General features: G+C 59.7%; 58 protein-coding genes. 12 read left to right on the top strand and 46 right to left on the bottom strand.

Annotated features, from left to right (window positions below; translation table 11 throughout):
* Positions 1-194: hypothetical protein (locus G454_RS22045; RefSeq protein ID WP_211229983.1), on the top strand; the 194-nt coding region annotated here is incomplete at its 5' end.
* On the opposite strand, the gene G454_RS0106080 is transcribed toward G454_RS22045, so the two are convergent.
* From G454_RS0106080 to recO, 3 genes are all read right to left on the bottom strand, one after another.
* Complete coding sequence (locus tag G454_RS0106080; protein WP_027717901.1) at positions 191-520, bottom strand: tRNA-binding protein; 330 nt, start codon at positions 518-520, stop codon at positions 191-193. The two genes, G454_RS22045 and G454_RS0106080, sit on opposite strands and share 4 nt — an antisense overlap.
* A gap of 355 nt (positions 521-875) precedes the next feature.
* Positions 876-1,304, bottom strand: a complete 429-nt coding sequence (locus G454_RS0106075; protein WP_027717900.1) for a DUF4342 domain-containing protein — start codon at positions 1,302-1,304, stop codon at positions 876-878.
* A 62-nt stretch (positions 1,305-1,366) separates the two neighbouring features.
* Positions 1,367-2,113 carry a DNA repair protein RecO gene (recO, locus tag G454_RS0106070; protein WP_027717899.1) on the bottom strand — a complete coding sequence of 249 codons (747 nt, stop codon included), beginning with the start codon at positions 2,111-2,113 and terminating at the stop codon, positions 1,367-1,369.
* Positions 2,114-2,183: 70 nt separating this feature from the next.
* Here recO and G454_RS17960 point away from each other — a divergent pair, with 70 nt between their 5' ends.
* From G454_RS17960 to G454_RS0106045, 5 genes are all read left to right on the top strand, one after another.
* Complete coding sequence (locus G454_RS17960) at positions 2,184-2,876, top strand: N-acetylmuramoyl-L-alanine amidase (protein WP_211229982.1); 693 nt, start codon at positions 2,184-2,186, stop codon at positions 2,874-2,876.
* Positions 2,877-2,937: 61 nt separating this feature from the next.
* Positions 2,938-3,585: a L,D-transpeptidase family protein gene (locus G454_RS17955; RefSeq protein WP_051275957.1), complete on the top strand. Its 648-nt coding sequence runs from the start codon at positions 2,938-2,940 to the stop codon at positions 3,583-3,585.
* 99 nt (positions 3,586-3,684) lie between these two features.
* Positions 3,685-4,545, top strand: a complete 861-nt coding sequence (locus G454_RS17950) for a lipid II flippase Amj family protein (protein ID WP_245574333.1) — start codon at positions 3,685-3,687, stop codon at positions 4,543-4,545.
* 58 nt (positions 4,546-4,603) lie between these two features.
* The gene (locus G454_RS0106050; protein ID WP_027717898.1) at positions 4,604-5,062 is read left to right on the top strand and encodes a pyruvoyl-dependent arginine decarboxylase; all 459 of its coding nucleotides are present in this window, start codon (positions 4,604-4,606) and stop codon (positions 5,060-5,062) included.
* A 148-nt stretch (positions 5,063-5,210) separates the two neighbouring features.
* The gene (locus G454_RS0106045) at positions 5,211-5,786 is read left to right on the top strand and encodes a UbiX family flavin prenyltransferase (RefSeq protein ID WP_281168448.1); all 576 of its coding nucleotides are present in this window, start codon (positions 5,211-5,213) and stop codon (positions 5,784-5,786) included.
* Here the strand turns inward: G454_RS0106045 and G454_RS0106040 are convergent.
* The 9 genes from G454_RS0106040 to yqfC form a co-directional block, all read right to left on the bottom strand.
* Positions 5,757-6,725: a magnesium transporter CorA family protein gene (locus tag G454_RS0106040; protein ID WP_281168445.1), complete on the bottom strand. Its 969-nt coding sequence runs from the start codon at positions 6,723-6,725 to the stop codon at positions 5,757-5,759. The two genes, G454_RS0106045 and G454_RS0106040, sit on opposite strands and share 30 nt — an antisense overlap.
* A gap of 124 nt (positions 6,726-6,849) precedes the next feature.
* Positions 6,850-7,749, bottom strand: coding sequence for a GTPase Era (gene era, locus G454_RS0106035; protein ID WP_027717895.1), 900 nt, complete (start codon positions 7,747-7,749; stop codon positions 6,850-6,852).
* A complete protein-coding gene (cdd, locus tag G454_RS0106030; protein ID WP_211229981.1) occupies positions 7,730-8,170 on the bottom strand; it encodes a cytidine deaminase in 441 nt (146 codons plus the stop codon). Before cdd ends, era begins: the two co-directional genes overlap by 20 nt.
* Positions 8,171-8,183: 13 nt before the next feature.
* Positions 8,184-8,555: a diacylglycerol kinase family protein gene (locus G454_RS0106025; RefSeq protein WP_245574332.1), complete on the bottom strand. Its 372-nt coding sequence runs from the start codon at positions 8,553-8,555 to the stop codon at positions 8,184-8,186.
* Positions 8,552-9,004, bottom strand: a complete 453-nt coding sequence (ybeY, locus tag G454_RS0106020; RefSeq protein ID WP_027717892.1) for an rRNA maturation RNase YbeY — start codon at positions 9,002-9,004, stop codon at positions 8,552-8,554. The genes G454_RS0106025 and ybeY overlap by 4 nt, the downstream gene beginning before the upstream one ends.
* On the bottom strand, positions 8,958-11,144 hold the full coding sequence (locus G454_RS0106015) for an HD family phosphohydrolase (protein ID WP_027717891.1): 2,187 nt from the start codon (positions 11,142-11,144) through the stop codon (positions 8,958-8,960). The genes ybeY and G454_RS0106015 overlap by 47 nt, the downstream gene beginning before the upstream one ends.
* 5 nt (positions 11,145-11,149) lie before the next feature.
* Positions 11,150-12,115: a PhoH family protein gene (locus tag G454_RS0106010; RefSeq protein ID WP_027717890.1), complete on the bottom strand. Its 966-nt coding sequence runs from the start codon at positions 12,113-12,115 to the stop codon at positions 11,150-11,152.
* 18 nt (positions 12,116-12,133) lie between these two features.
* A complete protein-coding gene (yqfD, locus tag G454_RS0106005; protein ID WP_027717889.1) occupies positions 12,134-13,366 on the bottom strand; it encodes a sporulation protein YqfD in 1,233 nt (410 codons plus the stop codon).
* Positions 13,367-13,385: 19 nt separating this feature from the next.
* On the bottom strand, positions 13,386-13,655 hold the full coding sequence (yqfC, locus tag G454_RS0106000) for a sporulation protein YqfC (RefSeq protein ID WP_211229980.1): 270 nt from the start codon (positions 13,653-13,655) through the stop codon (positions 13,386-13,388).
* Between the two features lie 173 nt (positions 13,656-13,828).
* Between yqfC and selD the strand changes: the two genes are divergently transcribed.
* The 4 genes from selD to G454_RS0105975 all read left to right on the top strand — a co-directional run bounded on the left by selD (position 13,829) and on the right by G454_RS0105975 (position 18,431).
* Complete coding sequence (gene selD, locus G454_RS0105990; RefSeq protein WP_084413310.1) at positions 13,829-14,872, top strand: selenide, water dikinase SelD; 1,044 nt, start codon at positions 13,829-13,831, stop codon at positions 14,870-14,872.
* A gap of 19 nt (positions 14,873-14,891) precedes the next feature.
* Positions 14,892-15,500 (top strand): sulfurtransferase-like selenium metabolism protein YedF, encoded by a 609-nt coding sequence (gene yedF / locus G454_RS0105985; protein ID WP_027717886.1) that lies wholly within the window; start codon positions 14,892-14,894, stop codon positions 15,498-15,500.
* 232 nt (positions 15,501-15,732) lie between these two features.
* A complete protein-coding gene (locus tag G454_RS0105980) occupies positions 15,733-18,207 on the top strand; it encodes a heavy metal translocating P-type ATPase (RefSeq protein ID WP_027717885.1) in 2,475 nt (824 codons plus the stop codon).
* Between the two features lie 5 nt (positions 18,208-18,212).
* Complete coding sequence (locus tag G454_RS0105975; RefSeq protein ID WP_027717884.1) at positions 18,213-18,431, top strand: hypothetical protein; 219 nt, start codon at positions 18,213-18,215, stop codon at positions 18,429-18,431.
* On the opposite strand, the gene G454_RS17945 is transcribed toward G454_RS0105975, so the two are convergent.
* From G454_RS17945 to G454_RS20850, 34 genes are all read right to left on the bottom strand, one after another.
* On the bottom strand, positions 18,426-19,634 hold the full coding sequence (locus tag G454_RS17945; RefSeq protein ID WP_051275954.1) for an MFS transporter: 1,209 nt from the start codon (positions 19,632-19,634) through the stop codon (positions 18,426-18,428). The genes G454_RS0105975 and G454_RS17945 overlap by 6 nt on opposite strands.
* Positions 19,635-19,702: 68 nt before the next feature.
* A complete protein-coding gene (locus G454_RS0105965) occupies positions 19,703-20,566 on the bottom strand; it encodes a CoB--CoM heterodisulfide reductase iron-sulfur subunit B family protein (RefSeq protein WP_027717883.1) in 864 nt (287 codons plus the stop codon).
* 19 nt (positions 20,567-20,585) lie between these two features.
* The gene (locus tag G454_RS0105960) at positions 20,586-20,981 is read right to left on the bottom strand and encodes a 4Fe-4S dicluster domain-containing protein (RefSeq protein WP_035107102.1); all 396 of its coding nucleotides are present in this window, start codon (positions 20,979-20,981) and stop codon (positions 20,586-20,588) included.
* Entirely contained in the window at positions 20,956-22,887 is a 1,932-nt protein-coding gene (locus G454_RS0105955; protein ID WP_027717881.1) for an aconitate hydratase, read from the bottom strand. The genes G454_RS0105960 and G454_RS0105955 overlap by 26 nt, the downstream gene beginning before the upstream one ends.
* Before the next feature lie 22 nt (positions 22,888-22,909).
* Positions 22,910-24,535, bottom strand: a complete 1,626-nt coding sequence (locus G454_RS0105950; RefSeq protein WP_027717880.1) for an FAD-binding protein — start codon at positions 24,533-24,535, stop codon at positions 22,910-22,912.
* A gap of 24 nt (positions 24,536-24,559) precedes the next feature.
* Positions 24,560-25,240 carry a 4Fe-4S dicluster domain-containing protein gene (locus G454_RS22345; RefSeq protein ID WP_027717879.1) on the bottom strand — a complete coding sequence of 227 codons (681 nt, stop codon included), beginning with the start codon at positions 25,238-25,240 and terminating at the stop codon, positions 24,560-24,562.
* A gap of 14 nt (positions 25,241-25,254) precedes the next feature.
* Positions 25,255-26,256 carry an isocitrate/isopropylmalate dehydrogenase family protein gene (locus G454_RS0105940; RefSeq protein WP_027717878.1) on the bottom strand — a complete coding sequence of 334 codons (1,002 nt, stop codon included), beginning with the start codon at positions 26,254-26,256 and terminating at the stop codon, positions 25,255-25,257.
* A 19-nt stretch (positions 26,257-26,275) separates the two neighbouring features.
* Entirely contained in the window at positions 26,276-27,442 is a 1,167-nt protein-coding gene (locus tag G454_RS0105935) for a 2-methylaconitate cis-trans isomerase PrpF family protein (protein ID WP_027717877.1), read from the bottom strand.
* A 221-nt stretch (positions 27,443-27,663) separates the two neighbouring features.
* Positions 27,664-28,941 (bottom strand): TRAP transporter large permease, encoded by a 1,278-nt coding sequence (locus G454_RS0105930; protein ID WP_027717876.1) that lies wholly within the window; start codon positions 28,939-28,941, stop codon positions 27,664-27,666.
* A complete protein-coding gene (locus G454_RS17940) occupies positions 28,919-29,476 on the bottom strand; it encodes a TRAP transporter small permease (protein ID WP_051275952.1) in 558 nt (185 codons plus the stop codon). The genes G454_RS0105930 and G454_RS17940 overlap by 23 nt, the downstream gene beginning before the upstream one ends.
* Before the next feature lie 89 nt (positions 29,477-29,565).
* Positions 29,566-30,588, bottom strand: a complete 1,023-nt coding sequence (locus G454_RS0105920; RefSeq protein WP_027717875.1) for a TRAP transporter substrate-binding protein — start codon at positions 30,586-30,588, stop codon at positions 29,566-29,568.
* 240 nt (positions 30,589-30,828) lie between these two features.
* Positions 30,829-31,161 carry a DUF3870 domain-containing protein gene (locus G454_RS0105915; protein ID WP_281168446.1) on the bottom strand — a complete coding sequence of 111 codons (333 nt, stop codon included), beginning with the start codon at positions 31,159-31,161 and terminating at the stop codon, positions 30,829-30,831.
* Between the two features lie 233 nt (positions 31,162-31,394).
* On the bottom strand, positions 31,395-31,571 hold the full coding sequence (gene rpsU, locus G454_RS0105910) for a 30S ribosomal protein S21 (protein WP_027717873.1): 177 nt from the start codon (positions 31,569-31,571) through the stop codon (positions 31,395-31,397).
* Between the two features lie 48 nt (positions 31,572-31,619).
* Positions 31,620-31,961: a histidine triad nucleotide-binding protein gene (locus tag G454_RS0105905; protein ID WP_027717872.1), complete on the bottom strand. Its 342-nt coding sequence runs from the start codon at positions 31,959-31,961 to the stop codon at positions 31,620-31,622.
* 52 nt (positions 31,962-32,013) lie between these two features.
* Entirely contained in the window at positions 32,014-33,348 is a 1,335-nt protein-coding gene (gene mtaB, locus G454_RS0105900; RefSeq protein WP_027717871.1) for a tRNA (N(6)-L-threonylcarbamoyladenosine(37)-C(2))-methylthiotransferase MtaB, read from the bottom strand.
* A 6-nt stretch (positions 33,349-33,354) separates the two neighbouring features.
* Positions 33,355-34,101: a 16S rRNA (uracil(1498)-N(3))-methyltransferase gene (locus G454_RS0105895; protein WP_027717870.1), complete on the bottom strand. Its 747-nt coding sequence runs from the start codon at positions 34,099-34,101 to the stop codon at positions 33,355-33,357.
* A gap of 10 nt (positions 34,102-34,111) precedes the next feature.
* A complete protein-coding gene (gene prmA / locus G454_RS17935; RefSeq protein ID WP_035107099.1) occupies positions 34,112-35,029 on the bottom strand; it encodes a 50S ribosomal protein L11 methyltransferase in 918 nt (305 codons plus the stop codon).
* 26 nt (positions 35,030-35,055) lie between these two features.
* A complete protein-coding gene (gene dnaJ, locus G454_RS0105885) occupies positions 35,056-36,207 on the bottom strand; it encodes a molecular chaperone DnaJ (protein WP_027717869.1) in 1,152 nt (383 codons plus the stop codon).
* Between the two features lie 57 nt (positions 36,208-36,264).
* A complete protein-coding gene (gene dnaK / locus G454_RS0105880) occupies positions 36,265-38,073 on the bottom strand; it encodes a molecular chaperone DnaK (protein ID WP_027717868.1) in 1,809 nt (602 codons plus the stop codon).
* Positions 38,074-38,778: a nucleotide exchange factor GrpE gene (grpE, locus tag G454_RS17930; RefSeq protein WP_051275948.1), complete on the bottom strand. Its 705-nt coding sequence runs from the start codon at positions 38,776-38,778 to the stop codon at positions 38,074-38,076.
* Positions 38,779-38,783: 5 nt separating this feature from the next.
* Positions 38,784-40,346: a TCP-1/cpn60 chaperonin family protein gene (locus G454_RS0105870; RefSeq protein ID WP_027717867.1), complete on the bottom strand. Its 1,563-nt coding sequence runs from the start codon at positions 40,344-40,346 to the stop codon at positions 38,784-38,786.
* A 20-nt stretch (positions 40,347-40,366) separates the two neighbouring features.
* Entirely contained in the window at positions 40,367-41,401 is a 1,035-nt protein-coding gene (hrcA, locus tag G454_RS0105865; protein WP_027717866.1) for a heat-inducible transcriptional repressor HrcA, read from the bottom strand.
* An 85-nt stretch (positions 41,402-41,486) separates the two neighbouring features.
* Positions 41,487-42,629, bottom strand: a complete 1,143-nt coding sequence (gene hemW / locus G454_RS0105860; protein ID WP_027717865.1) for a radical SAM family heme chaperone HemW — start codon at positions 42,627-42,629, stop codon at positions 41,487-41,489.
* Positions 42,630-42,651: 22 nt separating this feature from the next.
* The gene (lepA, locus tag G454_RS0105855) at positions 42,652-44,454 is read right to left on the bottom strand and encodes a translation elongation factor 4 (protein ID WP_027717864.1); all 1,803 of its coding nucleotides are present in this window, start codon (positions 44,452-44,454) and stop codon (positions 42,652-42,654) included.
* A gap of 105 nt (positions 44,455-44,559) precedes the next feature.
* Positions 44,560-45,570: a stage II sporulation protein P gene (spoIIP, locus tag G454_RS20305; RefSeq protein WP_051275944.1), complete on the bottom strand. Its 1,011-nt coding sequence runs from the start codon at positions 45,568-45,570 to the stop codon at positions 44,560-44,562.
* 69 nt (positions 45,571-45,639) lie between these two features.
* The gene (locus G454_RS0105845; RefSeq protein ID WP_027717863.1) at positions 45,640-45,987 is read right to left on the bottom strand and encodes a phage holin family protein; all 348 of its coding nucleotides are present in this window, start codon (positions 45,985-45,987) and stop codon (positions 45,640-45,642) included.
* Positions 45,988-46,112: 125 nt separating this feature from the next.
* Complete coding sequence (locus G454_RS0105840) at positions 46,113-46,301, bottom strand: hypothetical protein (protein ID WP_156896681.1); 189 nt, start codon at positions 46,299-46,301, stop codon at positions 46,113-46,115.
* Positions 46,302-46,337: 36 nt separating this feature from the next.
* Positions 46,338-46,460, bottom strand: a complete 123-nt coding sequence (locus G454_RS22580; RefSeq protein ID WP_281168442.1) for a hypothetical protein — start codon at positions 46,458-46,460, stop codon at positions 46,338-46,340.
* 71 nt (positions 46,461-46,531) lie between these two features.
* A complete protein-coding gene (locus G454_RS0105835) occupies positions 46,532-48,148 on the bottom strand; it encodes a long-chain fatty acid--CoA ligase (RefSeq protein ID WP_027717861.1) in 1,617 nt (538 codons plus the stop codon).
* Between the two features lie 26 nt (positions 48,149-48,174).
* Entirely contained in the window at positions 48,175-49,023 is an 849-nt protein-coding gene (locus G454_RS0105830) for a 3-hydroxybutyryl-CoA dehydrogenase (protein ID WP_027717860.1), read from the bottom strand.
* Positions 49,024-49,045: 22 nt separating this feature from the next.
* The gene (locus G454_RS0105825; protein WP_035107097.1) at positions 49,046-50,707 is read right to left on the bottom strand and encodes an acyl-CoA synthetase; all 1,662 of its coding nucleotides are present in this window, start codon (positions 50,705-50,707) and stop codon (positions 49,046-49,048) included.
* Positions 50,708-50,723: 16 nt separating this feature from the next.
* The gene (locus tag G454_RS0105820; protein ID WP_027717858.1) at positions 50,724-51,887 is read right to left on the bottom strand and encodes an acyl-CoA dehydrogenase family protein; all 1,164 of its coding nucleotides are present in this window, start codon (positions 51,885-51,887) and stop codon (positions 50,724-50,726) included.
* 13 nt (positions 51,888-51,900) lie between these two features.
* The gene (locus G454_RS0105815) at positions 51,901-53,082 is read right to left on the bottom strand and encodes a thiolase family protein (protein WP_027717857.1); all 1,182 of its coding nucleotides are present in this window, start codon (positions 53,080-53,082) and stop codon (positions 51,901-51,903) included.
* 15 nt (positions 53,083-53,097) lie between these two features.
* A complete protein-coding gene (locus G454_RS20850; RefSeq protein WP_169719318.1) occupies positions 53,098-53,928 on the bottom strand; it encodes a TrmB family transcriptional regulator in 831 nt (276 codons plus the stop codon).
* A 208-nt stretch (positions 53,929-54,136) separates the two neighbouring features.
* Here G454_RS20850 and rpsT point away from each other — a divergent pair, with 208 nt between their 5' ends.
* Positions 54,137-54,406 carry a 30S ribosomal protein S20 gene (gene rpsT, locus G454_RS0105810; RefSeq protein ID WP_027717856.1) on the top strand — a complete coding sequence of 90 codons (270 nt, stop codon included), beginning with the start codon at positions 54,137-54,139 and terminating at the stop codon, positions 54,404-54,406.
* Between the two features lie 69 nt (positions 54,407-54,475).
* Positions 54,476-54,903: MBL fold metallo-hydrolase (locus G454_RS20845; protein WP_156896679.1), on the top strand; the 428-nt coding region annotated here is incomplete at its 3' end.

Genomic DNA, 54,903 nt, shown 5'->3' with positions numbered 1-54,903 from the left:
TCCAGCATGCGGGTCATCTTTTCCAGCTTGCCCTTGTTGGGAGGCAGGAGCTTTGTTTTGAGGGTTACCGTCTGCATTTAACATCTCCTCCGGCCTGCTTAAATTTTAGCACGACCGGAGAGAAAAACCAAGCCGCCATTCATCCCCCGATTAAAAATCGGGGGCATTCTAGCGGGGCTTTTGTAAAAAATTAGAACACCCTCACTCCAAGGGGCACTTCCCGGTCGGGCTGCAACAAGACTACATCGCCCTTTTCGTCGGGCACTCCCAGCACCAGGACCTCCGAAGGAAAACCGGCCACCCGCCTGGGCGGGAGGTTTACTACCGCCACCACCAGGCGACCTACCAGTTCCTCCGGGCGATAAAGAGCGGTGATCTGGGCGCTGGACTTTTTTATTCCCAGGGGGCCAAAGTCAATAGTTAGTTTGTAGGCGGGTTTACGCGCTTCGGGAAATTCCTCCGCTTGCAGCACCCGCCCCACGCGCATGTCAACCGCTAAAAAATCCTCAATAGTGGCCATCGCCCCACTCCCTTAAAATTTAAACCCCCCGCCCGGGCACAAGGCCAGGGACGGGAGGTCGCTCCCGCGGTTCCACCCTGCTTGGCTGCCGCACGGCAGCCCTCTCGTTTAAGGTGCGGGCTTTACTCACCGCCGCCTGAAGCGGCGGCTTTCCTCCCGCAGCTCGGGAACCCCCTTCGCGCGGGTTCGTTTACCGGGCTCCCACCTCTTCCCGGCTCTCTGGGAAAACTCCCCCGCCTACTCATTTCCCTCATCGCCAGGTATTCTGTTGGGCAATGATAATTTACCAGATCCAAGGCCCAAAGTCAACGGGGCCGCCGCCTTCTCGTAAAGCCGCGGCGCGGCAGGCCCCCTCTTACGTAGGGCCTGCGGTCCCCATCTCCTCTCCCCTCTCACTCCGTGCGGGGCGCTCGATCTCCAGGGTGTAGTTTTTCGTCATGGCCGCCACCGCCCCCAGGGCCCCCAGCACGGCCAGCTGGCTGCTGGCCAGCGTGCCCAGGAGGCCCAGGGCGCCTACGGAGGCAGGAAGCTCCATGACCGTGCGCTCGCCCTGCTTGATCTTTATCTTCGTCTCGTGACCGCGCTGCACCAGCTCCTTGAGCTGCTCCAAAATCTCCTGGCCGCGGTCGTGGAGTTTCTCCGCCAGACCCTTTCTCTCTTCCTCCAGGCGGATGAGGGCCTGCACCACATCGCCGCCGACCGCGTCCAGCGCTTCCTTGGCCTCCTTGTATCCGACCCCCAGGCGGGCGCGGATGAGGTCGATCTTTTCCAGCTCGCTGTTCACCCTTCGTCTTCCTCCCCTTACTCTTGTTCTTTAAAGGATATTAAACCCGGGAGGAACCAGCTTTATACATGCTCCGCCGCCTCCAGGAAGGCCAGGGACCTGGCCGAGCGCTCCAGGTGGTGGGCCATGAATTTCTGCAAGAGCTCCTTTAGCTCTTCCCTGGCCGGGCGGCCCACTTTCAGCTGGCCCAGCCTGGCCGTTTCCCAGCGCAGGAGCGTCTTGAGCCACTCCACCGTTCCCCGGTGGCACGTCAAAGCTCCTTCCAGGCGGCCGGCGCAGGACGGGCAGAGAATGCCCCCGGAGGGCACATGAAAGCTCACCCTCCTGCCGTCCACGCTGCCCCCGCAGGAGGCGCATTTTTCCAGGCACGGCTGCCAGCCCAGCAGGGCCAGCATCTTAGCCTCAAAGGCCCGGCAGAGCACTTGCGCGTCTACCTCCCTTAAGGCGCGCAGCGTTTCCAGGAAGAGCCAGTAAAGGGGGGCAGCGGGCTCGCCCTCGGCGGTGGCGCTCTCCAGCAACTCCGCCAGGTAAAAGGCGCAGGCCAGTCTCTCCAGGGACTCCCTCACCTCCGGGAAAGCCTCCAGGACCTCGCACTGGGCGACGGAATCCAGGTCGCTGCCGCGGCGCAGGAGAAAAAGAGAGCACGTAAAGGGCTGCACCGCCCCCCTCTTGCGGCTGGCCGGCTTGGCCGCGCCGTAGGCCACGGCGCGCACTTTCCCCTTCTCCAGGGAGAAGAGGGTCAGCAGCTGGCTAGCTTCCCGCATGTTGACGGCCTTTAGGACCACGGCCTGCAGCTTGTAAAACCTCATGCGCAAATCCCTCCTTCGAGGGCCATAAGTATTTTACCATAGGGGGTGAAAAATCACGCTCAGGTTCTGGGTGGTCCTGGGGACGGCTATTTTGCTCCTGTGGACGGGGACAGAGCACCTCTTCGGCTTTTTTCACCGGCAGTCCGTGCAGGCGCTCTCCTTTGCCCTGGTAGATCGCGTGGTGGTCGTAGATCCGGGGCACGGGGGGGTGGACCCCGGAGCGGTGGGCCAGAATAACGTGCTGGAAAAAGACCTGGTGCTGGCGGTGGGGAAAAAGCTGGCCCTTTTGCTACGCCAGGGCGGGGCAAAGGTGGTTCTTTCCCGTGAAGGGGACTACGACCTGGCCGACCCGGAAATCACGGGCCTCTACCAGCGCAAGCGCCAGGACCTGGCCCGCCGGGTGGCCCTGGCCAACAACCTCCAGGCCGATGCCTTCGTCAGCATCCATATCAACAGCTTCCCCAGCCCCTCCCAGTGCGGGGCTCAGACCTTTGCCCGGCACGGATCGCCCGAAAGCCAAGCCCTCGCCAGGTGCATCCAGGAGGAATTAAACCTCCTGGCCCCAAATAGCCGGCGGGTACCATTACCCGGGGATTATTACCTCCTCCGCCACTCCCGTGTGCCTACGGTCATCGTGGAAATCGGCTTTATAACCAACCCCCAGGAGTACCGGTTGCTGCAGGACCCTCTGTACCAAAGCAAGCTGGCCTGGGGCCTTTATGCGGGCCTGGTGAAATATTTCGCGCTAAGGGTACAGAATTAACCAGGAGGCAGAAAGGCTTTTAAAGGGCCAAAGGGGGGAAAATAAGAGGCGGTGAGGTGAAATGCGCCGCCTTACCCCTTTCTGGGCCTGCCTTTTCTTCCTGGTGTTTTTCCTGCCCTGCCGGGCCGGGTGTGAGCCCTTGCCCTGGCTGGATACCTACATTATCGTGGATACGCAGAGGCTGACCCTGACCCTCTTTGCGCGCGGCCAGCCCGTCCGGCAGTACCCCGTGGCCCTAGGCAGGCCGGGCACGGAAACGCCCCTAGGGCTGTGGAGGGTAAGGGAGAAGATTGCCGGGTACACCCCCGGCATAGGCCCGCGCTGGATGGGCCTGGATATACCTACCGGCAGCTACGGCATTCACGGCACGGACAGCCCCTGGACCATCGGCACCTACGCCAGCGCGGGCTGCATACGCCTCCACAACGAGCATGTGGTGGAGCTGTACGAGCTGGTTGCCGAGGGTACGCCGGTGCTGGTGCTGGGCAACCCCTTTGCCGGCGGAGTGCCCCTGCTCCGGGAAGGCAGCTGCGGCACGGCGGTCTGGGAGCTGCAGAGGGCCTTGTACAAGCTGGGCTATTACGGGGCGAGGCCGGACGGCATCTTCGGCCCCCAGACGGCAGGGGCGCTCGGCAAGTTCCGCCGGGACTACGGCCTGGAAGAAAAATCTGCCGCCGACGAAGACGTGTGGCGCCTGCTGGGCTACTAGGAAAGTGTTACCGCACCCGGCAGGCACATATATTTTTTAAAAGACAAGCCCGTTTCCGGCAGGTGAAGAGAGATCGACCGCATCCTGCTCATAGCCTTATTGACCGCCGTCATTCACTTAATTGATACGCTGGTTTACGCCGTCAGGCTCTCCGGGGTGACCACCCGGCGGCTGGCCACCGCTTATTCCCTCTTTCAAATCATCTCCCTGGTGGCCAGCACGGCCAACCTCATCCAGGCCCCCCTCCTGTCCTCGGTGGTAGAGCGGACCATCAACACCGGCCTGCATGGTTCCCCCATGGCCCTGGTGGAGTCACCCTTTTACCAGCAGCAGCTGCAGCAGCTCTGTAAGGACATCAGGTTGGTCATTTTTTCGGCCACCGCCGGCACGTTCCTGGGCGTGCTGGCCACCCCTGCCTTTAACTATATTTTCACGCGGGTCATCTTCCTTTTTGAAGAAGCCGGCTCCATACCCCGCCTCATCATTTTCCTCTCCTCGCCCAGGCTCCTGGCCCGCACCCTGCGCAAGAGGCCCGGGTACTTAAAGGTCCTCCGCTCCTCCCTGCCGGAAAGACCGCGCAACATACCCCTGGCCTTCCTGGCGGCCAACACGCTGGTCATCGGCATCTGGACCACCGGCGTACTCTCGGCGCTTTACGCAGGGGCGCTCCTCCCGGACTACCGCTCCACGGCCAGCCTGCTCTCGGGCCTGGTAAACGGCGTGGCCACCATCCTTTCGGCCATGATTGTCGACCCTACCGCGGCCATGATCACCGACCAGGCCCTGCGGGGAACCCGCGACCAGCAGGATGTGCGGCAAATGGTTTACTACCTCTGCCTGACGAGGGTCCTGGGAACCATCCTGGCCCAAGCGCTCTTCCTGCCCTCCGCCTACCTCATTAAGGAGGTCGCCCAGTTCATTGCCGGACAGGCACACTATCACCCCGCCGCCATAACCTAGTAATAGCTTTTTCACCCGTCCGGACGGGGAAAAACAGGTACGAAACGGAGGGAATGCCTTGCTGCCCATACCGACCAAATTTACCTTGGTTGCCGGGGCCGGAGAGGGAGAAACACCCTTAAACGCCTTTGACCAAGCACTCCTCAAGGCCGGGGCGGGTAACGTGAACCTGATCAGGGTGAGCAGTATTCTGCCCCCCCGGGCCCGTTACGTGGCAGAGCTCTACCTGCCCCCCGGAGCCCTGGTCCCCGTGGCTTACGGGTCCCTCAAGTCCACCACGCCCGGCGAGCAAATAGCCGCCGCCGTAGCCGTGGGCATCCCCCCCGAGGGTTTCGGGGTCATCATGGAATATTCCGGGCGCACCACCAGGGAGGAAGCAGAAAAAATTATCCGCCGCATGGTGGAAGAAGCCTTTGCCGTGCGGGGGCTGGAAATGAAGGAGTACCTGGTGAAGGCCGTAGACCACCGGGTGATTAAGACCGGGGCCGTTTTTGCCGGCGTGCTCATGTGGTATTAGCAAAGCCGGGCAGGTAATACGCCCGGCTTTGCTTTTGTCCCGAAATGGAGTAAAATTCACAGGGAAAGGCCTAACCGCCGGGGCCCAAGGATTCCCCTCCTACCGCCCGCACCGGCCCCGGAGAGGAGTGTGAGATGCCTTGCGCGTAGTGGTGGCCCTCACCGGGGCCTCGGGAGCCATCTACGGCATCACCCTGCTAGAGCAGCTAAAGCTCCTGGGCATTGAAACCCACCTCATCCTCAGCCCCTGGGCGGCACGCACCGTGACCCTGGAAACCAGCCTGACCGTGCAGGAGGTCAAGGAAATGGCCTCGTACGCCTACGAGGCCGACGACCTGGCGGCGCCTATGGCCAGCGGCTCCTTTCCCCACCAGGGGATGGTCATCGCCCCCTGCAGCATGAAAACCCTCGCCTCCATAGCCTGCGGCCTCAGCGACAACCTCATTGCCAGGGCCGCCGACGTAACCATCAAAGAAAGGCGCCCTCTGATCCTCCTGGTGAGGGAAAGCCCTTTAAGCGCCATCCACCTGGAAAATATGCTCAAGCTGGCCCGGCTGGGGGTGACCATTATGCCTCCCGTGCCCTCCTTCTACCACCACCCCCGCACCGTCGAAGACCTGGTCCTGCAGACCACCGCCAGGGTGCTGGACCACCTGGGCATCGCCCACTGCCTGGGCAGGAGATGGGGCGAACAGCTAGAGCATGTTCCTCTTGCGGAAGACTAGAAGGACGAAAATGGCGAAAATAACGGAGAGGAGGATAATTCCCCAAAAGGCCAGCGGCGAGTGCTGGTAAGGCAGCTCCACGTTCATGCCGTAAAGGCTGAACAGCATGGTGGGGATCATGAGGATAATGGTTACGGAGGTGAGGAACTTCATGACAATGTTGAGGTTGTTGGAGATAACGGAAGCGTACGCGTCCATGGTGCTGCTCAAAATCTGGGCGTAAATGTCGCTCATCTCGAGGGCCTGCTTGTTTTCAATGATCACGTCCTCCAGGAGGTCCTCATCCTCCGCGTACATTTTTATGAGGCCCGTATTTAACCCCAGGGCCTCCGCATCCTTGGCCAGGTGCGACTTCAGCAGCTTTTCCATGACCACCTGGTTGGCGCGCAGGGAGGTGGTAAAGTAAACCAGGCTTTTCTGCAGCCCCAGGAGCCTTATCAGCTCTTCGTTCTGGGTAGAGCGGTGCAGCCTGAGCTGGATTTCCTCGCTCTTTTTATCTATCTGCCGCAAGTAGCGCAGGTACTGCAGGGCGGTCTTGTAAAAGATCTGCAGGAGGAAACGGGTTTTCTTAAAAGTATAAAAGCCCCTCATGCGGCCACTATAGAAATCGCTTAAAATGTCCAGTTCCTCCAGGCAGACGGTGAGGATGATGTTCTCGGTGATGATGATGCCCAAAGGGAGGGTGTCGTAAATAGAGTCCCTGATCACCGGGACGCGGATGATAATAAGCACCGAGCCCTCTTCAACCTCTATGCGGGAACTCTCCTCTTCATCCAGGGGGTACTCCAGAAAATCCCTGGGCAGGCCGATACAGCGCACCACCTCTTCTATTTCCTCCGGGGTAGGGTTGACCATATTTACCCAGCTGCCCTTTTCCCCCAACAAGCCCGTCTCCAAAATTCTCTCTCCCAAGTTTTTATATACCCTGAACACGGACACCACCTCCAAAACAAAAAAGCCTTCGTTGTTTCAGAAGGCCGAAAACCTGCGCGGGGGTTCCAGCCTACCCACTTAAACTTTAGCAGAAACCCCCCACGCCTGCCAAGGCCAATTTACGCCGCCGCTACTCTTCAACGTAGCCAAAGTTGCGCAGGTACAGGTCGTGATCGCGCCAGCCGGGCCTGGCTTTAACCCAGAGGTCGAGGTAAATCTGCGAGCCAAAGAGGGCTTCCATCTCTTCCCTGGCCAGCTTGCCGATTTCCTTGAGCATGCGCCCCCCCCTGCCAATCAAGATGGCCTTGTGCGACTCCTTGTCTACGTACACGGTCGCCCGCACGTAGGTGAGCCGTGGGGAGCGCCTCTCCACCTCCTCCACCACCACCGCCACGCCGTGGGGCACTTCTTGGCTGGTGAGGTGGAGCACCTTCTCGCGGATGAGTTCGGCCATGATGAAGCGTTCGGGCCGGTCGGTAACCATGTCTTCGGGGTAATACTTGGGCCCGTAGGGAAGGTAGGAAACCACCAGGTCCACAAGTTTGTCCAGGTTGTCCCTCTCCAGGGCGGAAATGGGTATGTACTCGGCAAAGTTGTATTTCCCGCGGTAGGCGTCGATTACAGGCAGGAGTTCCGTCTTCTTCTTTAACAGGTCGATCTTGTTAATCACCAGAAATACCGGGGTTTGCACTTCCCGCAGCTGGGCAATAATAAACTCGTCTCCCGGACCCGGCGGCTGCGGCTCCACCAGGAAAAGAATGAGGTCAACCTCCTTTAAGGTCCCCAGGGCCACCTCCACCATGTACTCGCCCAGCTTGTGCCGGGGCTTGTGTATGCCCGGCGTGTCCAGGAAAATAACTTGCGCGTCTTCCCTGGTGATGATGGAGTGGATCTTGTGGCGGGTGGTCTGAGGCTTGTCGGACATGATGGCCACCTTCTGGCCCACCAGCTGGTTCAGCAGGGTGGACTTACCCACGTTGGGGCGCCCGATGATGGTCACGAAGCCGGATTTAAATTTCCCCTCTTCCATTGTTTCCCTCCTTACCTGCGGCCTCACCTGCCGCATCCAGCGTGAAGGCCAGGGGGAAAAGTTCCTCCAGGGAGGCGGCCACATAGCCGCCCTGAGAATTGCCCATGAGTATCTTCAGGTCCCGGCTGAATTCCGCGAGTACCTGGCGGCAGGCACCGCAGGGCACGGTGATAGAAGGACCGTCGGAAACGATGGCCAGGGCGGTAAACTCCCTTTCCCCCTCGCTGACGGCATTGTAGAGGGCCACCCTTTCGGCACACACGGTCAGCCCGTACGAGGCATTTTCCACGTTGCACCCGGTATATATTTTACCGCGCGCCGTAAGGAGCGCCGCACCCACTTTAAAGCTAGAGTAAGGCGCATAGGCCCTTTCCCTGGCCAAAAGGGCCGCCGCAATTAGCTTTTCCGCCCAGCTATCCACCAAATCGCCCCTTTTACCTGAAAGTTTGCAGGATCAAGCGCAGGTGGGGGTAAAAGACCACCACGCCGGTCGCCACCGCATGAAGGGCCGCCAGCAGCACGGCACCGGCCGCCACGTCCTTGGCCGCCTTGGCCAGGGGGTGAAAACCGGGGCTGGCCAAGTCCACCACTGTTTCCAGGGCGGTGTTAAACATTTCGGCCAGCAAAACAAGGGTGATGGCCAGGAAGAGAAAGAGCAGCTCGTATTTATCCACGCCCAGGATAAAAGCGGCAGCCAGCACAGCCAGCGCAGCCAAAAGGTGAAAGCGCATGTTGGGCTGGGTGCGCAGGGCGTAAGCCAGCCCGGCCAGGGCGTACAGAAATTTCCTGCCCATTTCCCCGCTCACCTGGCCAGTCCCAGGCGGCTCAAAACGGCCTCTTCCTTTTCCCGCATGGCGCGCCGCCCTTCCTCATCCTGGTGGTCGTAACCCAGGAGGTGGAGCACGCCGTGCACGACCAGGAAGGCCACTTCCCGCTCGTAACTGTGGCCGTACTCCCGGCACTGGCGCCGGGCCGCCTCCAGGGAAACCACCACGTCGCCCAGCAACCCTTCTCCCCCAGGCAGCTGGTCACCTTCCCGGAAGGCAAAGGAAAGCACATCGGTGGGACTGTCTTTTCTCCGGTACGCGCGGTTAAGCCGGCGTATGTAATCATCGTCCACCAGGGCCACGCTTACTTCTGCGCTTTTCGGCCCGCCGCCCTCCAGAACGGCGGCCTGCGCCGCCTTTTCCGCCAGCTCCAGCAGCCCTTTATCCACCGGCACTTTTTCTTGCAGATTGCTTACCAATACCGGCACCCCTGGCCTTTCTCCTTTCCAGCTCCTTGTTAAAATCAGGGTACTCCACGCGGGAGTGGAAGATGCCGCTCAGCACCTGCAGGAAGGCCGCGGCAATCTTATCCAGGTCTTTAAAGGTTAAATCGCACTCGTCCAGCTGGCCGTCCATGAGCTTATCCCTGATGATCTTGCGCACCATGCCCTCTACCCTCCCGGGGGTACGGTTCTGCAGGGAGCGCACGGCGGCCTCCACGGCATCGGCCAGCATGACAATGGCCGCTTCCTTGCTCTGGGGCTTGGGCCCGTCGTAGCGGTACTCTTCTTCTTCCACCTTCTCCGCCTGGCCGTTTTCCAGCGCCTTGTGGTAGAAGTAGGTGCACAACCCGGTGCCGTGGTGCTGCTCGATAATGTCCACCACGGCCTGAGGGAGCTTGTACTCCCGGGCCAACTCCGCCCCGTCCTTCACGTGGGCTGTCAAGATGAGGGTGCTCAAGGAAGGAGCAATTTTGTCGTGGGGATTTTCGGGGCCCACCTGGTTTTCAATGAAAAAGTAGGGACGCTTTATCTTCCCGATATCGTGGTAGTAAGCCCCCACGCGGGCCAGCAGGCTGTTGCCCCCCACCGCCTCCGCCGCCGCTTCGGCCAGGTTGGCCACAATAATGCTGTGGTGGTAGGTGCCCGGTGCTTCGGTGAGCAGGCGCCGCAGCAAGGGGTTGCTGGGGTGGGAGAGCTCCAGCAGGTGCACCGGCGAGGTGATGCGGAAGGCACTCTCCAGGTACGGCAGGGCGCCGATGGTCAGGATGGAGGACAAAAGGCCGTTGATCAGCCCGAAGCCTACGCCGGCGGTGATGGCCGCGCTCCAAGAGGTGTTGCCCAAGATGCTTAAGCCCAGGATGGTCACGAAATTGGCCGCGCTCACATATACCCCGGCCCGCGCCAGGTCGCCCCGCTGGCTGAGCTTGCTGACGCTGTAAACCCCCACAAAGCCCCCCACCAGGGCCTCCAGCCCAAAGCGGAACTGCCCCTGGGTCATCATGGTCACCAGAAAGCTCATTACCGCCACCACCAGCATGGCCAGGCGGGAGTCAAGCAAAATGGCCGTGAGCATACCCGCCGCCGCCACTGGCACCATGTACCCCACCAGGGCACCCAGCTCCGGCCAGTAGGGGATGTTTACCACCGTGATGCCCTTGCCCACGGAGAGCACCACGAGCACAATAATGCCCACGAGATAGAGGTGGCCGGAATGCTCGTAAATTTCCCGCTTTTGCTGGTAGAGGTAAAGGAGTACCACGCTCATCAACAGGGCCACCAGCAGGGCATTGCCCACCATTACCCGCCAGGGGAAGCCCGTGCGGTTGAGCCCCAGGGCCTCCAGCTTGGCCAGGTGCTCCTTGGTCACCACATCGCCGGGCCTGAGGATGATCTCGTCCTGCCTGACGGTAACCATCTGCGGCGGAACCGTCTCCATGGCCGCCTCTTTTAAAAGGCGCGTCTTCTGGGCGTTAAAGAAGCTGTTGGGCCGCAGGTAATGCTGGATGAGGCTCTGGGCCAGCTCCTGCTGGGCCTCGCCCAGGCCCAGGCGGGCCACCTGCTCCGCCAGGCCGGTCTTAACTGCATCAAGCCTGTCGGGAGTAACCCCCTGCTCGCTCTCCAGGGCCTGGGCCACCAGGCTGTTTACCCCCCTCTCCACCTGGTCCAGGGCACGGGGGCTGGAGCGCAGCAGGGCCAAGAGCGTCTCCCGCGGCAGCTTGAAAGGCAGGCTGCCCTGCAGGCGCTCCAGGCGCTCCTCTTCGCTGCTCCTGGTGTCGCCCTGCGCGTCCCGGATTTTCTGTACGGCGCCGCTGATGTCCCGCTGCACCGCCTCGCTGACCAGCGGGTCGCGGTCGTACTGCTCGCGCACCGCTGCCGCCGCCTGGCGCCGCAGCTCTTCGGTCTTCGCCTTATCTTCAAAAACAACGCTGCGGGGGGCCCTAATTTCCACAGGAGAAACCTGTCCCTCCCGCAAGCTTACCTTGTAGGGTACGTATTCCACGGAAAGGAGTACGGTGAGCAGCAAAAAAAAGAGCACGGCCATAGAAACCCGGCGCATGCGGCGAGATTTAAGCAGCGGGGCCAGCCGCCGGGTAATCCTTGCGCCAACTGCGGGTAGGGGCAACATAGCCCTCACTCCTCTTGCGCCAGCTCGTAGGCTCTGATGATTTCCTGCACCAGCGGGTGGCGGACGATGTCTTCCCCCGTCAGGTAACAAAAGGCTATGCCCTTTATGGAAGAGAGGATCTTCTGGGCATGAACCAGGCCGGAAATTTCCCCCCGGGGCAGGTCGATCTGGGTGACGTCCCCGGTAATGACGGCCTTGGAACCAAAGCCTATGCGCGTCAGGAACATTTTCATCTGCTGGGCCGTGGTGTTCTGGGCTTCGTCCAAGATGATAAAGGCATCGTCTAAGGTACGCCCCCTCATGTAGGCCAGGGGAGCCACCTCAATGATGTGGCGCTCCAGGTACTTTTGGGTGTTTTCCACGCCCAGCACGTCGTAAAGGCTGTCGTAAAGGGGGCGCAGGTAGGGGTCCACCTTTTCCTGCAGGTCCCCCGGCAAAAAGCCCAGCTTTTCCCCCGCCTCCACTGCCGGGCGGGTGAGGATGATGCGGCTGATCTCGCGGTTGCGCAAGGCCCGCACGGCCATAACCACGGCCAGGTAAGTTTTCCCCGTCCCGGCAGGGCCAATGGCAAAGACAATATCGTGCTTTCTTATGGCCTCGATGTAATGCTTCTGGCCGAGGGTCTTGGGCTTAATCTGCTTTCCCCGGGCGGTAACCAGAGTTACCTCCCTGGCCAGGTGGGAAAGGGCGTCCTCCATACCGGCGCGCACGGCCTTGATGGCATAGTTAATCTCGTGCAGGGTGAGCCGGTTGCCCGCGCGGTAGTATTCCTGCAGTTGCCGGAAGACCCCCCGGGCCTGAGCCACCTGCTCCGGCGGGCCGGTAATGATGACCTCCCCGCCCTGCGTAGCCATGCGCACGCCTAGGGACTTCTCCATCAAGGCCAGGTGCTCGTCGTGGCGGCCGAAGATTTCCGCTGCTTCCGCAACGTCCTCTAAAACAATCCTTGCTTCCGTTTCCTTTCTGACCAACTTTGCCTTCCCACTCCTCTACTGGGAATGCCCGGGGTCAAAGGGCTGCTCGACCCCAATCTCCTCCACGCATTCCACCAGGGCTTTCACGCGCACAACAGTCTCTGGCTCTTTGACCACCAGTTCATCTAGCTGTTTATGTACCACCGCCGCCCCCTTGGGCACCTGCCTGTACGCCGCCTCCAGCGCCCTCTCCCCGGCCAGCTGCCGCGCCTCACTGCGGCTACGGGTGACGGTGTAGCTCTCCATTTCGTTAAAGCTACATATAACTAGTTCGACGGGCAGGTATAGATTCCTCCACCCCGGGAGACTTTTAACCGTGGTGCTGGCCTCATACAAGGCAAAGGGCACGTCCCGGGGGCCTGCTAAAATTATTTCCCTCTCGCCGACTTTGATACATGCCCGCACGGCCCGGCGTCCGGTGGGGCGTTGCCCGCTCTCCTTCAGTAAGGCCTCCCCGTAGCCCTCGTACCAGACCCTGGCCCTGACCATCCCGGCGGCCCGCACGCACGTGGGGTGGCGGGGAGAAGGGGAACCCGCAGATTCCTCTTCCCGGGAAGGGGGGATGATCCCGGAGATGAGGATCTGGCCGGGCACCACCGTATCCCCTTCCTTTACCAGGGGATGCCCGCTCTGCACCAGAACCTCCTTGACCAGGCCGCTCTTTTTAGCCACCACGTGCGCAAATACCTGCCGCCTCTCCCCAGGCAGGACCTTCTCCACAACTTCCACCGTCACCCGGGTGCCCCTTACATAAACCCCCGCCCAGGACAGGTCGGGCAGCCTTTCCAGGAGGGCCCTTTCCACAGCAGCCGCGTCCAGGCTCCACCTGGGCACGCCCTGCCGGAGACCGGCCTCCCTTGCCGCCTCCAGCACTTCCTGCGCGGCAAGCCGCCGGTTGCCGGTAACGTCCACACTCCAGACAAACGAGCCCAGGATGTAAAGCCCGGTCACAAATAATACCCCGCCCAGGAGAAGCCCTTTCCGCCGCACCAGCCGCAGCCACAGGAAGGGCAGGCCCGCGCGCCCGACAACGTGGAAGCGGCAGCGGGCGAGCCGGGCAAGGTGCAAAAAAGGCCATACGGCGCTCAGGCGCACCTTCACGCGTACTTCCTGGCTGCCGGTACGGTAAATGTCCCAGAGGAAAATGCCCCGCGCGGTGGCCATGTTGATTAATTTCTCCGGGGCCTCCCCCCGCAGCGCCAGGGTAACGTAACCAACCAGAAAATTGGCCAGCCTGAAGAGGAACACGGCAAGAACGCTCCTCCCGTCATCTAAAGGCTACCGCCCTGATGTTTCCCTCCACGCAGATCTCCTCGGGCAGTATGTTGCGCAGCACCAGGTTCTCCCCGCTAATTTCCAGCTCGCCCTCGGATATGCTCACCCGCACCACCTGGGGGTTGTACTCCAGAATGCCGCGGTGGTTTTCGATAAAAGCCTGCAGGTTGCCGACAAGGACGATGCGCGGCAGATTTAGCATCACGTCCCCGGGTATTTCCAGCAAGTCGGCCACCCTTTTGAGCCATTTCTGCCAGGGCATTTGCCAATCCCTCCCTGCCAAAGTATATGCGCCCGTGTGGGACAGGATGCTCCGGAACCCTTTATGGAAGTCCCGCGCAACATAAAATCTTCTTATGGGCAAAATAAAAGGAAATCCCCCGGGTTAAGGAGAAAAATAAAAAGGCCTTGAGCCTCCAAAGGCAGGTGAGTACCTTGAGCCAGGAAGCGGTGCGCCTGACCTCCCTCTCGCGGGCCGCCGGGTGAGCTTCCAAGCTGGGGCCGGAGGCCCTGTCGCAGATGCTGCGGCACCTGCCGCGCCAGGACGACCCCCGGCTGCTGGTAGGGCTGGAGACTTCCGACGATGCCGCGGTTTACCAGCTCACCGGCGACCTGGCCCTCATTATGACGGTGGACTTTTTTACCCCCGTCGTAGACGACCCTTACCTCTTCGGGCAGATTGCCGCGGCCAACGCCTTAAGCGACATATACGCCATGGGGGGAAAGCCCCTTTTGGCCTTAAACATTGTCTGCTACCCCACCTGCCTCTCGCCGGGAGTCATGTCCGAGATCCTGCGCGGGGGGGCGGACAAGGTGAGGGAAGCGGGTGCCGTCATTGCCGGGGGGCACACGGTGGAGGACAGCGAGCCCAAGTACGGCCTGGCCGTCACCGGGCTGGTTCACCCCCAGAAAGTGGTCACCAACGCCGGGGCATCCCCGGGAGACGCGCTGGTGCTCACCAAGCCCCTGGGCACGGGCATCATCACCACAGCCCTAAAGGCCGGGCTGGCCCCCCCGGAAGCTTGTGATGTGGCGATAAAAACCATGTGCAGCCTCAACCGGGAGGCGGCGGAAGCCATGCAGGCGGTCGGGGTACATGCCTGCACCGACATAACCGGCTTTGGCCTCCTGGGCCATGCCGCGGAGATGGCCCTGGCCAGCGGGGTAAGCCTGGCCTTTGCATACGAGCGCATCCCCCTCCTCCCCCGGGCGTTAGAGCTGGCCTCCACGGGTCTGGTGCCCGGCGGGGCCTACCGCAACCGGGACTACCTCCTGCCCAGGGTAAACCTCGCTGTCTCCCTCACGCCCGCCCAGCAGGCCCTGCTCTTTGACCCCCAGACTTCCGGCGGCCTGCTCATAGCCGTGCCTCCGGAGCGCCTGGAAAAACTCCTAGAGGAGCTGGCGGTCAGGGGGGTACCCGGGGCCAGGGTGGTGGGGAGGGCGGTGGCGAGGCAGGACTGGCTTATCCGCGTAGAATAGGAAAAGGGGTGGGGCAGAGTTGTTCGTAAAAGAGGTGGACTGCCGGGGGCTGGCCTGCCCCCTGCCGGTGTTGGAAACCAAAAAAGCACTGGAGGAGATCCCCACCGGGAAAGTGGTAGTTACCGTGGACAACCCGGTGGCCCGGGAAAACATAACCATGCTGGCCGCCAATGCCGGCTTACCCGTTCAGGTAGAGGAAAACGAGGGGAACTTTATCATTACCATTACCAAGGAGGGGGATAAAGGGCCGGAAGCCGCGCCGCAGGCACAGGCAAGCGCCGCAGCCGAGAGGCCCCTCACCTACTTTTTTACCTCCAACCTCTTCGGCCAGGGAGCTCCCGAACTGGGCATGGTCCTCATCAAGAGCCTGATGACCACCCTGGCCGCCATGAATCCTCCCCCGGATAACCTCATTTTCATTAACAGCGGCGTTTTCCTTACCTGTGCCGGTTCCCCGGTGCTCGAACCCCTGCAAAAAATGGCCTCCTCGGGCACGCGCATTCTCTCCTGCGGCACCTGCCTGGAATACTACAAACTCATAGATAAGCTTCAGGCAGGAAAAATCAGCAACATGCATGAAATAAACGCCATCCTCTCCGGGCCGGGAAAAGTGGTCAATATCCCCTAGGGGTATCCCTTGACAAAAGCCCCGGCCCGAAACTATATTTTAAGCATAGGCCGCCTCTGGAAAGTCCAGGGGGAAAAAGGAGGTTTCCCGGTTATGCTGAGAAGGCGTTACATGCTACGCCCTGTGGCGCACTGCAAAGAAGGCTGCTGAATAAAGTCCTGGGCATGACGGTAAACTGCCCGGCCCGCCGCAAGGCACAGCGGCGGGCTTTTTACCCCAGGGAGGGAGCGATGTGACGAAGCAAGTCAGCCTCCCCGTGGAAGGCATGAGCTGCGCATCCTGCGCCGCCCGCGTGGAAAAAGCCTTAAAAGCGGTCCCCGGCGTAAAAAATGCCGCGGTAAACCTGGCAGCCCAAAAGGCCAGCGTGGAGTACGATCCCCAGCAGGCCACCGTGGCGGACCTGGCCAGGGCTGTTTTGGAGCTGGGCTACAGGGTGCCCGCGGAAGAGATAAGCTTTAGCGTGCGGGGCATGAGGTGTGCGGCCTGCGCCGCCCGCGTGGAAAAAGCCCTGGCCCAGCTACCGGGAGTGTGCGAGGCAGCCGTCAGCCTGCCGGCAGAAGCCGCCCGCGTCAGCTTTTACCCCGGTACCGTAACGCCGGCACAAATCAAGGCGGTGGTGAGGGAACTCGGCTACGAGGTGGCCGAAAGGGAAGGGGCAGGGGAAGCCCTCGACCGAGAGTCCCTCGCCCGGCGCGAGGAAATACGCCAGCAGGCCCGCAACATGCTCATTGCCTGGCCCCTCTCCCTCCTGGTCATGCTGGGTATGTTCCGGGACGCCCATCCCCTCTTCCTGTGGGCCCTCACCACTCCGGTCGTGGCCGTGGCCGGGCGCCAGTTTTTCGTGCAGAGCATAAAGGGCCTGAAAAAGGGCGTCACGGACATGAACCTCCTGTACGCCACGGGCATCGGCGCCGCCTACCTGATTGCCACCATTAACGCCATCTGGCCCCAGGCCGGCTTTGGCGGGCGGGGCGCCACTTTCTTCGAGTCGGCGGCCCTCCTCACGGCCTTTATTGTGCTGGGGCGCTACCTGGAAGCCCTGACCCGCGGGCGCACCTCGGAAGCCATCCGCAGGTTGCTCCAGCTGCAGCCCCGCAGGGCAAGGGTGCTGCGCAACGACCGCGAAGTGGAAATACCTGCCGATGAAGTCATCCCCGGCGACTTAATCCTCGTACGCCCGGGGGAAAGCATCCCGGTAGACGGCAGGGTGGTGGAAGGCCACTCGGCGGTGGACGAGTCCATGCTCACGGGAGAGAGCATCCCCGTGGAGAAAAAGCCCGGCGACGAGGTCATTGCCGGCACCGTCAACCGCACCGGCTTTTTCAAGTTTGTGGCCACCAGGGTGGGGAAGGACACCGTATTGGCCCAGATCACCCGCCTGGTGGAAGAGGCGCAGGCCACCAAGGCCCCGGTGCAGAAGCTGGCCGACTTCGTGGCCGGCCACTTCATTGCCGGCATTCACGTCCTGGCCCTTGCGGTCTTCCTTTTCTGGTTTTTCTACGGGTATGAGGCCTTTTTCCGCCCGGACAGCCGCTTTATCCTCTCACCGTACGGCCTGGCCGAGGTGGGGGTGTTCGGCTTTGCGCTGCTTTTGAGCGTGTCCACCCTGGTCATCTCCTGCCCCTGCGCCCTGGGCCTGGCCACGCCCAGCGCCATGATTGCCGGCACCGGCAAGGGGGCAGAAAATGGCATCCTCTTCAAGGAAGCGGTGGCCGTTGAAGGCCTCGCCTCCGTGCAGGTGGTGCTTTTTGATAAAACGGGCACCGTCACCAGGGGAGAGCCTTCCCTGACCGACGCCGTGCCCGCGGCGGGGTTTTCGCAAGACGAACTGCTGCGCTTAGCCGCCACGGCGGAAAAGGGAACCGAGCACCCCCTGGGAAAGGCAATCAGCAGAGGAGCGGAAGCCGCGGGCCTGGCCGCGGAAGAACCGGAAGAGTTTGAGGCCGTACCCGGCCACGGCGTCAAAGCGCGCCACCGAGGCCGTACAATTCTGGTGGGCAACCGGCGCCTCCTGGAAAGGGAAGGCGTGCCCCTTACACCCCTCCTTCAGGACGCCGAAGAACTGGAAAGGGATGGCAAGACGGCCATGCTGGTGGCCGTGGATGGAAAACCGGCAGGAGTAATCGGCGTGGCCGATACCATCAGGGAGGAAGCGCCGCAGGCCATTGCCCGCCTTAAGGAGATGGGCCTGCGGGTAATGATGATTACGGGGGACAACCGGCGCACCGCCGCAGCCGTCGCCCGGCAGGCCGGCATTGCAGAGGTGCTGGCGGAGGTGCTGCCGCAGGACAAGGCCCGCGAGGTGCGGCGCCTGCAGGCAGAAGGCTACCGCGTGGCCATGGTGGGCGACGGCATCAACGACGCTCCGGCCCTGGCCGCCGCCGACGTGGGAGTGGCCATCGGCGCGGGCACGGACATAGCCAAAGAAACCGGGAGCGTCATCCTCATCCGGAGCGACCTGCGGGACGTGGTTTCGGCCGTTGAGATCGGCCGGGCCACCATGCGCAAGGTGCGCCAGAACCTGGCCTGGGCCTTCCTGTACAATAGCCTGGGCATCCCCGTGGCCGCAGGTGCCTTTTACCCCTCCACCGGCCTCCTGGTCAGCCCGGAGTTGGCCGCCCTGTTCATGGCCCTGAGCTCAATTTCCGTAACCGCCAACGCCCTGCTCTTAAAGCGCTTCGTCCCCACCTTTAAGAAGGGGAGGTGAGCGATTTGCCCGCCAAAGGAAGTTCTGCCGCACTACTATACACGGCCATCTCGCTGGCCGCCGCCCTCTTGTTCCTTGCCGCTACCTACGCCACCCGAAAGCCCTACCCCCTCCTGGCCCGCCTTGGAGGAGCCGCCTGGGTTTTCCTCCTCTCCATGATCATCACCATGCCGCTGGTCATCTCGCGGGCGGCCAGGAGGCACGGCTCGCCACCCCCCTCATGATTCTTCCTGCCCGGCTTCCGCGCCGCCGCGCTCCTTTATATTCCCCCATATCCATATCAGGTTAAGGTAGAGAATGCCCGCTGCCACCAGGAAAACAGCCCTCAGCCCCAGGTGGGCGGACAGAAAGCTCGTCACCAGGGGGCCCAGGAAGTTGCCGAAAAAGAAGGCACTGGACGTAAGGCCGTACACGCTCCCCCTTATTTCCAACGGGGTCATGGCGCCGATAAGGGAATTGGTGGCCGGCAGCAGCCCCCCGAGGAAAAAGCCCTGCACGGCGCGCAGGCCCATAAAAGCCCAGATGTTGCCCGTTGCCGCCTGGGGAAAGTAGAGGGTGGCCGCCATAACCAGGTTGAGGAGCAAAAACTTCCTGTGCCCCACCCGCGCCGCCACCCTACCTGTTAAGGCGGCACCCAGAGCAGAGGAGACACCCTGGAGGGCCATGGCCAGCCCCACCAGTGTATTTAGCGCGGGGACCTTCCCCACCAGCTCGAAGACAAACAGGGGAATGAGGGGCTCAACGCCCCGCACGGCAAACTGGGTCAAAAAGATGACAGTAAAGGCCGCCTTTAACCCGGCATGCCTGAAGAATCCGCGGAGTTTTAAGCCTCCCCCGCGCGCCCGCGTTTCACCGCCGGAGGTCTCTTCCTTAACGCACACAAGGATCACAAGCAGCGCCGCTAAGGCCAGCAGGCTGCCCAGCCTAAACACCAGGCGGTAGGGGAAAAAATCTGCCAGCACGCCGCCCAGCAGCGGCCCCAAGAGGAGGCCCATTATCTGCCCGGCCTGCAGTAACCCCACCGCAAAGGCGAAATGCTCCCGCGGTACCAGCGCCCCCAGGAGGGAAAGGGCGGCCGCCGAGAAGCCGCTAAAAGCGCCCTGCAAAACGCGCAGCAGCAACACGTGCTGGACGTTGCCGGCGCAGCCGGTGAGGAAAGTAAATACGGCAATGCTGGCCGCAGAGCGCAGAAGCATGGGCTTTTTCCCGTAGCGGTCGGAGAGGCTCCCCCAAACGGGGGAAAACATGCCCGTAAAAAGGGCGTTTACTCCCGCCAGCATCCCGGCCCACCTGCGCACGGCCCTGGGCTCCGTCACCCCCAGCTCGGCAAGGAAAAAAGGCAGCAGGGGGGTGGAGGTCTGGGCAGCCGCGGTGACCATCATCTGGGCACCCGCTACAACAAAAAGGCCCTTTTTCCAGCGTTCCATAGCCATGATCCCCCCGGCAGTTCAGGCCCCTACCCTACCCGCACAAAGCGGCCGCTGCGCCGACCACCCTAGAGGGGAGCCCCGGACAGCAGGGGCCGCGGGTCCACAAGGTGCCGCTCAAGGCCGAGGTCCCCGGGAGGGACTCCGAGAGCCATACCCAGGAGCTGGGTAAAGTACAAGACGGGCACCGGGCGAAAGCCGCCGTCCTCCCGGGAAAACCTTTCCTGCCACCAGTCCAGGTTAAACTGGCACAGGGGGCAGCTGGTAATGATTACTTCCGCTCCCGCGGCGGAAGCGGAGGCGATGATTTCCCTTACTTTCTGCGCCACCAGGGCGCCTTCGTGCAGCACCTGGTAAGAGCCGCAGCAGGCCGTCCTGAGCGGGTAGGCCACCGCTTCCGCTCCCAGGACGGCCACCATTTCTTCCATGACGGCGGGGTTTTCCGCATCGTCAAGGGCCACCGCGGCGGGCCGCAGGAGCGTGCACCCGTAATAGCAGGCCACCTTAAGACCCCTTAAGTACCCGGATCCCCTATCCTTTGCGGCCCGAAGGCTTGGGTTCTGCCGGCAAATTTCCAGCGCGTGGATCACCCGCACTTCGCCGCGGTAGCCCTCCTCCAGGTAGTTATTTAACTTTTGCCTGGCTTCCGGGTCACGTTGCATCACATAATTAACCTGTTTCAACACGTTATAGCAAAAGGAGCAAACGGTGGCCAGTGTTTTCCCCATTTTGGCCGCATCGGCCAGTATGCGCGCCGCCGCCACCATGCCCATGTAGTTGTCCCGGGCCAGGGGGACCACCGCCCCGCAGCAGGTCCACCGGGGCAGCTCGATCAGCTTCACGCCCAGGGCGGCCAGGGAGGACCTGGTGGAGGCGTCCAGGTTCTCCGCTTTCCGGTAAAGGGTGCAGCCCGGAAAGTACGGCATTTCCATTACCCGCGCCACCCCTCTTTCACGCACTTAGCTTGCGGAGGCCGCCGACCAAGGCCATCTGGGGAACCTGGCCCAGCAGTCCCGCGGGGATTTTCGCCACCGGCAGCGCTTCCCTGCCCCGGCGCAAGTTTATTACCCGCAGGGCCTCCATCATGCGGGCGACGTCTATTCCCCGGGGGCAGCGGACGGTACAGAGCAGGCAGGTGCTGCATATCCATATGGAGCGGCACCGCAGCGCCCGGGCATCCCCCAGCTGGACCATACGCACCACCTGCCGGGGCAAAAAATCCATAAACTCCCTGGCGGTGCAGTTCCCGCCGCACGTACCGCACTGCATGCAGAGGTGTGGGTCCTGCCCGCTTATTTCCTTAACGCGCCCAATTAACTCTTCACTTCCTTTGCTGCGTAGAAACATAATTAAGTAAACCTCCCACCAAGAGAATTTCCACCTCTCGAGGCGTCATCTGCGCCCGGGCCTTAAAAGTAAAGTTACGGGAAATGTTTTTGATTTCCAGCTCCAATCCTCCCCGGAGAGCCTCTGGTATGTTACTAATTTCCAGCACGTCATCCTGCTCTATTCTCTCGTAATCTGCTGGTTCAACAAAGGTAAGGGGGAGAATCCCGAAATTTATCAGGTTGTCCCGGTGAATACGGGCAAATGACTTAGCTAAAACAGCTTTTATGCCCAGATACATGGGAGCCAGTGCTGCATGCTCCCGGCTTGAGCCCTGGCCGTAGTTTTCGCCACCGACGATAATACCGCCCCCAGCCTCTTTAGCCCTGCGGGCAAAAGAAGGATCCACACCGGCAAAAACATATTCCGCCATTGCCGGGATATTCGAACGCAAGGGCAATACTTTGGCCCCTGCCGGCATAATGTGGTCGGTGGTGATGTTGTCACCCACCTTAATGAGCACCCGTCCTTGAATACTTGCGGGCAGAGGCTTTGCCGGCGGGAGAGGCTTAATGTTTGGACCGCGCACAACCTCTACGCTGGTTGGATCCTCTGCCGGTGGCAATATCATGCGGTCATCTATATAAAATTTCTCGGGCATTTCAACTACCAGTGGATCACCCAACTCCCTTGGATCTGTTAGATAACCTGTTAAAGCAGTAGCTGCTGCAGTCTCAGGGCTTACCAGGTAAACCTGGGCATCGGCAGTACCGCTACGCCCCTTGAAGTTCCGGTTGTTGGTACGTACCGAAACTCCGCCAGAAGGGGGAGCCTGTCCCATACCAATACATGGCCCGCAGGCGCATTCTAAGATCCTGGCCCCGGCTGCCACCAGGTCTGCCAGGGCACCGTTTTGTGCCAGCATGGTCAAGACCTGCCGGGAGCCGGGAGCAATTACCAGGCTCACCCGCGGATGAACTACCTTTCCCTTTAAAATGGCAGCCACCCGCATCAGGTCCAGGTAAGAAGAATTGGTACAGCTACCGATGACAACCTGGTCCACGGCTACCGGCCCTACCTCGTGAACCGGCTTTACATTGTCGGGACTGTGGGGGCATGCTACTAAGGGTTCGAGAGAGCTGAGATCAATATCCAATACCTCATCATATGAAGCGTCTGGATCCGCTAACAACTCCACCCAAACCTCCTCACGGCCCTGAGCCCGCAGAAATGCCCTGGTGACCTCATCGCTGGGGAAAATGGAGGTGGTGGCCCCGGTTTCCGCTCCCATGTTAGCAATGGTAGCACGCTCGGGCACGGTAAGGGATTTAACCCCTTCCCCACCGTACTCCAGGACCTTGCCCACCCCGCCTTTAACGGTCAGGCGGCGCAAAACTTCAAGGACGACATCCTTCGCGCTAGCCCACGGGGCAAGCCTGCCGTGCAACCGAACGTTGACCACTTTGGGCATGGCCATATAGAAAGGCCCCCCAGCCATGGCCACCGCCACGTCAAGACCTCCTGCTCCAATGGCCAGCATGCCCAGCCCCCCTGCTGTCGGTGTATGGCTATCCGACCCCAGAAGGGTTTTTCCTGGAACTCCAAACCTTTCCAGATGGACCTGGTGACAGATACCGTTTCCTGGTCTAGAGAAATAGACACCATACTTGGCAGCCATACCTTGCAAAAAACGGTGGTCGTCGGCATTCTCAAAGCCAGTTTGCAGGGTGTTGTGATCCACGTAAGAAACGGAAAGCTCCGTTTTAACCCGGGGGACGTTCATAGCCTCAAACTGAAGGTAAGCCATGGTACCAGTAGCATCCTGGGTAAGAGTTTGATCTATCCGAATGGCAATCTCCTTGCCCGGCTCTAGAGAACCAGAAACCAGGTGACTGGCTAAGATCTTTTGGGTAATGTTATAGCCCATTAGTATCACCTCTCCTCTTAATTTAGCTATAGCGGCGTTGTTTAACTTCGGGTCGGGTATAATCGGGAAGCAATAGCGGGGAAACGCGCCCCTTTTCAATGCCTTCGGCAGCCAGTTCCTCATGGTAACGGCGTACGTGTTCTAGCGTAAGCTTTCCGGGCGGAGGAACCTCTTTGGCAAAAAGGGCTGCCGCCTTTCCAGCCCGCCGGCCAAAGACAAAAATATCCAACAACGAGTTTCCACCCAAGCGGTTCTTGCCCTGTACACCTCCTGCCACCTCGCCGGCTGCAAAAAGGGCGGGTATATCCGTTCTACCTTCAGCATCAATCTCTATGCCGCCATTTTGGTAATGCTGAGTTGGAAAAACAAGAATGGGCTCTTTATGAACGTCAATACCGTACTCCCGAAACCTGTGTACTATGCCAGCAAACATGCGATCCAGCTTTCCTTCTCCGCCCAGGATATCAATAAGAGGGGTGTCTAGCCAAACGCCCTCCATGCCCGTAGGTGTGCGTACGCCATTTTTCCTGTGTCGCACTTCCCGGATGATCGCTGAAGAAACCACGTCACGGGTCTCCAGCTCATTGATAAAGCGTTCCCCGTGTACATTCACTAGCTGGGCACCGTTACCCCGCAGAGCCTCGGTGATGAGCTGCCCCAGCATTTGTTCTGGCCAGGCAGCACCGGTAGGATGGTATTGAATAGCGTCCATGTGCAAAAGGCGCGCCCCAGCCCGGTAGGCAATTACCAGCCCATCAGCAGTGGCGCCGTAATGGTTGGTCGTAGGGAAGTTATTGGGGTGCAAGCGACCAATGCCCCCAGTAGCCAGGATCACCGCTCTGGCCCTTACAATGATGTGTTCATGTGTCTCCAGGTTCATTAAAATGGCCCCGGCACAACGGTCTTTCTCGTCCAGGAGAAGTTCTATCGCAGGGCTAAACTCCAGCACCTCCACCCTTTTATTCCACAACTCATCACGAATTACCCGCATAAACTCCATACCACTCAAATCCTTGCAAGAGTGAACCCTGCGGCGACAGTGTCCCCCAGCAAAGGAAACAACCAGGTCCCCGTTTGGGTGGGTGTCAAACATAGCTCCCAAATCTTTCAGCCACTCTACAACCAGCGGAGCATCATGTACCAGTGCCCACACCAGTTCCCGCTTATTTTGAAACCTTCCTCCCCCAATGGTATCCAAAAAGTGGAGATAAGGGGAATCATTGGGCTGTGTGGCTGCAGCAATACCCCCTTCCGCCATTATGGTATTGGAGTCGCCCAGCCTTAGCTTGGTGGCCAAGAGCACCCGCGCACCGTTTTCGTGTGCTATGAGGGCGGCAGTAGCTCCCCCACCGCCCCCGCCGATAACTAAGACATCCACATCATAGTCTATGTGGCTGAGGTCAACGCGCTCAGGATCAATGCGGCTGTATGCCTCTAAAAGGTCCACCAATTCATTTTGCATGCGTTGGCCCTTATTAGGACCTACCCGCACCGGGCGCATCCCATCGGGGCGAAAATCAGGGTGGAACTGCTCAAGCAGCCGGTTTTTCTCTTCAGGTGTAAGGCGCGGAATTTCCTGCCTGAGGCGAAAGGGACGGGTAGCTTCTAACCTTTTAATTGACTCTTGCATTTCCCTGGGATAGCCCACCTGAAACTCCCTCCTTAAGAGAAATTATAGCTTTTCAAACTCCCGATTTACGTAAAGCTTCTTCAGCTCTTCTTCGCTGGCAGCCGCAAGCTCGGATAGTGCCTGATCGTACCTGCCTGCTCGGATTTCGGCCACCCGCTCTATTAAATGCTTGGGCTTCGGGCGCATGTGTTTGCTGTAGTACCGGCGAACAAAAATAGCAATGTTATAAGGCGCCAACTGGGCCGGACAACGAGCAGCACATAAGCCGCACATAATGCAATCGAAGGAAAGTTCCGCTGCCCGGGCAAAATCCCCTCGCAATGCCGCAGCCACGTAATACATGGGCTGTAACTTCTGAGGGCAAACGCTAGTGCAGGTGTTACAACCCAGGCAACGGGTAATCTCAGGGTAGAGCTGGAGCAAAGTCTCTAGGGGCGAACCCACCTTATCCAGGTCATAAATTGCCTTATTTGCGGGGAAGAAAGGCATTTGTACAAGGTTCATGTGGGGCGTAACCGGAGTTTGGCAAGCTAAACCTACCTGTAACCGGAAATTGCCAGGTACGCGGTATACCGTGGCACAGGCACCGCAAAACCCACCCCGGCAACCACAGCCGCGGATAAGCTGGTAACCTGCCCATTCGAGGGCCTTCATAATGGTAAGCCCCTCAGGGACTTCGTAGCGTTTCCCCATGATGTAAATTGGAATTAGCGACTCTGGCAAGGGAATACACCTCCTTAGTCCCGCATTTTATGCACAATGGCCTCGGCCATCTCTAAGGTACTTGCTGTTCCACCCAGGTCGTAAGTCACCACGCGCCCCTCGCGAATAACCTCGGCCAGCGCTTTTTCCACTTTTTCCGCCGCTTCTCTTTCGCCAAGGTATTTCAACATCATTACCGCAGAAAGAATCATGGCTGAGGGGTTTACCTTGTTCTGTCCCGCGTACTTGGGAGCGCTGCCGTGAACGGGCTCAAAGATGGCTATGTCGGTACCAATATTGGCTCCCGGTGCCATCCCCAGACCACCCACCAGGCCTGCACAAAGATCCGAGATAATGTCCCCGTAAAGGTTTGGCATTACCAGTACGTCATAAAGCTCCGGCTTTTGCACCAGCTGCATACACATGTTGTCCACAATGCGATCCTCAAACTCAATTTGCGGGTATTCCTGGGCTACCTGGCGCGCTACGGCCAGGAACAGGCCGTCAGTACACTTCATAATGTTGGCCTTGTGCACCACCGTCACCTTGCGGCGGCCCTCCCGCACCGCATACTCAAAGGCAAAGCGGACGATACGTTCTGCCCCCCGGCGGGTAATAATCTTAATGCTTTCGGCAGCGTCTTCACCTACCATGTGCTCTATGCCCGCATACAGGTCTTCGGTATTTTCCCGGACAACTACCAAATCCACATTTTCGTAGCGCGATTTTACACCCTCAAACGTACGGGCAGGTCGTAGATTGGCAAACAAATCAAACTCCTTCCGGAGAGCCACATTAACACTCCGAAAGCCAGTCCCAACAGGGGTGGTCAGGGGCCCCTTCAGGGCCACCTTATTTTTTCTTATGGATGCCAGCGTGTCTTCCGGCAAGAGCTCCCCGCACTCTTTTAAGGCCGTTTCGCCGGCCAGTTTCTCCTCCCATTCAATCTCCACCCCCGTAGCCGCCAGCACCTTCTTGGTGGCGGCAGTGATCTCTGGACCAATGCCATCCCCGGGAATCAGGGTAATCCGGTACATTTTCGTTCCCCTCCTCAATTTACTTCTCTGGCCAGAAAATTTCACGCGGCACATAAACAAAGCCATCCATAATCCGGCGGGCAGTCCGGGCTACGGCAGCCTTTTCTAAACGCGGAGTGCCACCAGCACCATACATAATTTCTATCTCGAACTCCATAGTGCCGGAAGGGTGCCCCAACCTAATTACCTTACTCCGCCCGGCAGACGGGCGTAAAACCTCGTTGACTACCGTTCCTTTCAGTTTTGCAGCTGCAGAAGTGCAAATTCCACCCGTTACAGCAAAGGCTTTGTGCATTTTCTGCATGGACATAGCCCGCGCCACCAGGTCAATTTGGCTAGCTTCGATGACCCGCCCATCGCTGGCCTTGTACGTACAGGGCGGGGAGACAAAAATAATCTTGGGGACTGCTGGGCTCTTGGCTGTGGCTTCCTGCCGGTTTGCCAGCCCCATCATTTCCGCAGCAATGCAGCGTATCTCTTCAATACGGGCAAGCAACTGCGGGTCACTGTTGACCATATCCGGCAATTCTACTCCCGTTAGCCCCAGGTCAGCTGCTTTGAAAAACACAACCGGGTTGGCAGCATCCACCAGAGATACTTCCAGCCTAGTTCCGTCCGATAAAGTTACTTCATCCCTTACTCTGCCGGTTGGGAGCAATTTACCGGTTACTGCCCCTCCGGAATCAAGGAAATTCAAGGTGATGCGGGCACCAGTGCCCGGCACACCATCAATGGCAAAGTCACCTTTAGTAACTGCCTTTCCATCTCTAACCGGTACTTCCGCCACAATGAGTTTCTGGGTATTGGTATTAAAAATGCGCACCGTGGTTACCGGCTCCACGGCCTTAACCAGGCCCTCATCGATAGCAAACGGGCCAACAGCTGAAGAGATGTTGCCGCAGTTTCCTCTATAATCAACGAGAGGAGCGGTAATGCTGACCTGCCCAAAGGTGTAATCTACATCGGCATCCGGTCTGCTGGAGGGCCCGATAATGGCCACCTTGCTGGTCAGGGAGTCTGCCCCTCCCAGGCCATCAATTTGCCGGGGATCGGGGCTGCCGAAAATGGCCAGAATAACCCTGTCACGTACCTGAGGATCCCGAGGGAGGTCGTTTTCCAGGAGGAAAACCCCTTTGCTCGTCCCCCCCCTCATGATTACGCAGCGTATTTTTTCCCACTCCCGCATTATCAAAGCAGCCTCCTTTGCGCGCGGATAGCGTTGCCTAAAAAGAACAAAGGCAACCAGTTGTAACGCTGACGTTACAACTGGTTGCCTTACCCACCTGTCTCCACCCGGTCTGCCCAAATGGCGGTGGATAAACCCAGTTGCTCCGAAGCTCCCGACCTAAAAGGCAAAGGGAGCCTCTTGGCGGCCTTTTTCCGCTACTAAAAGCCGCGTATTCTATTTTAGCGCATGAGCGAGGGCAGGTAAAGGGATATCTTGGGGAAGAGGATTAAAATGATCAGCGTAAGGATCATTACCCCGATAAAGGGCAATACCCCCCTGACGGCCTCCTCCAGGCGCTCCCGGGCAATGCCGCAGACGACAAACAAATTCAACCCCACCGGGGGAGTGATCATGGCCAGCTCCATGCTTACCACCATGGTCACGGCAAAGTGAATCATGTCTATGCCCAGGTGCTTGATCACGGGGATTAAAACCGGCAGGGTGATCAAGACAATGGAAACTGCCTCCAAAAAGGTCCCCAGGACGAAAAACATAGTCTGCACGGCCAGCCAGAACAGCCCCACCCCTAAGTCGCTGCCGGCAATCCACTGGGCAACCCTGGCGGGGACCTGCTCGCTGGCTAAGTACAGGGCAAAGGTCATGGCCGCGGGGATGATTAAGAAAATCATTGAGGTGATGCCGATGGCTTCCCTCAAAATGGTCCGGAACTTGGCCCAGGTCATCTCCCGGTAGACAAAGACAGTCACCAAAAGGGCGTAAAAGACGGAAACGATGGCCGCCTCCGTGGGAGTGCATATGCCGCCGTAAATGCTCCCGAGAATAATTACGGGCAGCAAAAGCCCGGGGAGGGCCTTGTAAGTGCACTCCCAGCGAGTCTTCCAGTCGGAGCGGGGTTCACCCCCGTAATTTTTCAGGCGGGCGTATACAATGGCCGTAACCAGCAGCACGCCGCCGAGAAGTATGCCCGGCAGGACGCCGGCCATAAACAGCTTACCGATAGATTCGTTGGCGGTGACGCCAATGAGCACGAAAGTAATGCTCGGGGGAATCAAAATGCCTAGGGTTCCCGAAGCGGCCACCAGCCCCATGGCGTAGCGCTTCTCATAGCCCGCCTGGGTCATGGCGGGGATGAGAATGCTGCCTATGGCCGCCGCCGTGGCCGGACTGGAACCCGAGATGGCCGCAAAGATCATGCAGGAGAGGATGGTGACGATGGAAAGCCCTCCCCGCAGGTGGCCGACCCAGGCCCGGATGGCCGCAATGAGGTACTTGGTGATCCCCCCGTGGGACATAATGGTGCCGGCAAGGACAAAGCCCGGTATGGCCATTAACGGGGGCGACTCGAGGGCGGAAAACATTTTTTGGGCCACCATGTAGAGGTTAAAATCGGTGGTCGTGGCCAGGATGACCACGCTGGAAATGGCCAGGCTCAGGGCAATGGGCACGTGGAGGAGGAACAGCACTACAAAAAGGCTAAAGAGCAGAACCGTCTCCATGAGGCGTTATTACTCCTTTCTTCCTGGCCTCGTTTTCTGCAAGCTTTGCCTCCAGCCAGGCTCTTCCGCCGTCTTTCAAGAGGTGATAGAGCTCTTCCACATAACGCACGCAGAGCATGAGGGCCGCCACGGGCACAAAAAAGTACACCGCCCACAGGGGGAACTGGGTATTTAAAGAGCGCTGCCCGGTCTGCAGGTACTTGGTTTCCAGGACGTAGCCAAGGTAAGTTAAAAACAGGCAGAACAAAATGCTCGCCGTGCTGGCAAAGATGCTGACGTAGCGCTGCACTTTAGGGGGCAGGAATTCATACAGCAGGCCGACCCTTATGTGCCGGCCATCCCTCTGGGCAATGCTCCACCCCAGAATGCACCCCCAGACCAGGATGTATGTGGAAATTTCATCCACCCAGAAGAGGGGCTTTTTAAATACGTACCGGCTTACTACCCCGTAAAATATCAGGCACACTCCGGTGAAAAAGAAAGTCCCGGCAAGGGTTTCTTCAACGGCGGAGTAAATCTTCTTGAACCGGTTCATTTCTTTACCTCCAGAGGCGGGAAATTTGGGAGGGGCCCCGGGGTGCCCGTTTGCGCCCGGCAAAACCCGGGGCCCCCGCGCGTTTACCTTTACTTGTTCAGCTTTTGCGCCTCTTCAAAGAGGTCTTTGCCGATAACAGGCTCGTACTTGGCCCACACCGGCTGCATGGCCTGCACAAAGGCCTGGCGCTCCTCGGGGTTCAGTTCGTAGACCTTGATTTTCTGCTTCAGCTTGGCCAGGCTCTCTTGGTCCAGCTTGTCGGCCAGCTGCCGCTCGTACTCGGTGGCTTCCTTTAAGCACTGCTCGATGGTGCCGCGCAGGTCCGACGGCAGCCCCTCCCAGAACTTCTTGTTGGCAATGACAATGTAGGAAAGGTTGTTCACATTGGCCACGGTCAGGTAATTGAGCACCTCGGCATACTTTTCGTTTTCGATATTGTCAAAGGTGGCAATGGTGCCGTCTACAACCTTCTGCTGCAGCGCAGGATAAACCTCGCTGAAGGGCAGCGTGACCGCCCCGGCACCCAGCGCCTGGAAAATGTCGACCAGCACGCCGCCGGCCGGAACGCGGAACTTCAGGCCTTTAAAGTCCTCGGGCTTCCTCAGCTCTTTCTTGCTGTTCATAAACTGCCTCATGCCGTTAGGCCATGAGGTAAGGCCGACCATACCCTGGCTTTCCAGGCTCTTCATTAACTTCTTCCCTGCCTCGCTATCCCAGAACCTGGACGCCCCCTGATTGTCCTTAAAGAGGAAAGGCATGTCCCCTATTTGGAAACGCTGGTCAAAGCTAATTAACTTGCCGGCTGACGGCGCAATGAACTGCACGTTGTTTGCCTGAAGGGCCTCGAATTCGTCCTTGTCGCCGTAAAGCTGCGAGGAGGGAAATACCTGGATCTCCACCCGCCCGTTCGTGCGCTCCTTAACCAGCTCGGCAAACTTCTGGGCCGCCAGGCCCTTGGGCGTGCTGGGAGCCGCCACGTGGCTGAATTTGGCGATAATTTTTTCAGGGGCCTGCTTGGAGTCCGCAGTACCTTTTGCTCCCCCGCAGCCCGCTACCAGAATCGCCGCCAGCGCCAGGGCCAGAACCAGAAAAACGCCCGTTCCCTTTTTCACGTCGTTTTTGCCCCTCCCTTAAAAAGCTTTTAAATTTCCGCTTACCGGGTATTCCCCTAAACTTTTAAACTTTCTTTCACCTCCCCTTTCACAGGCTTTGCCTTTTGCCGACAGAAATAAAAATAGATAGCCCGTTAGCACCCTTATGCCAACTGGCTATCTATATCTACTCGTACCACCCGCTTGCGCGGGTGATTGTAGATACCACAGTTGACCGGTCCTAAAATAACGATCTGTCGTTTAAACGTTTTTCTTAGCGGCGGCCTGCCTGGCACTTGCCTGCCCGGGACCGTTAAGGTAGGTCCGGTAAAGGTCCTTTAAGGCAGCAATGAGCGCGTTCTGCGCCGCCCCGTGATAATATTCCTTGATCTCCCTAATGGGCTCCTCTACCCCCTCGAGGAGGCTGTGGCCTATCAGTATCCTCCTGATGTACTCTTGAGCCTGCGGGGTGACCAGCGTACAGGAAGCCTGCACTATCACCCCGTATTTCCTGTCGACCTCCACCACAATGGCCAGCGTGTCGTAAATACCCTTGGCCGCCATGCCCTGCGGGAGACTTGCATGCCCCGCCAGAAAAATAGTCTTTCGCAGCTTCGCTCACTTCCCCCAGGTATTACACGGAAACCAGGCCGTTTACTTACCCACCGTACTTCTCACTGGTAATATTTTAAATAACATTCAGACGAGTGTCAACACTGAGGCCTTTTCCCCCCCCAAAGCAAAGCATAAGCCTGGCTCCCGCCTTTTTTGCGGTAGCCAGGCCTAGCCTGCGTTGCCCCCGGCGCACCACGCGCAGTTTTTGCACTTTAGCGATACTTTCGCCTTCTGGCCGCCTGCGACTTCTTCTTGCGCCGCACGCTGGGCTTTTCGTAGCACTCGCGCCGTCTCACTTCAGCCAGGATACCTGCTTTCTGGCAGGATTGCCTGAAGCGACGGAGGGCACTGTCAATGGACTCATCCTTGCCAACGCGCACCTCGGCCATACCTTTTTCCCTCCCTCCGCCAGCCGGAAAAAGCCGGAAAATAAAAGCCTAGCCCGGAGGCCAACCAAAGGGCCTCCCGCCCAACAGGTGGTAATGAAGGTGGAATACCAGCTGGCCGGCATCCTCACGGCAGTTGCTGACCAGCCGGAAACCTTTTTCCAGGTTCATTTTTGCCGCCACGCGTGCCGCCGCCAGCTGCACGCGGCCCAAAACGGAAACGTCTTCCTCTTGCAGGTCAAAGAAGGTGGGGATGTGCTTTTTGGGAATGACGAGGAGGTGAACCGGGGCCACCGGGTTGATGTCTTTAAAGACCATCACTCCCTCGTCCTCGTACACTATTTCGGCGGGGATTTCCCGGCGGACGATCTTGCAAAAGATGCAGTCCTGCACCGCTCCACACCTCCTTCCCCGGCACGACAATAAGATTACTATTCCACAAAGGTTACCCTAAGTCCTCCTCCATGATCCCTTTTAACTCCGCGCCTGCCACTTCTTTTATTTTCACCACCACCAGGTGCCCCACCAGGTCCTCCCCGTCGGCGGGGAAGGTCACCCGCAGGTAGTTATCCGTGAGCCCGGTATAAAGGTCCCCGTTGCTTCCTTTAGCCACCTTTTCCTCCACCAGCACGGTCAGGGCCATCCCCAGGTGGCCGGCGGCAAAGGCGCGGGCCAGCTCTTCCCCCAGCGCGATCATCCGCCTGCTGCGTTCCTCCTTTACCGCGGCGCCGACCTGCGCGGGAAAGGCCGCCGCCGGCGTCCCCGGGCGCGGCGAGAACTTAAAAACGTGCAGCCGGGAAAACCTCATCTCCCGCACAAAGTTATAGGTATGCCGGAAATGCTCTTCCGTCTCCCCGGGAAAGCCCACCATGACGTCGGTGGTTATAGCCACCCCGGGAAGGGTTTCCCGCACCCTTGCCACCAGCCGGCGGAACCAGGCTGTGTCGTAGCGGCGGCGCATGCGGGCGAGTATTTCATCATCGCCGCTTTGCAGGGGAATGTGCAGGTGCCGGCAGACGTTCGGCCTGGAGGACATTACCGCCAGCAGCTTCTCGCTAACGTCCAGCGGCTCTACCGAACTCAGGCGGAGGCGCAAAAGGCCGGGTATGCGCGATACGCGCTCCACCAGTTCCGCCAGGTCCGGCCCCCCGGGGCGGTCCTGGCCGTAAGCACCCGTATGTATGCCCGTGAGCACGATTTCCCGGTAGCCTTCCGCCACCAGCTTTTGGGCCTCGGCCAGCACCTTTTCCGCATCCCGGCTGCGCAGGGGGCCCCGGGCGTAGGGTATGATGCAGTAGGCGCAGTAATTGTTGCACCCCTCCTGGATCTTTAAAAAGGCACGCACCCGGGAAGGGAGGGCGGGCACGGGCAGCTCCTGGAAGGCCGGCTCCCCGGAAAAATCGCTTACGGCCACCAGGGGCTCTTTCCGCTTCTCCCTAAGGCATGCTTCCACCAGCTCTACCAGGCGGTGCTTATCTGCCGTGCCCACCACGAGGTCCACGCCGGGAATGGAGCTCACTTCCTGCGGGGAAACCTGGGCGTAGCAGCCGGTGACCACAATCAAGGCGCGGGGGTTCCGGCGGGCAGCCCTCCTGATGAGCTGCCGGGATTTTTTATCGCCCAGGTGGGTTACGGTGCAGGTGTTAATGATATAAATGTCCGCCACCTCGTCGAAATCCACCACCTGGTAGCCTCTTTCCTTAAACATGGTGGCCAGGGCGCTGGACTCGTACTGGTTCACCTTACAGCCGAGAGTGGCCAGGGCTACCTTTGCGGGCACGTCAATTCACCGCCCCAGATCCCCCAACTCATATAAAACCACGGCCAGCGCGGCCAGCGCCGCCGTTTCGGTGCGCAGGATGCGCGGGCCCAGGGTAACCGTGATCACCCCTTGTTGCCTGGCCAGCTCCACTTCTGCGGGGGCAAACCCGCCCTCGGGGCCGATAAAAAGGAAAACCTCTTCCTTTTTCCCCGCCTTGCGCAAAGCCTCCTTTAGGGAGAGGCTCTTTTCTCCCTCCCAGGGCATGAGGGCCAAAACCCGGGGCGGGAGGGTGCCCAGCACCTCTTCCAGGGTCACCACTTCCCCCACCAGGGGCACAACGGCCCGCAGGCACTGCTTGGCCGCCTCCCGGGCTATACGCTGCCACCTTTCCTGCCGCTCGCGGGCCTTTTCCCGCGTGAGCCTGACTACAGAGCGGGAGCAGCTTACGGGGATAATGGCCGAGGCACCCAGCTCCACGCTCTTTTGAATAATTATGTCCATTTTTTCCCCCTTCGAAAGCCCCTGCGCCAGGGTTACCCGCACCGGAGGCTCACCGGCGGCCGGAAAGCTTTCCCGCACCAGCCCCTCCACGCGGTCTGCCGCCGTGGAGGTTAGCTCCACCCGGTAGGCCGTACCCGAACCGTCCAGGACGTTAACCACATCCCCGGGGCGCAGGCGCAGCACCCGGTAGATGTGGGCCGCATCTGAACCCGAAATGTACACCCTGTTGCCGCAAATTTGCCGGGGGGGAACAAAAAAGTGGCGCCCCATAAAAAGAACCCTACTCCCTTCGGGCAATGAGGGTGACCCAGGAATTAAGCAGGCGGCTGCCGGCAAGCGATAAGGGAAGGCCTTCTAGGGCGCGGCGCACTTCTTCTTCCCTTTCCCTGATTATTCCCGAGGCCAGGAAAAAGCCTCCCGGGCGGAGCACCCCTGCTGCTGCCGGGGCCAGGCGTACAACGGCCCCGGCGGTTATGTTGGCCACCACCACATCCAGCGGACCTGCTATGCCGGCCAGGAGATCGCCCTCGCGCACCTCCACCACATCCTGCACGCGGTTTCTTTCCACATTTTCCCTGGCCACGGCCACCGCCACCGGGTCGTTGTCTACCGCCAGCACACGGCGCGCCCCCAATAGGGCGGCGGCTATGGCCAGGATACCCGAACCGGTGCCCACATCCACCACCGTCTCCCCGCCGCGGAGCAGGCCCTCCAGCACGGCCAGGGAAAGGCGGGTGGTGGGGTGGGTGCCGCAGCCAAAGGCCATCCCCGGGTCCAGCTCGACAACCACCTGGCCGGGCAGGGGGCGGTACTTCTCCCAGGAGGGCTTGACCACCAGCCTTTTGCCCACGGCCAGCGGGCGGTAGTAGGCTTTCCAGGCGCCAGCCCAGTCCTCTTCCTCCACCTCGCGCACCAGTAACTGGTAGGGCGCGCCGCCAAGAAAAGAGTCCAGCCGGCGCTTTAGCTCGGCCAGGCGCGCCCCTACCCCCTCGCCGGCGGGAAAATACCCTTTGACCCGCGGCGCGGCAGGCACGGCGCGCGGGTCCAGGGCCACGCAGTCCCCCGGCCCGTCCAGGTACTTAGAAAATAAGGCGGGGTCTTCAATGGTTACCCCGCCGGTGCCCAGCTCGGCAAAGAGAGTGCCGACTTCCTCCAGGTGCTCCCGGGGTACGGCAACGGCTACTTCTAGCCAGCGCAAGGCAAACGCCAGCCCCCTTTAATCCTCTATCCCATAAAGGCATCCTTTACCTTTTCAAAAAACCCCTTTTCCACCCCAGCCGGGTTTTCACCGCTTAAGCGGGCAAACTGCCGCAATAATTTCTTTTGCTCTTCGGTAAGCTTGGTGGGCACGACGATCTTTACCCTGACCAGCTGGTCGCCCCGCCCGTAGCCGTGCAGGTCCGGTATGCCCTTCCCTCGCAGGCGGAACACCGTACCGTGCTGGGTGCCTTCGGGTATGCGCAGCACGGCCTTGCCGTCCAGGGTAGGCACCTCCACCACATCCCCCAGGGCCGCCTGCACAAAGGAAATGGGCAGTTCCATGATGACGTCGTTGCCCTCGCGCTGGAAGATTTTATGGGGACGCACGCGCACGTAAACGTAAAGGTCGCCCGGCGGGCCTCCCCGCAGGCCCGCCTCTCCTTCCCCGGCAATGCGCAGCCTCGTGCCGTCGTCCACGCCGGCCGGGATTTTCACATGGATGGTGCGCACGCGCCGCACCATGCCGCTGCCGTGGCAGTTGGCGCAAGGCTTTTCGATGATGCGCCCCGCGCCGCGGCAGCGTTCGCAGGTGCGCGTCTGGATGAGGCGGCCAAAAGGAGTGGTGTGGGTATAGCGGACCTGCCCGGTACCCTCGCAAACGGGGCAGCTGATCGGGCGCGTCCCGGGCGAAGCCCCGGTACCGCCGCAGGTGGGGCAGGCTTCCAGCCGAGGCACGCGGATGTCCTTTTCCACCCCGAAGGCGGCCTCGGTAAAGGACACCTCCACGTCCACCCGGATGTCCTCGCCCTTTTCCGGCCCCCGCCGGGCGCGGGTGGCACCGCCAAAGAACATGTCAAAGAGGTCGCCCAGCCCGCCAAAATCGGTACCGAAACCTTCAAAGCCCCCGAAACCTCCAAATCCCCCGCCGCCGGCGCCAAAGCCCTGCCCGCCGCCAAAGGCGGCATGACCGAAGCGGTCGTACTGGGCCCTCTTCTCCGGGTCGCTCAAAACCTCGTAGGCCTCGTTAATTTCCTTAAACTTGGCCTCGGCGTCCGGATCGTTGGGGTTGGCATCGGGATGGTACTGGCGGGCCAGCCTGCGGTAAGCCTTCTTTATTTCTTCCTGGGTAGCGTCCCGCGACACCCCCAGCACCTCATAGTAATCTCGCTTGGCCATGGACCACACACCACCCTGGAAGACCACGGCAGCCCGGCGGCGGCACCGGTGGCGGCGCTATTTGTCGTCCTTGATCCTGTAATCGGCGTCCACCACTTTTTCGCCCTGCGGGCCGCCCGTGCCGCCTGCCTGGGCCTTTTGCTGGTAAAGGAGGGCCGAAAGCTCGTACAGCGGCCTGGTCAGCTCGTCAATGCGGGCCTTAATGGCCTGCATGTCCTTGCCCTTGAGGGCTTCTTTGAGCCTCTCCACCGCCGACCTGACCTCTTCGGCCTTGCTGCGGTCAGCCTTATCCCCCAGCTCCCGCAGGGTCTTTTCGGCCTGGTAAATCATGCTGTCCGCCTGGTTGCGTACCTCGGCCTCTTCCTTGCGGCGCCGGTCCTCTTCGGCAAACCTCTCCGCTTCTTTAATCATACGCTGGATTTCCTCTTCCGACAAGCGGGAGCTGCCGCTGATGGTGATGCTCTGCTCCTTGCCCGTCCCCAGGTCCTTGGCCGAAACGTGCACGATACCGTTAACGTCAATGTCGAACTTGACCTCGATTTGCGGGACACCCCGCGGGGCCGGCGGAATCCCCGTAAGCAGGAAGCGGCCCAGGCTCTTATTGTCGGCGGCCATGGGGCGCTCTCCCTGCAGCACGTGGATCTCCACCGTGGTCTGGCCGTCGGCGGCGGTGGTGAAAATCTGGCTCTTGGAGGTGGGAATGGTGGTGTTGCGCGGGATGATCACCGTAAAGACGCCGCCTAAGGTTTCAATGCCCAGGGAAAGGGGCGTCACGTCCAGAAGGAGCACGTCCTTAACCTCGCCGGCCAGCACAGCCGCCTGAATGGCCGCCCCTATGGCCACGCACTCGTCCGGGTTGATGCCCTTGTAAGGCTCCTTGCCCAGGTACCTGCGGATGGCCTCCTGCACCGCCGGGATGCGCGTGGAGCCGCCCACCAGGAGGACCTTGTGGATGTCTTTCGGCTCCAGGCCGGCATCGGCCAGGGCCTGGCGCACGGGCCCCATGGTTGCCTCCACCAGGTCGGCGGTAAGCTCCTCAAACTTGGCCCGCGTGAGGGTCCTCTCCAGGTGCTTGGGACCGCTGGCGTCGGCGGCAATGAAGGGCAGGCTGATGGTGGTGGTGGTAACGCTGGAAAGCTCTATTTTGGCCTTCTCCGCCGCCTCCTTCAAGCGCTGCATGGCCATGCGGTCGCCCCGGAGGTCTATGCCCGTCTCCCGCCGGAACTCCTCGATGAGCCAGTCCATGATGCGCTGGTCGAAATCGTCGCCGCCCAGGCGGTTGTTCCCGCTGGTGGCCTTAACCTCAAACACGCCGTCGCCCAGCTCCAAGATGGAGACGTCAAAAGTGCCCCCGCCCAGGTCGTAGACCAGGATGGTCTGGTCCTCTTCCTTATCCAGCCCGTAGGCCAGGGCCGCGGCGGTGGGCTCGTTAATGATGCGCAGTACCTCCAGGCCGGCAATCCGCCCGGCATCCTTGGTGGCCTGCCGCTGGGCGTCCGTAAAGTAGGCGGGGACGGTAATCACCGCCTTTTCGATTTTCTCTCCCAGGTAGGCCTCCGCATCGGCCTTGAGCTTTTGCAGGATCATGGCGGAAATTTCCTGGGGAGTATATTCCTTATCATCAATCCTTACCTTGTAATTGGAGCCCATGTGCCGCTTGATGGACAAGATCGTGCGTTCGGGGTTGATGATGGCCTGGCGCTTGGCCGCCTGTCCTACCAGGCGCTCCCCGTCTTTAGTAAAGGCCACCACCGAGGGGGTAGTGCGCCCGCCTTCGGCGTTGGGTATGACGACCACTTCGCCGCCTTCCATGATGGCCATGCAGGAGTTGGTGGTGCCGAGATCTATCCCAATAACCTTGCCCATTTAGTTTTCGACCTCCTTACCGTTACCGCTGTTTTGACCGTCTTCCTGCCCGGCCTCCAAACCCGCGCCGGGCCGGGATACCGCCCGGGCCACCTTCACCAGGGCCGGTCGCAACAACCGGTCCTTGTAGTAGTAGCCACGGCGGAGTTCCGCAATGACCGTGTTATCGGGGTAGGCATCCGTTTCCTCCCGCATGAGAACCTCGTGCTTTTGCGGGTCAAAAGGCTCGTTGAGCGCCGGCACGGGCGCCAGGCCCTCTTTTTCCAGGATCTCCTTTAGCTGGCGGTAAATCATCTCGATGCCGGCAACCACCTGGGCCGGGTCCTCATCCTTAGCCGCCAGCGCGCGCTCAAAGTTATCCATTACCGGTAAAAGGGCCTCCACCAGTGGCATGGAGGCGTACCTCAACCATTCTTCCCGCTCGCGGTTGACGCGGCGGCGGAAATTCTCGAAGTCCGCCTGCACCCGGGCCAGCCGGTGAAAATAGGCCTCCGCCAGGGCGGCCTGTTCCGCCAGGCGCTTCTCCAGCTCTTCCACCCGTGCGGCCAGGTCGGCTGGCGGCTGCTTCGGCTCTGCTTCCGGCCCGGCAGCAGGTTCCGCCGGAGAACGGGCGGCGGGTTCCTCCGGCTCCGGAGCACGGGTGGCCGCTTCCTCTTCCCCCACCGCCCCGGGTTCAGGGACCGGCAGTTCTCTCCTCTCCTCCATCCCCTTCACCTCTTTTCACCCTCGCCCGATTCCTTTTCTTCCCGCTTTTTAATAATGGTATCTATGCGCAGGATGGCCTCGGCAATCTCACCGGCTGCCTTAAAGGCGTGCGTCTTTACCAGCAGCGGGTCGACCACTCCCAGCTCAAACATATCCGCCACCTGCCCCGTGTCGCAGTCTATGGCCAGGGCCTCGTTGCCGGTCTCCGCCTGGGCGGCCATCACATCGCCGAGCTTTTCCAGGGGATTAAAGCCGGCATTGGCCACGATCTGGGCCAGGGGCCGCTTCAGGGCTTCCACCACGCAGTCCACGCCGTAGACGGACATGCCGCGCATGGTAGTCTTAATCTTTTCCACTTCCCGGGCCACGGCCACTTCCAGGGCCCCTCCCCCGGGAACCACTCCGCCCTTCAGGGCCGCCTGGACGGCGGAAGCGGCATCCTTGGCAATGCGCTCCCTTTCCCCCACCACTTCTGCCGTAGCCGCCCCGACCAGCACGGTGGCCATGGGCTTGCCGCCGCCCTCCATGACCCACACCTGCTCCAACTTCTCATCATGAAAAACCCGGCGGCACGTTCCCAGGTACTGCCGGATCTGCTCCGGGCTTTTTTTGAGCCCGGTGCGCTTGATCATTCTGGCCCCCGTGTGCTCGGCGGCCCGCCGCAGCTCCTTGCTGGCCACCCGCTGCACGACCATTATGCCGGCGTCGGTAAGCATCTCCTCCGCTATATCGTCCACGCCGCGGTCCACCAGGACCAGCCCCACCCCCAGGTCGATGATCTTCTGCACGTTTTTACGGAACTGCTCCTGCAGTTCCATATAGCGGGCAAAGCCGGCCTCGGTGGCCAGCGCCTCTTCTTCCAGCTCTTCCGGCTCCAGGGCATCGTCGATGATCAGCACGGCGGCATTCTCCAGCTCTTTCGGCATCTGACGATTCATGGGCTCCTTGTTAATAATGACGCCCATGAAAACCTGGTTTTCCGCACCTTCCTCGGCTACCACGGTATCGGCAAAGCGAAAGTTGCGGTCCAGGAGCTTTTCGCGGCCAATCATCCTGGCCGCTTCCACCACCAGCCTGGCAATGTCCTCCTGTCCCCGTCCGGCAATTAAAGCCACGCGGTAGAGAAGGGGATCGTGCAGGTCCGCTACCAGCCTGGCCCTTTCCTCCATGGCCTGCAGCCCCCGCCGCACGCCCGCGCGTATGCCCTCAATTACCCGGGCCACCGGAACTCCCCGGGCCACCAATTCAACGCCGGCGCCTACCAGGGCGCCGGCCATTACGGTAGCCGTGGTGGTGCCGTCCCCTACCTCCTCTTCCTGGGCCTTGGCTATGTTAATAAGCATGCGGGCCGCCGGGTGATTGGCCTCCATGGTGGTGAGGATGGTTACCCCGTCGTTGGTAATAACCACCTCGCCGAATTTATCCACCAGCATGGTATCCAGTCCCTTGGGCCCCAACGTCCCCTCCACTGCCGAAGCCACGGCACGGATGGCATTGGCGTTGGTGACCAGGGCAGCCAGCTTTTCGTTAACCTCCGCGCCGCTTGAGGCCTGCTGTTTTAAGCTCAAAGCGTGCTCCCCCTTTAAAATTAGCCGAGTATTCTTTCCAGCGCCTGGGAAAGATTTTTGGTCAGGCACTCCACCACCGTAACCACCTTGGCATAATCCATGCGCGTGGGGCCCAGCACACCCAGAGTGCCCAGGGGGCGGCCTTTAAAGCTGTAGGTGGCCACGACCATACTGCACTCGCTCATTTGCTGGCAGCTGATTTCCCGCCCTATGCGGACGGTCACGCCCTCCTTGCCCACATCACTGGCCAGCAGGTTGCCCAGGAGGTCCTCCTGCTCCAAAATGCTCAGCAGCGTCTTGACCTTCTCCACATGGCGGAACTCGGGCTGGTTGAGGATGTTGAGCAGCCCGGTGAGGTAAACGCGGTTCTCCGAACCCCTCACCAGCGTATCGTGCAGCAACTCCATAACCAGCTCCAGGATACGCCTTTGTTTGGAAAGCTCAAAGTAAATTTCCTTTATCAGAGTAAGCCTGATGCTCTCCATGGGGCGCCCCTGGAGCTTGGCGTTGAGCACCGCCGAGATGGCCTCCAGGTCGGCGGCGGTAATGCCGCTGGGGATATCGATGATCCGGTGATGCACGGCGCCGCTGTCCATGATGGCCACCAGCATGGCCTGCTCGGCACCCATCTGCACCAGCTGGATGTGCTTGAAGCAACTGGCAGCCGCCTTGGGGGGCAGCACCACGGCGGCATACTGGGTGAGCTGGGAGAGAAGCTGGCCGGTGCGCTGGATGACCTCGCCCACATCCCGTACCTTTTGATGATAACTTTGCCGGACCAACTCCTCCTCCTCAGGGGTCAACTCCTGGCGCTTCATGAGGTAGTCCACGTAGTAGCGGTATCCCCTTTCGGAAGGAATTCGCCCGGCAGAGGTATGGGGCTGCTCGATATAGCCCATTTCCTCCAGGTCGGCCATCTCGTTCCTGATGGTGGCCGGGCTGATGCCCAGGCGGTACTTGCGCGCGATGGTACGGGACCCTACGGGCTCGGCGGTGGCAATGTAATCGGTAATTATGGCCAGCAGAATATTTTGCTTGCGGGGGTCCATTCTCATGGCCGTTCCTTCCCTTGTTAGCACTCTCACCTGTTGAGTGCTAAGCGATCCTTATTGATAAAAATAGCACCGGCAAAAATATTTGTCAAGGCAAGATGAACTCGCGGAAAACCATGTTGGCCAGGGGCAGGCCCCTGGAAGTTAAGCGTAAGTGACCGGAACTTATTTCCAGAAGGCCCCGGCGGCAAAGGGAGGCAATCTGCGGCGCAAACACTTCCAGGGGGTTTTTCCCGAAGCGCCGGGCAAAGCCCTCTAAACTTACCCCCTCTAAGAGGCGCAGGCCCAGAAACATAGCCTCCCCCATAAGGGCTTCTTCTGAAAGCTCCTCTTCTTCGCCGGCAGGCAGCTCACCGGCCTCCAGGCGCGCGCAGTATTCCTCCAGCGAGCACACATTGGCCCGGCGCCGGCGATCCAGGAAGGAATGGGCCGCCGGCCCCAGCCCGAGGTAGGGACGGTGTTCCCAGTAGGCCAGGTTGTGGCGGCAGCGAAAGCCGGGGCGGGCAAAGTTGGAAATTTCGTAATGTTCGTACCCGTTTTCCTTTAAAAAGGCTATGGCCTCCAGGTACATGGCCAGTTCCGTCTCTTCCTCACAGGGAGCCAGCCCGCCCCCCTGTATCCTCCGGGCCAGCGGTGTACCCTCTTCCACCTCGAGGGAATATGCGGAGATGTGTTCCGGCGCCAGGGCCAGGATTTCCTCCAAGCAACGCCGCCACTCGGGAAGAGTCTGGCCGGGAAGGGCAAAGATGAGGTCAACGTTCAGGTTGCTAAAGCCGACCTGCCGGGCCAGGAGCACCGCCTCAACCGCCTGGCGGAAGCCGTGCAGGCGACCCAGGAGGTCAAGGTGATGATCCTGGCAGGACTGCACCCCCAGGGAGAGGCGGTTTATCCCCGCCTCACGGAGCATTTTCAGCTTGGCCGCATCCACCGTGCCCGGGTTGGCCTCCACGGTGGCCTCTATGCCCAAAGGCCAGTCAAAATACCGGTGCAGGCCTTCCAGGATGTCCTCCAGGAGGCCCGCCGGCAGGCAGGTAGGTGTCCCCCCGCCCAGGTAGACGGTGGCCAGCTCCCTTTCCGGGGGAGCGAGCACTTCACCGCAAAGGGCCATTTCCTTTAGCAGGCAGTCGCGGTAGCGCCGCGCCGTTTCTTCTTCCAGGGGATAGGAGACAAAGTTGCAGTAGGCACACTTTTGAAGGCAAAAAGGCACGTGAACGTAAAGGCTGATGGCCACGCTTTTTCCCCCACAAACCCTCTTACTTCCTGTCTATGCTCAAGACGGCCATAAAAGCCTCCTGGGGTATTTCCACGTGGCCGATTTGCTTGAGGCGCTTTTTGCCTTCCTTTTGCTTTTCCAGAAGCTTTTTCTTTCTCGTCACGTCACCGCCGTAGCACTTGGCCAGGACGTCCTTGCGGCGGGCCTTGATGGTTTCGCGGGCAATGACGCGGCTGCCGATGGCCGCCTGCACGGGCACGTCAAAGAGCTGGCGCGGGATGAGTTCCCGCAGCCTTTCCACCAGCTGGCGCCCGCGGTAATAAGCCTTGTCGCGGTGCACAATGCAGGTCAGGGCGTCCACCGGTTCGCCGTTAATGAGGATGTCCAACTTGACCAGGTCGCTCTCGCGGTAACCCAGAAATTCGTAGTCCAGGGAAGCGTAACCGCGCGTGCGCGACTTGAGCTGGTCGAAAAAGTCAAAGATGATTTCCGCCAGAGGGAGTTCATAAACCAGCATGACGCGGTTTTCCCCCATATATTCCATGTGCTTAAAGCTGCCCCGCCTTTCCTGGGCCAGCTCCATTACCGTTCCCACGTAATCCTTGGGCATCATGATGGTCGCCGTCACGTAGGGCTCTTCCATCCTGGCAATTTTGGACGGCGGCGGCATCTTGGTGGGGTTATCAATATAGAGCTCTTCGCCGGCGGTGGTCACGATGCGGTAAACCACGTTTGGGGCGGTGGTGATGAGGTTGAGGTTGTACTCCCGCTCCAGGCGCTCCTGGATGATTTCCATGTGCAAAAGCCCGAGAAAACCGCAGCGAAAGCCCATGCCCAGGGCCTCAGAAGTCTCCGGCTCGTAGACCAGGGAGGCATCGTTGAGCTTTAGCTTTTCCAGGGCCTCTCTGAGGTCTTCGTAGTCCCCGGTATCCACGGGATAGAGGCCGCAAAAGACCATGGGCTTGACCTGCCGGTAGCCGGGCAGGGGAACGGCAGCGGGGCGCGCGGCCTCCGTAATGGTGTCCCCCACCCGCGTGTCGCGCACATTTTTTATTCCCGCCGCCACATAACCCACCTGGCCGGTTTCCAGCCTGCCCACCGGGGTCATGGCCGGCTTAAAAATGCCCACCTCGCTGACCAAAAACTCCTTGCCGGTGGACATGAGCCTAATGCCCATCCCCTCCCGCAGGGAGCCGTCCACCACCTTGACATAGGCAATGACGCCCTTGTAGGGGTCGTAGTGGGAATCAAAGATGAGCGCCCGCAACGGCGCGGCGGGATCCCCGCCGGGAGGCGGGATGCGCCGCACAATGGCCTCCAGCAGTTCCTTAATGCCGATCCCTAGCTTCGCCGAAACCAGCAGGGCTTCGGAGGCGTCGAGCCCGATAACCTCCTCGATCTCCTTTTTCACCCTCTCCGGGTCGGCGTTGGGCAGATCAATCTTATTAATAACCGGTATGATTTCCAGGTTATGATCAATGGCCATGTAAACGTTGGCCAATGTCTGGGCCTCAATGCCCTGCACGGCATCCACCACCAGCAGGGCACCCTCACAGGCGGCCAGGCTGCGGGAAACCTCGTAAGAAAAGTCTACGTGGCCGGGAGTGTCAATGAGGTTGAGCTGGTACTCCAGCCCGTCGTCGGCCCGGTAAGTGAGCCGCACGGCCTGGGCCTTAATGGTAATGCCCCGCTCCCGCTCGAGGTCCATCTGGTCCAGGACCTGCTCCACCATCTCGCGGGGACTGATGGCGCCGGTGAACTCCAGGAGGCGGTCGGCCAAAGTGGATTTGCCGTGATCTATATGAGCAATGATGCAGAAGTTGCGAATCAGCTCCCTTTTCATCCCTACCACCGTCCGCTTACCTGCGCGTTTCATTATAGCATCAAACTGGGGTGCTGAAAAGGGAGCTTTCCGGAAAGCGGGAGGGCAGCACCTGCCGTCCCAAGTTTAAAGCGTCCCGGGCGGGGTACCCCCGGCCTGCACAAGCTCCTTGACCACTTCCCCCATCACGTCGGCCAAAAGCCTGGCCGCTTCCACCGCCTCTTCCAGGGTGTTGTTGGTGCTGCCGATCTCCACCAGCAGGGCCCGGGGGTGCAGGAACTGGTTGTAGCGTCCTTCCTTAACCCGCACTCCCTGGCAGAAGCCGGGGTACTTCTTGTTTAAGGCCGCCGCCAGCAACTGGGCAAACTGCTCGTTTTGCCGCCAGGTGGGAAAGGCAGCGCGGGCATCCGAACCCACCACTATCAGCACGGTAGCCACATTTTTGCCGTTTACCTTAACCACACAGTCCTCCCGGGGCTTACCCGCATCCCGGTGAACGTCCAGGAGCACCTCCACCTCGGGGTGTTCCGCCAGGACCTGCCTGACGGTCTTTTCCGACTCCAGGTAAGACTGCCCGTAATCCCGGTCGTGGATTTTCTTTATGTGCAGGGTGGGTATGCCGTATTTTTGCTCCAGCTCCCGGCACAGCGCCTCCCCGGCTCTCACCACCCCCCCTTCTTTCCCATCCAGGCGGGGCACCCCGTCGCTGAGCTGGTAGGTTTCCCCGGTGTGGGTGTGGTAGACGGCCACCAGGCAACCTTTGGGCTGCTGCACGGGAGGGGATACAGGAGGAGCGCTCTCCCCGGGCATCCCGTTCTCTTCCTTTATAAGGGAAAAGAGGGCGTTTTGCAGCGAAAGGAACCCGCGGGGGTCGCCAAGGGGAACGGCCCGCCAAATGCTTTTCCCCAAAAGGTTACCTGCTCCCTCCTGCTCCTCCTGGAAAGCAAAAGCCGGCATGGCCACCCGCAGGAGCCACAGGAGATCGCCTTTTAAAAAGAGCAGGCGTTCCGGGAAAAACAAGAGGCCCGCGCAGATGGCCATTACGGCAGCCGCCAGCCGCCACAGGGACATACTGCGGGCGAGCCTTGTCCAAAACAGACGCGAGCGCAAGCGGTAGCGGTAAAAAACCCGGTGCATTAAAATACCCCTCCCCGGCTGCCCCTTACCATACATATGCCCGGGAGGGGAATCCTATGAAGGGCCCTGCTAGCGCAACACGGTAGGCACCACGGCATCTATGAGTCCAATGATGAAGGCGGCAATGAGGGCGCCTACAATGTTGACGCTGAGCAGGTTGGGGATGATGAACTGGGCCAGGTAAATGACCACGGCGGCGGTAATGAAGCCGACCAGGCCACGGCTATGAGGGGAAACCCGCTCACCCAGCAGGGCCTCCACAACGTAGCCAAGCACGGCTATAACCACGGCGGCAATTAACGCCCCCACAAAGCCCCCGCGCACCACAAAGCCCGGGGAAAGCCAGCTGACCACCATGAGCACCAGTGCCGAAACCACAAAGCGTATCAGCACTCCTAGCCAGTTGGCCGTATTCACCTGGACTTCACCTCCTTCCCTCAAAGCTTAGCTTTCACATTTTTGGCACGGCTTATACTAAAAAATCCAAGGGGGCCGTGCCAAAGCAAAGGGAGCCGGGTAGACTCCCGGCCCCCGCCCGTCCCCTACAGGAGGCGCCTTCTTCTCTTCCACCTGCGCAGGCCGCCCAATCCCTTCAGGCCACCCCGCAAGAGGCCGGAAAGGGCCACGCCGGCTCCCAGCACCCGCAGGCCGGCGTTTTTGGCCAAAAGGGCCAGCACGGTGCCGCCCACCAGCCTGGCCGCCTGCTCGAGGTTCCTTTCGCGCCGTTTCATTTTGCCCATCACCCCCTACTTATTGTTCCCGAAAAGTCAAGCCCACATCATGCCGCTTTGGCGGTACTCCATCGTTTCCTGCGGCACCACTTCTATACTCCGCGCCCAGCCGCACCCGGCAGTGCTCAAGTGGGGGCTATAGTGCTTTCCGACCAGCACCTCCTCTTCGGTGGTCGTGCCCCGAAATAATAAAGGCGACCGGTCTTATTTCCCGGTCGCCAGTCGTAAAATTACCCGCTAAACAGGTGAGCGTATCTTTCCCTTAAGACGCGCTTGCTGAACTTGCCCACGCTGGTCTTGGGTATCTCTTCCAGAAAGATGACCTCATCGGGCAACCACCACTTGGCCACCTTGCCGGAAAGGAAAGCCAGGATCTCCTCTTTACCTACCCTTCCGCGGAACTCCGGCTTTAACACCACGCAGGCCACAGGCCGCTCCTGCCACTTGGGGTGCGGCACGCCGATAACCGCCGCTTCTTGCACCGCCGGATGGGCCATAATGGTGTTTTCCAGGTCTACGGAGGAGATCCACTCCCCGCCGCTTTTCACCAGGTCCTTGGTGCGGTCCACAATGGCCACATAACCTTCTTCGTCAACAGTTACTATGTCCCCTGTGCGCAGCCACCCCCCTGCAAAAGCTTCCGCAGTGCGCTCCGGATCGCGGTAATACTCGCCCGCTATCCACGGCCCGCGCAACCAAAGCTCGCCCATCTCGCGCCCGTTCCACTGCACGTCTTCACCGCGCTCGTTGACCACCCTCATCTCCAGGCCCGGCACCAGCAGGCCCTGGCGAGCACGCGCGGCATATTTGCGCTCGCCGTCCCACTCCTGCATGTAGCTCTTCAGGCGGGAGGCCAACACCAGCGGGGTGGTCTCCGTCATGCCGTAAGCGTGCAGGATTGGAATGCCCAGGCGGTCGTAGGCCTCGATTAAAGACCGGGAAGCAGCTGAGCCACCCACCACTACGGCCCGCAGGCTCTGCCCGCTGTACTGCCCGGATTCGTAAAGAGGCAGGCAGCCCAACCATATGGTGGGCACCCCGGCGGCCAGGGTAACCTTTCTTTCTTGAATAAGCCTGCAGATCAGGTGGGGGTCGGGACGCGGCCCCGGGAGCACCTGTGTCGCTCCCACCATGGTGGCAGCAAACGGCAGGCCCCAGGCATTTACATGGAACATGGGGACTACCGGCATAATTACATCCTGCTCGCAGACGGCCAGGGTATCAACCATGCAGGCCGCCATGCTGTGCAAGACCAGGGCGCGGTGCGTGTAAACTACACCCTTTGGATTTCCCGTCGTGGCGGTGGTATAGCACATGGCCGCCGGCGTATATTCGTCCAAATCGCCCGGAAATTCATATGTTTCTGAAGAAGCGGAACTCAACAGGTCCTCGTAGGAATGAACCGGCTTGAGGTTGGTGGGCGGGAGGGCGCCGTCGGCCATGATCACGTAGTGGCGCACTGTGGCAAGTTTATCCGCTACCGCCTCGATCAGGGGCACCAGATCTTCATCAATGAACAACACCTCATCTTCGGCGTGGTTGATTATATAGGCAATCTGTTCGGGGAAAAGGCGGATGTTAATGGTGTGCAAGACGGCCCCGAAGCACGGCACGGCAAAATACAGCTCTAGGTGCCGGTGGTTGTTCCAGGCAAAGGTTCCCACGCGCGCTCCCCTTTTTACACCGAGCTCCTTCAATACCCAGGCCAGTCGGCACACGCGGTGGTAAAAGTCGCGGTAGGTGTACTCTTTCTCGCCCCCAAAAGTGCGCGAGTAAATCGCCTTGCGAGAGTAATACTTTAAAGCGCGCTCGAGAACCGACTTTAACAACAAGTTGTAGCGCATCATCCCGCCTCTGCACCTCCTGCCGCAGGCTAGTTGTACCGGTAAAATCCACGGCCCGTCTTACGGCCCAGGTGGCCAGCCCTCACCATCTTGCGCAGGAGAGGAGCGGGGCGGTACTTAGAATCGCCGGTTTCCCGGTAAAGGGTTTCCATGACCATGAGCAGCACGTCCAGGCCAATTAAATCCGCCAGGGCCAGCGGGCCGATGGGGTGATTGGCCCCCAGCTTCATCCCCTTGTCGATATCCTCGGCAGAAGCAATGCCCTCCTGGAGCACGAAAATGGCCTCATTGATCATGGGCACCAGGATGCGGTTAACCACGAAGAGAGGAGCTTCCTTGACCGTGATGACCGTCTTGCCCATCTTTTCGCACACTTTTACGGCCAGGCTGTACGTCTCATCGGAAGTTTCCTCTCCCCGAATTACCTCCACCAGTTGCATAACAGGCACGGGGTTAAAGAAGTGGGTGCCGATGACCTTATCCGGACGCCGCGTGGCGGAAGCCATTTCGGTTATGGACAGGCCCGAGGTATTGGAGCAGAAAACTGCCTCCGGGCGGCAGATCTGGTCCAGCTCTTTAAAGAGGGCTTTTTTCTTTTCGATGTCCTCAACAATGGCTTCGATGACCAGATCAACGCCCTCCATGCCGGAATACCCCGTGACGGTTTCAATCCTCCCCAGGACCTCTTCCACGCTTCCCCTCAGCTTCCCCTTTGCGGCCAGGCGCTCAAGGCTCTCCCTGATGCGGCTCAGGGCCTTTTCCACTATTTCCGGCGCAACGTCGGAGAGGATAACCTTGAAGCCGGCTGCGGCGGCCACCTGGGCGATTCCCGCCCCCATAGTTCCCGCTCCCACTACGGCAATGGTCTTAACTTCCATCCTCTCACCCCTTCGCAAAAAATTACTGCTTGCCGGCAAAAAAGTCCCGGTACGTAACCCGCAAGTCCCTCTTGAGGATCTTCCCGCTGGGCGTTTTGGGCAACTGCTCCACAAAGATCACCCCTTTGGGCACCTTAAATGGAGCCAGGTGTTCCCGGCAAAGGGCCATTATCTCCTCTTCCGTAGCCTTTTCGCCCGGCTTTAAGACTACCACCGCCGTAACCGCTTCAATCCACTTTTCGTGAGGCAGCCCGATAACGGCCACCTCGGACACCGCCGGGTGCTTGTAAATAACCTCCTCCACCTCCCGGCTGGAGACATTTTCCCCACCCGTTTTAACCATGTCTTTTTTGCGGTCCACCACGGTAATGAAACGGTCCTCGTCCATAACGCCTACATCCCCGCTGTGGAACCAGCCGTGGGCCAGTGTCTCTTCTGTCTTCTCCGGCTCTTTGAAGTACATGAGCATGACGTGAGGACCCCGGCCGCATATCTCCCCCGGCACGCCGGGTTGTAATATGGGCCGGTGCTCTTCATCCTCCAGGCGGGTCTCCATATTCAGCCCTCCCTGGCCGGCAGAACCCGGCTTGGTGAACTGGTAAGCCGGTTTAAGAATGGTGTGGTAGGGGCTCAGCTCGGTCTGCCCGTAGTAATTGTAGAAGCGGCGACAGTTGGGCAGGCGGGACATGAGTTCTTTTAAGACTTCTACCGGCATAATGGAGGCGCCGTAATAGCCTTTGCGGAGGGAACTGAGGTCGTACCGGCCAAAATCTGGGTGCCTTAAAAGGGCAATCCAAACCGTAGGGGCAGCAAAGAACATGGTGGCGCGGTATTTCTCGATGGCGGCCATTATCTCCACGGGGTTGGGCTGGAGGAGCAAAACATTGGTGCCGCCCACCATAAGCACGGGAGTCAGGAAAACGTCCCGCTGCGCACAGTGGAAAATGGGCATGGCGTTAACGTTGATGTCTTCGGGCGTGTATTCGCCGTCCACAATAGTTCCGACGTATTGGGCAATTAGCGACTGATTGGTTAAAATGACTCCTTTGGGAAGAGCTTCTGTGCCGCTCGTGTAGGTCATCTGCACGGGATCCTCGATGCGCAGCTCCACATCCGGCTCACGGGGAGGGTACTGGCTGTACCAGGCGTTAAAATCCAGAAAACCTTCGGGGGCTCTCTCGCCCCGCCCCTGATCGGACCAGATAAAAGTCTTCACCCCGGGCATATCGGCAAGCACATCTTTGACCATGTCGTAAAGAGCGTCTTCCACGATAAATACCTTGCTCTCCGAGTGGTTAATGCAGTAGGTAACATCCTTGCCGCGCAGGAGGTAATTGATGGCCAAATATATGCCCCCTGCCTTGGCCGTACCCAGCCACGCTAACACATGGTGGATGGTGTTATGGGCCAGCACGGCCACGCGGTCGTACTTTTGCAGGCCCAGGTCTAAAAGGGCGTTGGCCACCCGGTTGCACTCTTCCTCCAGCTGGGCGTAGGTGAGCACTTTATCGCCAAAGATAAGAGCCGGCTTGTCCGGGTAGCGGTAGGCGCTGCGCCGCACAAGGTCGGCAATGACCCAGCGGTTTATGCGGTTATAGCGCCGGTGCAGGAACTCGACGCTTTCTCTGGTAATAGACATGTACATTTTCCTTTCTTCCTCGGTAAGCGGCGCAACAAAGGACATTTTGCTTGGCACCCCCTCATTTCCCCAGCAGGCTGCGGGCAATCACCAGCTTTTGAATCTGGTTGGTGCCTTCATAAATCTGCGTAATCTTGGCGTCGCGCATCATCCTTTCCACGGGGTAATCCTTCGTGTAGCCGTAGCCGCCCAGAACCTGCACCGCGTCGGTGGTCACCTCCATGGCCACATCGGAAGCAAAAAGCTTGGCCATGGATGAATAGCGGCTGATCTCTTCTCTGGAGGCTCCTCCTTTTTGCACCGCACTTTCAATAAAGAAAGCAGCTTTATACACCAGCTGGCGGGCGGCCTCCACTTTGGTGGCCATCTCGGCCAGCATAAACTGGATGCCCTGGAAGGAAGCTATTGCCTGCCCGAACTGCACGCGGTTTTTGGCGTAACCCAGGGCGTAGTCCAGCGCACCCTGCGCAATGCCCAGGGCCTGGGCCCCCACCACTGGGCGGGTGCGGTCCAGTGTGGCCATGGCAATTTTAAAACCGTCTCCCTCCTTTCCCAGGAGATTTTCCTGCGGGACAGGGCAGTCCTCAAAGATTAACTCTGCCGTTGGAGAACCCCTCACACCCATTTTCCGCTCCTTGCGTCCCACGGAAAAACCAGGATAATCCTTTTCCACAATAAAGGCCGAAATCCCCTTTAAGCCCTTTTCCGGAGCAGTGGTGGCAAAGACAACGTAAACATCGGCAATGCCCCCGTTGGTAATAAAACACTTCCGGCCCGTAAGAACGTACTTATCGCCTTCCTTCCGGGCCCTGGTCCGAATGGAACCGGCATCGGAGCCGGCCTCCGGTTCGGTAAGGGCAAAGGCGCAGATCTTCTCCCCCCCGGCCAGCGGAGGAAGGTACTTTTGTTTTTGTTCCTCATTCCCCGCAATCAAAATGGGCATGAGTCCCAGTTCTTGGGCAGCGATGATGAGGGAGGCGGTGGCAGAAACCCGCGCGATCTCCTCGACAATGAGGCATACCCCCGGCAGGCCCTGGCCCGTACCGCCGTATTCTTCGGGCACCCCGGCACCTAAAAGGCCCTGCGCGGCAAATAGCTCCTTCAAATCCCACGGGTAGGCGTCTTCCTCGTCTATGGCCGCCGCCCTGGGCGCCACCTTTTCTTCGGCCAGCCGGCGCACAACCCGGCGCAGCATTTCTAAATCGTCCGGCAGCTGGTAGTACACCTTCCCCACCCCCTTAGCGTTCCCTTTCCAGGACCATGGCCATCCCCATGCCCCCGCCGACGCACAGGGCCGCTAGCCCCAGCCTCAGGTTGCGGCGGGCCATCTCGTAGAGCAGGGTCACCACTATGCGCGCCCCGGTACACCCTACGGGGTGGCCGAGGCCAACGCCGCTGCCGTTTACGTTGGTAATCTCCCGGTTTAAATCCAGGAGCTTTTCGCAGGCCAGGTACTGGGCGGCAAAGGCTTCGTTTAGCTCAATCAGCTCTATATCACCCAGGGTCAGGCCGGCTTTTTTAAGGGCCTTGCGCACGGCAGGCACAGGGCCGTAGCCCATGAGGTCGGGCTCAACCCCCGCCCAGGCAAAGCTCACAATGCGGGCCAGAGGGTTCAAACCGAGCTCCCGCGCTTTTTTGAGGGGCATGAGCATTACCGCCGCCGCCCCGTCGTTAATGCCGGAGGAGTTACCAGCCGTCACAGTGCCGTTTGGACGGAAAACGGGCGGTAGCTGGGCAAGTTTTTCCATGGTCACGTCGGCCCGGGGATGCTCGTCTCTATCTACGACCCTCGGCGGGCCCTTGCGCTGGGGCACGGCTACGGGAACAATCTCTTCTTTAAAGCGCCCTTCCTCAATGGCCCTTACGGCATTCAGGTGGCTGCGCAGGGCAATTTCATCCTGTTCCTCGCGGGAAATGCCGTACTTCTCCGCCAGACGCTCGGCTGTTTCCCCCATAAGAATTTTGTGTATGGGATCGGTAAGCATTTCCCACAGGGCATCGGTCATCTCCCCGTGCTGCAGGCGCTGCCCCCAGCGTGCGCTCTTGAGCACGTAAGGGACGGCGCTCATGCACTCGGTCCCTCCGGCAATGACTATTTCGGCGTCCCCGGTGACGATTTCCTGGTAGCCGCTGATAATGGCCTGCATGCCCGAAGCGCACTGCCGCTGTACGGTAAAACCGGTGGTCTGCACCGGGAGGCCTGCCACCAGGGCAGCCGTGCGGGCCACATTGGGTTCGTCGGAGCGCTGGGCGCAGTTGCCCAGGATGACCTCGTCCACCATTTCCCCGGTAACCCCGGTGCGGCGCAAAAGCTCCTGAATTACGGGCACGGCCAGCTGGTGGGGAAGCATGTCCCGGAAGGCCCCGCCGAAATCGCCTATGGCCGTGCGGGCCGCAGCGACGATGACTACCTCGTCCAAGGAGTATCATCTCCTTTACGAAGAATCTACGCTTGGCGTGACTTCATCTTTTTCAATATTTAACAACAGCTCGAGGTTCTCCCCATATGTTCTGGTAAGCAAATTCATGAATCGATCGGCTATCTTAGCCAAGTAAATATCATGTCTTATGTAGTTGGTTATAACGCGGATTACCGCCCGGTTTGTCGTCCAAAATCCCTCCCACTCACGTCCGGACACTTGGCTCATTAAAAATCCAAAGCTCTTATCTGATACAATTAGCATCTCTGAACCATGACGTGCGTAAACAGAAGGAATCATAACATGGCGGTATACTTTCCCAATGGGCCATGAAACATTTTGAGGATCGGGTCCAAACTGAATTATTACCACCGAGACGCCTTCAGCAGCAGCTTCCTTTAATTGCGGTGCAACATCTTCAGCCTGGGGAGTCCATATGGAAACTAATAAGGATTTTTGTGCAGATTTTATTACTTCTCGAGCTTTTTCTATTAATGCGGCATAACCATACAAATGCCAAATTACCTCTGCCGTAGATTCGGCTTCCAAGTGACTTAATTCGCATTCCAGCTCGTCCAGAATACGTTTCCAGTAAGCGCGCTGTGACATTATTAAGTCCCTTGCTGGCAAAGGCACGTAGCGCACGGGATCGTTTCCTACCTGTACAACCAAGCCCTTCCGCACCAATCGATTAAGGGTCTCATAAACGCGAGAGGCCGGAATCCCTGAAACACGGCTAACTTCATGGGCGTTTGCAGGATTTTGACGGAGCAGGGCTAGATAAGCTTTCGCTTCATACAACGAAAGCCCCAAAGCGGTCAGCAGTTCCAGTTGCCTCTCGGGCAAAAAGATACACCCCTGCCACACCTTAATAGCACTGATCTTTACTACAAGGGTAGTATATAGCATCACGAGCAAAGTGGTCAAGATTATTTCTAAATATTATGATTCGTCTTGCAATAATGTAAAGGCCAGGCTGATCATAGACATGGCAAAAGCCCTTGCAAATTCACCCGGCCCGTGATAAAATGAGGCGTGCTGGGAGGTGAAAGGGGTGCCCAATACCAAATCGGCGGCCAAAAAGCTGCGGGTCATCCGCCGGCGCACGCTGCGCAACAAGATGCTCAAGTCCGCCCTGCGTACCACCATTAAAAAGTACGAGAAGGCCATTGAAGCGGGCGCCAGCATAGAGGAGATCCGGGAGAAGCTGCGCCAGGCTTTACGGGCGCTGGATAAGGCGGTAAGCAAGGGCATTTTGCATAAAAACACCGCCGCGCGCAAGAAGTCGAGGCTGGCCAAGCGGTTTAACAAGCTGGTGAGCTAAGACGTGGCCAAAACCACCTTTTCCCAAGGTGGTTTTTTAATTACCCGCGGGGCCAAAAGGGGGGCCAAAATGATTAGCGTCAGCGAATTCGGTCCCGTCATCCGGTTTACCATGGCCCGCCTCCACGAAGGCAGGCCGGTTTACACGATGGCCTGCTACTACGTGGACGGGGTGCTCATTGACAGCGGCCCGGCGCACGTGGCGGAAGAGATCCCCGAAGTTTTTGCCTCCTATCCCGTGCGCACCGTCATCAACACCCACCACCACGAGGACCATATCGGAAACAATATCGTCTTCCAGAAGCTGTTCGGCACCGGCCCGGCCCTTGCCCACCCGCTGGCCGTGCCGCGCATCACCGCTCCCTCCACCTGGACTTCCCGCCTCCTCCCCTACCAGCACTTTGCCTGGGGGCTGCCGCCGGCGTCGGAAGCGGTGCCGATTCCCCAAAGCTTCGCCACCCCGCGGTACCGGTTCGTGGTTCTCCATACTCCGGGCCA

This window comes from Desulfovirgula thermocuniculi DSM 16036, assembly GCF_000429345.1.
GTDB classification, from domain to species: domain Bacteria; phylum Bacillota; class Desulfotomaculia; order Desulfotomaculales; family Desulfovirgulaceae; genus Desulfovirgula; species Desulfovirgula thermocuniculi.
This window is presented reverse-complemented; position numbering and strand designations above follow the sequence as displayed.

Excerpts from the sequence above, each read along its gene's own strand:
- G454_RS0106080 (WP_027717901.1), bottom strand. The coding sequence starts at position 520 with ATGGCCACTATTGAGGATTTTTTAGCGGTTGACATGCGCGTGGGGCGG.
- recO (WP_027717899.1), bottom strand. The coding sequence starts at position 2,113 with ATGAGGTTTTACAAGCTGCAGGCCGTGGTCCTAAAGGCCGTCAACATG.
- G454_RS17955 (WP_051275957.1), top strand. The coding sequence starts at position 2,938 with ATGCGCCGCCTTACCCCTTTCTGGGCCTGCCTTTTCTTCCTGGTGTTT.
- era (WP_027717895.1), bottom strand. The coding sequence starts at position 7,749 with ATGGAAGAGGGGAAATTTAAATCCGGCTTCGTGACCATCATCGGGCGC.
- G454_RS0106015 (WP_027717891.1), bottom strand. The coding sequence starts at position 11,144 with ATGTTGCCCCTACCCGCAGTTGGCGCAAGGATTACCCGGCGGCTGGCC.
- yqfC (WP_211229980.1), bottom strand. The coding sequence starts at position 13,655 with ATGCCCTGGCAGAAATGGCTCAAAAGGGTGGCCGACTTGCTGGAAATA.
- G454_RS17945 (WP_051275954.1), bottom strand. The coding sequence starts at position 19,634 with ATGGAACGCTGGAAAAAGGGCCTTTTTGTTGTAGCGGGTGCCCAGATG.
- G454_RS0105965 (WP_027717883.1), bottom strand. The coding sequence starts at position 20,566 with ATGGAAATGCCGTACTTTCCGGGCTGCACCCTTTACCGGAAAGCGGAG.
- G454_RS0105960 (WP_035107102.1), bottom strand. The coding sequence starts at position 20,981 with ATGTTTCTACGCAGCAAAGGAAGTGAAGAGTTAATTGGGCGCGTTAAG.
- G454_RS0105955 (WP_027717881.1), bottom strand. The coding sequence starts at position 22,887 with ATGGGCTATAACATTACCCAAAAGATCTTAGCCAGTCACCTGGTTTCT.
- G454_RS0105940 (WP_027717878.1), bottom strand. The coding sequence starts at position 26,256 with ATGTACCGGATTACCCTGATTCCCGGGGATGGCATTGGTCCAGAGATC.
- G454_RS0105935 (WP_027717877.1), bottom strand. The coding sequence starts at position 27,442 with ATGCGGGAGTGGGAAAAAATACGCTGCGTAATCATGAGGGGGGGGACG.
- G454_RS0105930 (WP_027717876.1), bottom strand. The coding sequence starts at position 28,941 with ATGGAGACGGTTCTGCTCTTTAGCCTTTTTGTAGTGCTGTTCCTCCTC.
- G454_RS17940 (WP_051275952.1), bottom strand. The coding sequence starts at position 29,476 with ATGAACCGGTTCAAGAAGATTTACTCCGCCGTTGAAGAAACCCTTGCC.
- rpsU (WP_027717873.1), bottom strand. The coding sequence starts at position 31,571 with ATGGCCGAGGTGCGCGTTGGCAAGGATGAGTCCATTGACAGTGCCCTC.
- G454_RS0105895 (WP_027717870.1), bottom strand. The coding sequence starts at position 34,101 with ATGGGGCGCCACTTTTTTGTTCCCCCCCGGCAAATTTGCGGCAACAGG.
- dnaJ (WP_027717869.1), bottom strand. The coding sequence starts at position 36,207 with ATGGCCAAGCGAGATTACTATGAGGTGCTGGGGGTGTCGCGGGACGCT.
- dnaK (WP_027717868.1), bottom strand. The coding sequence starts at position 38,073 with ATGGGCAAGGTTATTGGGATAGATCTCGGCACCACCAACTCCTGCATG.
- grpE (WP_051275948.1), bottom strand. The coding sequence starts at position 38,778 with ATGGAGGAGAGGAGAGAACTGCCGGTCCCTGAACCCGGGGCGGTGGGG.
- hrcA (WP_027717866.1), bottom strand. The coding sequence starts at position 41,401 with ATGAGAATGGACCCCCGCAAGCAAAATATTCTGCTGGCCATAATTACC.
- lepA (WP_027717864.1), bottom strand. The coding sequence starts at position 44,454 with ATGAAAAGGGAGCTGATTCGCAACTTCTGCATCATTGCTCATATAGAT.
- spoIIP (WP_051275944.1), bottom strand. The coding sequence starts at position 45,570 with ATGCACCGGGTTTTTTACCGCTACCGCTTGCGCTCGCGTCTGTTTTGG.
- G454_RS0105840 (WP_156896681.1), bottom strand. The coding sequence starts at position 46,301 with ATGAAACGGCGCGAAAGGAACCTCGAGCAGGCGGCCAGGCTGGTGGGC.
- G454_RS0105835 (WP_027717861.1), bottom strand. The coding sequence starts at position 48,148 with ATGATGCGCTACAACTTGTTGTTAAAGTCGGTTCTCGAGCGCGCTTTA.
- G454_RS0105830 (WP_027717860.1), bottom strand. The coding sequence starts at position 49,023 with ATGGAAGTTAAGACCATTGCCGTAGTGGGAGCGGGAACTATGGGGGCG.
- G454_RS0105825 (WP_035107097.1), bottom strand. The coding sequence starts at position 50,707 with ATGTCCTTTGTTGCGCCGCTTACCGAGGAAGAAAGGAAAATGTACATG.